This window comes from Enterococcus sp. DIV1298c (assembly GCF_017316315.1).
GTDB lineage: Bacteria > Bacillota > Bacilli > Lactobacillales > Enterococcaceae > Enterococcus_B > Enterococcus_B mangumiae.
Window position 1 is genome coordinate 1 of sequence record NZ_JAFLWG010000044.1, and the last position, 57671, is coordinate 57671.

Annotated in this window: 55 protein-coding genes and 1 riboswitch (1 of these 56 running past the window's edge); of the genes, 40 read left to right on the top strand and 15 right to left on the bottom strand. The window is 39.0% G+C overall.

The genetic code is table 11. From position 1 onward, the window contains the following. Positions 1-672: 672 nt before the first annotated feature. From amaP to JZO83_RS10405, 4 genes are read left to right on the top strand one after another with little or no spacing between them, the layout of a single operon-like run. Positions 673-1239 (top strand): alkaline shock response membrane anchor protein AmaP, encoded by a 567-nt coding sequence (amaP, locus tag JZO83_RS10390; RefSeq protein WP_206855199.1) that lies wholly within the window; start codon positions 673-675, stop codon positions 1237-1239. Positions 1240-1251: 12 nt separating this feature from the next. Further along, the gene (locus JZO83_RS10395; RefSeq protein ID WP_065096371.1) at positions 1252-1440 is read left to right on the top strand and encodes a DUF2273 domain-containing protein; all 189 of its coding nucleotides are present in this window, start codon (positions 1252-1254) and stop codon (positions 1438-1440) included. Positions 1441-1452: 12 nt separating this feature from the next. Beyond that, the gene (locus JZO83_RS10400; protein WP_206855201.1) at positions 1453-2007 is read left to right on the top strand and encodes an Asp23/Gls24 family envelope stress response protein; all 555 of its coding nucleotides are present in this window, start codon (positions 1453-1455) and stop codon (positions 2005-2007) included. A gap of 35 nt (positions 2008-2042) precedes the next feature. Continuing rightward, positions 2043-2285 carry a GlsB/YeaQ/YmgE family stress response membrane protein gene (locus JZO83_RS10405; protein WP_010735387.1) on the top strand — a complete coding sequence of 81 codons (243 nt, stop codon included), beginning with the start codon at positions 2043-2045 and terminating at the stop codon, positions 2283-2285. Between the two features lie 320 nt (positions 2286-2605). Here JZO83_RS10405 and JZO83_RS10410 read toward each other — a convergent pair whose 3' ends face one another. Further along, positions 2606-3391, bottom strand: coding sequence for an ankyrin repeat domain-containing protein (locus JZO83_RS10410; RefSeq protein WP_206855204.1), 786 nt, complete (start codon positions 3389-3391; stop codon positions 2606-2608). 453 nt (positions 3392-3844) lie between these two features. Here JZO83_RS10410 and JZO83_RS10415 point away from each other — a divergent pair, with 453 nt between their 5' ends. The 5 genes from JZO83_RS10415 (at position 3845) to JZO83_RS10435 (ending at position 10119) form a co-directional block, all read left to right on the top strand. Then, positions 3845-5191: a lytic polysaccharide monooxygenase gene (locus JZO83_RS10415; protein ID WP_206855207.1), complete on the top strand. Its 1347-nt coding sequence runs from the start codon at positions 3845-3847 to the stop codon at positions 5189-5191. Between the two features lie 149 nt (positions 5192-5340). Then, positions 5341-5955 carry a flavin reductase family protein gene (locus tag JZO83_RS10420; RefSeq protein ID WP_207115698.1) on the top strand — a complete coding sequence of 205 codons (615 nt, stop codon included), beginning with the start codon at positions 5341-5343 and terminating at the stop codon, positions 5953-5955. A 164-nt stretch (positions 5956-6119) separates the two neighbouring features. After that, positions 6120-6286: riboswitch (M-box (ykoK) riboswitch) on the top strand. Positions 6287-6561: 275 nt separating this feature from the next. Then, on the top strand, positions 6562-7443 hold the full coding sequence (locus tag JZO83_RS10425) for an LCP family protein (RefSeq protein ID WP_206855211.1): 882 nt from the start codon (positions 6562-6564) through the stop codon (positions 7441-7443). A gap of 256 nt (positions 7444-7699) precedes the next feature. Next, positions 7700-9733 (top strand): penicillin-binding transpeptidase domain-containing protein, encoded by a 2034-nt coding sequence (locus JZO83_RS10430; protein ID WP_206855214.1) that lies wholly within the window; start codon positions 7700-7702, stop codon positions 9731-9733. A 101-nt stretch (positions 9734-9834) separates the two neighbouring features. Next, positions 9835-10119, top strand: a complete 285-nt coding sequence (locus tag JZO83_RS10435; RefSeq protein ID WP_206855216.1) for a hypothetical protein — start codon at positions 9835-9837, stop codon at positions 10117-10119. Between the two features lie 87 nt (positions 10120-10206). Here JZO83_RS10435 and JZO83_RS10440 read toward each other — a convergent pair whose 3' ends face one another. The 4 genes from JZO83_RS10440 to JZO83_RS10455 form a co-directional block, all read right to left on the bottom strand. Then, a complete protein-coding gene (locus JZO83_RS10440; RefSeq protein ID WP_206855217.1) occupies positions 10207-11358 on the bottom strand; it encodes a monovalent cation:proton antiporter-2 (CPA2) family protein in 1152 nt (383 codons plus the stop codon). A gap of 180 nt (positions 11359-11538) precedes the next feature. Beyond that, positions 11539-12066, bottom strand: coding sequence for a DUF308 domain-containing protein (locus JZO83_RS10445; protein ID WP_206855219.1), 528 nt, complete (start codon positions 12064-12066; stop codon positions 11539-11541). A 69-nt stretch (positions 12067-12135) separates the two neighbouring features. After that, positions 12136-12486: a DUF2200 domain-containing protein gene (locus JZO83_RS10450; protein WP_206855221.1), complete on the bottom strand. Its 351-nt coding sequence runs from the start codon at positions 12484-12486 to the stop codon at positions 12136-12138. Positions 12487-12588: 102 nt separating this feature from the next. Further along, positions 12589-14145, bottom strand: coding sequence for a helix-turn-helix domain-containing protein (locus JZO83_RS10455; protein ID WP_207115699.1), 1557 nt, complete (start codon positions 14143-14145; stop codon positions 12589-12591). Positions 14146-14274: 129 nt separating this feature from the next. Here JZO83_RS10455 and JZO83_RS10460 point away from each other — a divergent pair, with 129 nt between their 5' ends. Next, on the top strand, positions 14275-15510 hold the full coding sequence (locus tag JZO83_RS10460; RefSeq protein ID WP_207115757.1) for an LPXTG cell wall anchor domain-containing protein: 1236 nt from the start codon (positions 14275-14277) through the stop codon (positions 15508-15510). Positions 15511-15638: 128 nt separating this feature from the next. On the opposite strand, the gene bsh is transcribed toward JZO83_RS10460, so the two are convergent. The 5 genes from bsh to JZO83_RS10485 form a co-directional block, all read right to left on the bottom strand. Continuing rightward, a complete protein-coding gene (gene bsh / locus JZO83_RS10465) occupies positions 15639-16613 on the bottom strand; it encodes a choloylglycine hydrolase (protein ID WP_206854230.1) in 975 nt (324 codons plus the stop codon). A 118-nt stretch (positions 16614-16731) separates the two neighbouring features. Continuing rightward, positions 16732-17172, bottom strand: a complete 441-nt coding sequence (locus JZO83_RS10470; protein WP_206854220.1) for a MarR family transcriptional regulator — start codon at positions 17170-17172, stop codon at positions 16732-16734. Between the two features lie 56 nt (positions 17173-17228). Then, complete coding sequence (locus JZO83_RS10475; protein WP_206854218.1) at positions 17229-17639, bottom strand: organic hydroperoxide resistance protein; 411 nt, start codon at positions 17637-17639, stop codon at positions 17229-17231. A 160-nt stretch (positions 17640-17799) separates the two neighbouring features. Then, entirely contained in the window at positions 17800-18648 is an 849-nt protein-coding gene (locus JZO83_RS10480; RefSeq protein ID WP_207115700.1) for a YitT family protein, read from the bottom strand. Positions 18649-18805: 157 nt separating this feature from the next. After that, the gene (locus JZO83_RS10485) at positions 18806-19165 is read right to left on the bottom strand and encodes a PaaI family thioesterase (RefSeq protein ID WP_207115701.1); all 360 of its coding nucleotides are present in this window, start codon (positions 19163-19165) and stop codon (positions 18806-18808) included. A 121-nt stretch (positions 19166-19286) separates the two neighbouring features. Between JZO83_RS10485 and menB the strand changes: the two genes are divergently transcribed. The 18 genes from menB to JZO83_RS10575 all read left to right on the top strand — a co-directional run bounded on the left by menB (position 19287) and on the right by JZO83_RS10575 (position 40135). Then, positions 19287-20102, top strand: a complete 816-nt coding sequence (gene menB, locus JZO83_RS10490; protein ID WP_206854212.1) for a 1,4-dihydroxy-2-naphthoyl-CoA synthase — start codon at positions 19287-19289, stop codon at positions 20100-20102. Then, positions 20026-21561 (top strand): o-succinylbenzoate--CoA ligase, encoded by a 1536-nt coding sequence (menE, locus tag JZO83_RS10495; RefSeq protein ID WP_207115702.1) that lies wholly within the window; start codon positions 20026-20028, stop codon positions 21559-21561. The genes menB and menE overlap by 77 nt, the downstream gene beginning before the upstream one ends. Further along, entirely contained in the window at positions 21542-22900 is a 1359-nt protein-coding gene (locus tag JZO83_RS10500; protein WP_242542598.1) for an isochorismate synthase, read from the top strand. The genes menE and JZO83_RS10500 overlap by 20 nt, the downstream gene beginning before the upstream one ends. Next, positions 22897-24609 carry a 2-succinyl-5-enolpyruvyl-6-hydroxy-3-cyclohexene-1-carboxylic-acid synthase gene (gene menD, locus JZO83_RS10505; protein WP_207115703.1) on the top strand — a complete coding sequence of 571 codons (1713 nt, stop codon included), beginning with the start codon at positions 22897-22899 and terminating at the stop codon, positions 24607-24609. The genes JZO83_RS10500 and menD overlap by 4 nt, the downstream gene beginning before the upstream one ends. After that, a complete protein-coding gene (gene menH / locus JZO83_RS10510; protein WP_207115704.1) occupies positions 24609-25439 on the top strand; it encodes a 2-succinyl-6-hydroxy-2,4-cyclohexadiene-1-carboxylate synthase in 831 nt (276 codons plus the stop codon). Before menD ends, menH begins: the two co-directional genes overlap by 1 nt. After that, the gene (menC, locus tag JZO83_RS10515; RefSeq protein ID WP_207115754.1) at positions 25436-26548 is read left to right on the top strand and encodes an o-succinylbenzoate synthase; all 1113 of its coding nucleotides are present in this window, start codon (positions 25436-25438) and stop codon (positions 26546-26548) included. The genes menH and menC overlap by 4 nt, the downstream gene beginning before the upstream one ends. Before the next feature lie 160 nt (positions 26549-26708). Beyond that, positions 26709-28475, top strand: a complete 1767-nt coding sequence (locus JZO83_RS10520; protein ID WP_207115705.1) for a glycoside hydrolase family 13 protein — start codon at positions 26709-26711, stop codon at positions 28473-28475. A gap of 99 nt (positions 28476-28574) precedes the next feature. Then, entirely contained in the window at positions 28575-29834 is a 1260-nt protein-coding gene (locus JZO83_RS10525) for an extracellular solute-binding protein (RefSeq protein ID WP_207115706.1), read from the top strand. 149 nt (positions 29835-29983) lie between these two features. Then, on the top strand, positions 29984-31282 hold the full coding sequence (locus JZO83_RS10530; RefSeq protein ID WP_206854197.1) for a sugar ABC transporter permease: 1299 nt from the start codon (positions 29984-29986) through the stop codon (positions 31280-31282). Between the two features lie 2 nt (positions 31283-31284). Then, the gene (locus JZO83_RS10535; protein WP_206854194.1) at positions 31285-32136 is read left to right on the top strand and encodes a sugar ABC transporter permease; all 852 of its coding nucleotides are present in this window, start codon (positions 31285-31287) and stop codon (positions 32134-32136) included. A 12-nt stretch (positions 32137-32148) separates the two neighbouring features. Continuing rightward, positions 32149-32970 carry a maltodextrose utilization protein MalA gene (locus JZO83_RS10540; RefSeq protein WP_207115707.1) on the top strand — a complete coding sequence of 274 codons (822 nt, stop codon included), beginning with the start codon at positions 32149-32151 and terminating at the stop codon, positions 32968-32970. Positions 32971-33145: 175 nt separating this feature from the next. Continuing rightward, positions 33146-34312 (top strand): class I SAM-dependent methyltransferase, encoded by a 1167-nt coding sequence (locus JZO83_RS10545; RefSeq protein ID WP_207115708.1) that lies wholly within the window; start codon positions 33146-33148, stop codon positions 34310-34312. 182 nt (positions 34313-34494) lie between these two features. Further along, positions 34495-35148 (top strand): PepSY domain-containing protein, encoded by a 654-nt coding sequence (locus tag JZO83_RS10550; RefSeq protein ID WP_207115709.1) that lies wholly within the window; start codon positions 34495-34497, stop codon positions 35146-35148. Between the two features lie 83 nt (positions 35149-35231). Beyond that, the gene (locus JZO83_RS10555; RefSeq protein WP_207115710.1) at positions 35232-36173 is read left to right on the top strand and encodes a dihydroorotate oxidase; all 942 of its coding nucleotides are present in this window, start codon (positions 35232-35234) and stop codon (positions 36171-36173) included. A 145-nt stretch (positions 36174-36318) separates the two neighbouring features. Next, positions 36319-37776: an amidase gene (locus JZO83_RS10560; protein ID WP_207115711.1), complete on the top strand. Its 1458-nt coding sequence runs from the start codon at positions 36319-36321 to the stop codon at positions 37774-37776. 177 nt (positions 37777-37953) lie between these two features. After that, positions 37954-38643: a hypothetical protein gene (locus tag JZO83_RS10565; RefSeq protein WP_206854176.1), complete on the top strand. Its 690-nt coding sequence runs from the start codon at positions 37954-37956 to the stop codon at positions 38641-38643. A 7-nt stretch (positions 38644-38650) separates the two neighbouring features. Then, positions 38651-39613, top strand: coding sequence for a sce7725 family protein (locus tag JZO83_RS10570; protein ID WP_206854174.1), 963 nt, complete (start codon positions 38651-38653; stop codon positions 39611-39613). Positions 39614-39628: 15 nt separating this feature from the next. Then, positions 39629-40135, top strand: coding sequence for a GNAT family N-acetyltransferase (locus tag JZO83_RS10575; protein ID WP_207115712.1), 507 nt, complete (start codon positions 39629-39631; stop codon positions 40133-40135). A gap of 26 nt (positions 40136-40161) precedes the next feature. On the opposite strand, the gene JZO83_RS10580 is transcribed toward JZO83_RS10575, so the two are convergent. From JZO83_RS10580 to JZO83_RS10590, 3 genes are all read right to left on the bottom strand, one after another. After that, on the bottom strand, positions 40162-40722 hold the full coding sequence (locus JZO83_RS10580; RefSeq protein ID WP_207115713.1) for a guanylate kinase: 561 nt from the start codon (positions 40720-40722) through the stop codon (positions 40162-40164). Positions 40723-40889: 167 nt separating this feature from the next. Then, the gene (locus JZO83_RS10585) at positions 40890-42071 is read right to left on the bottom strand and encodes a nucleoside transporter C-terminal domain-containing protein (RefSeq protein ID WP_206854169.1); all 1182 of its coding nucleotides are present in this window, start codon (positions 42069-42071) and stop codon (positions 40890-40892) included. A 284-nt stretch (positions 42072-42355) separates the two neighbouring features. Then, complete coding sequence (locus tag JZO83_RS10590) at positions 42356-43858, bottom strand: DUF1846 domain-containing protein (RefSeq protein ID WP_207115714.1); 1503 nt, start codon at positions 43856-43858, stop codon at positions 42356-42358. A gap of 159 nt (positions 43859-44017) precedes the next feature. Between JZO83_RS10590 and JZO83_RS10595 the strand changes: the two genes are divergently transcribed. The 12 genes from JZO83_RS10595 to JZO83_RS10650 all read left to right on the top strand — a co-directional run bounded on the left by JZO83_RS10595 (position 44018) and on the right by JZO83_RS10650 (position 56776). Continuing rightward, positions 44018-44209: a hypothetical protein gene (locus JZO83_RS10595; protein ID WP_010735437.1), complete on the top strand. Its 192-nt coding sequence runs from the start codon at positions 44018-44020 to the stop codon at positions 44207-44209. Between the two features lie 193 nt (positions 44210-44402). Next, the gene (locus JZO83_RS10600) at positions 44403-45281 is read left to right on the top strand and encodes a viral A-type inclusion protein (protein WP_206854165.1); all 879 of its coding nucleotides are present in this window, start codon (positions 44403-44405) and stop codon (positions 45279-45281) included. Next, positions 45281-46357, top strand: a complete 1077-nt coding sequence (locus JZO83_RS10605; protein WP_207115715.1) for a hypothetical protein — start codon at positions 45281-45283, stop codon at positions 46355-46357. The genes JZO83_RS10600 and JZO83_RS10605 overlap by 1 nt, the downstream gene beginning before the upstream one ends. A 178-nt stretch (positions 46358-46535) precedes the next feature. Next, positions 46536-46928, top strand: a complete 393-nt coding sequence (locus JZO83_RS10610; protein ID WP_242542601.1) for a DUF4430 domain-containing protein — start codon at positions 46536-46538, stop codon at positions 46926-46928. A gap of 28 nt (positions 46929-46956) precedes the next feature. Continuing rightward, positions 46957-47925, top strand: a complete 969-nt coding sequence (locus tag JZO83_RS10615; protein ID WP_207115717.1) for a cation diffusion facilitator family transporter — start codon at positions 46957-46959, stop codon at positions 47923-47925. 245 nt (positions 47926-48170) lie between these two features. Then, positions 48171-48950: an AzlC family ABC transporter permease gene (locus JZO83_RS10620; RefSeq protein WP_206854156.1), complete on the top strand. Its 780-nt coding sequence runs from the start codon at positions 48171-48173 to the stop codon at positions 48948-48950. Next, complete coding sequence (locus JZO83_RS10625; protein WP_207115718.1) at positions 48943-49260, top strand: AzlD domain-containing protein; 318 nt, start codon at positions 48943-48945, stop codon at positions 49258-49260. Before JZO83_RS10620 ends, JZO83_RS10625 begins: the two co-directional genes overlap by 8 nt. Positions 49261-49389: 129 nt before the next feature. After that, positions 49390-50982 (top strand): oligosaccharide flippase family protein, encoded by a 1593-nt coding sequence (locus JZO83_RS10630; protein WP_206854150.1) that lies wholly within the window; start codon positions 49390-49392, stop codon positions 50980-50982. A gap of 252 nt (positions 50983-51234) precedes the next feature. Next, positions 51235-52083 carry a DegV family protein gene (locus JZO83_RS10635; RefSeq protein WP_207115720.1) on the top strand — a complete coding sequence of 283 codons (849 nt, stop codon included), beginning with the start codon at positions 51235-51237 and terminating at the stop codon, positions 52081-52083. 151 nt (positions 52084-52234) lie between these two features. Then, positions 52235-52714, top strand: a complete 480-nt coding sequence (locus JZO83_RS10640) for a DUF6530 family protein (RefSeq protein WP_010735448.1) — start codon at positions 52235-52237, stop codon at positions 52712-52714. Positions 52715-52735: 21 nt separating this feature from the next. Further along, positions 52736-54958, top strand: coding sequence for an AAA family ATPase (locus JZO83_RS10645; protein ID WP_207115722.1), 2223 nt, complete (start codon positions 52736-52738; stop codon positions 54956-54958). A 177-nt stretch (positions 54959-55135) separates the two neighbouring features. Beyond that, positions 55136-56776, top strand: a complete 1641-nt coding sequence (locus JZO83_RS10650; RefSeq protein ID WP_207115723.1) for an alpha-glucosidase — start codon at positions 55136-55138, stop codon at positions 56774-56776. An 87-nt stretch (positions 56777-56863) separates the two neighbouring features. Here the strand turns inward: JZO83_RS10650 and JZO83_RS10655 are convergent, their stop codons facing one another. Beyond that, a complete protein-coding gene (locus JZO83_RS10655) occupies positions 56864-57412 on the bottom strand; it encodes a TIGR01440 family protein (RefSeq protein WP_206854142.1) in 549 nt (182 codons plus the stop codon). A 16-nt stretch (positions 57413-57428) separates the two neighbouring features. Continuing rightward, on the bottom strand, positions 57429-57671 hold the 3' portion of the coding sequence (locus JZO83_RS10660; RefSeq protein ID WP_207115724.1) for an ECF transporter S component. The gene runs 255 nt beyond the window's last position; the window shows 243 of its 498 coding nt (coding positions 256-498); the start codon falls outside the window, past its right edge; its stop codon occupies positions 57429-57431.

Here is a 57671-nt window from a genome sequence, read left to right on the forward strand (position 1 = left end):
AATCGCTTTTTTATTTTTACGAAAGAAGCAATTGTCCATTTATTTTTTTCGATAATTTTGTAGCAGAAGTATAAATAAAAAGAAAAATAGGGATTCCCATAACGTAGTCGTCCAACTAAATTCTTTCGACACTCCAAAAAATAGATTTCCAGCATTGGAAACAATCAGATATATAATCGTTATTATAAATGCATAAAGGGATTTCTTTAACATGCTGACACCTCTTTCTAAGAGTAATAGTTTCTTTGATTTGGATCACTTTTACTCTAACATTTCCTTCTCTTATTATAAAATATTTCCATGCTTTTTGAAAAGGGTATCATCCTTTCTATCAAAAGATTAATAGAATCCGTAGAATAGACAATCTTTTTAACTGTCAGATCTGTTTTGTCATTTATCCTTTTTGTTTTGTAATAATAAATGAGCATTATCTTTGCAATTTTTAATCTTGAATACTATTCTTGTAGTATAGCCAGCAAGAAACAATGGAAGTTATATAATAATTGTTTCTGTTATTTAAGAATTTAGCAGGGAATTAGGAATCGATGTTATTTTGAGGCTGTTCGCTTTGGTAGCGCTTTCTTATTTCGGTTGTCTTTCTAGTTTCCTCAAGGGAATTTCTTGTTGGTCAGGTGTTTAAAACAGAAAAATAAGATAATTAGGAGGTGGAAAATGAATAAGGGGGTAAAGATCATCGGTGTAATTGTAAGCATAGTGTTACTTTCAGTACTTTTGATCATCGCTCTAGTTAATGCACCATATGTCTTACCTGAACAATTGGAACGTTTTCGCTTTTTTACGATAACGAATTATTATATGCAACAATATATTTTCTGGGCTGCTGTCGTATTTGCAATTGTTGTCGTTCTCATCTTATTATTCGTTCTTTTCTATCCAAAATCGAAAGGAACTTTCGTATTAAAGCACAAAGATGGGAAATTGACCTTAGATAAAAAAGCAATTGAAGGACTCACTCGCTCGTATTTACACGAAGAAGAGTTCATTCAATCTCCTAAAGTCAAAGTACGATCAACAAAACAGAAAATCAATATTCATGTTAAAGGCGATTTAAAACGTACTTCTTCTCTGATTGGTAAAACAGAAATGTTGATGCAAGAAGTCAGAGATCAAGTTGCCAATGTCCTTGGTTCAGAACAAGAGATCAAAGTAGCTGTCAATTACAGTAGTTATCAAGAAGAAAAAGATCAAGAGGACAACCAGCATTCACGTGTAGAATAGGAGGGCAAACAAATGAAAGAATTCTTTTCACTCTATAAGCTCCCTATTATCTTTGGGGGTCTTGGGTTACTGTTAGCCGTTTTATGGTTGACAGTTGGATTTTTCAAAACTCTTTTAATACTGATCATGACTGCCATTGGGGTAGGGATTGGTTTTTATTTAAAAGAAACAAGATTGTTAGATGAATATTTTAAATCATAGGAGGAATTTATCATGGAAAACAAAGATTTCAAAAACGTAAACACTACTACAGGTACAAACCCGGTTGCTGATACTTCAGCTAAAGGTGAATTGACTTATGAAGACAAAGTGATTCAAAAAATCATTGGTTATGCATTGAAAGATGTCGATGGTTTATTGACTCTTGATGGTGGATTCTTCTCAAACATCGCTGAAAAACTTGTGAATACAGATAACGTAACAGCAGGAATCAACGCTGAAGTAGGTAAAAAACAAGTCGCAGTTGATTTAGATGTTGTTGTTGAATACGGTAAAGATATCGAAAATATCTATGACCAAATCAAAGAATTGATCAGCACAGAAGTGAACGAAATGACTCATCTTGATGTGATCGAAGTAAACGTTAATGTTGTTGATATCAAAACACAAGCAGAATACGAAAAAGATCAAGAAACAGTTCAAGATAAAGTAACAGATGCTGCAAAATCAACTGGTCAATTTGCTTCAAAACAAACAGATAAAGCAAAATCAGCTGTTGGTAAAGGTGCGCAAAAAGTAAAAGAAAACAATGAACCACGCGTACAATAAACTTAATTTTTTAGAATTTTTAGGAGGTAATTAATATGGGATTTATTTGGTCATTAATCGTTGGTGGTATTATCGGAGCAATTGCAGGAGCAATTACTAATAAAGGTTCTTCAATGGGAATCATTGCAAACGTGATTGCAGGTCTAGTTGGATCAGCTATTGGTCAAGCACTATTAGGTACATGGGGTCCAGTGATCGGTGGTATGGCGATCGTACCATCACTTATCGGAGCAATCATTTTAGTATTGATCGTTTCATTCTTTGCTCGTAAGCTGTAAGCTAAGTGCGTTCAAAGTAACATCTTTAAGTGAGAAATAAACAAATACCGTAAATCAACCTCAAAGAGTAGTTTATCAACTAACTCTTTGAGGTTGATTTATTTTATACATAGGCTTGAGGATACTTTTTAATATTATCAGTTTAAAATCATCATCTTAAATATAGGTAGTTTATAAATTAATTATGTAAACTTTATGTTTGTACCAACTACATCCTGGTTTATTCTGATCGATAACTAGATGTAATAAATGAAAGGGAACATCTTGCTGAAGTGTCTATTACACTTAGAAAGATGTTCTCTTAACCTACATATTTAAACCTACTTCGTTAACTGTGAGAGTAGTTGAGTGTAGCCCAATTCGCGTGCGTAATCTTCGGCGGTTTTCCCTTGATTGTCACGTAATGTTTTATCTGCACCATGATTCAACAATTCTTGAACGATTTGTTGGTAGATCTCAGAACCATCGCGTAAAGCGACTGCTTCGATCAACGCAGTATAGCCATAATTGTTTTGATGATCGATATCTACGCGAGCATCGGTCAAGAGAAGTTTTACATTCTCCAAATGACCTTTTTCGGCTGCTGGAATCAAAGCATTGCCACCAAAACGATTGACGATCTCTTGATTTGGTTCACGGTGTTCCAACATGTAGGCGAGAATCTCTGTTTTGCCTTGTGCACCAGCATAGAGGTAAGGGCTATCTTGGATCTCGTCTTGAATATCGATCGAAGCACCATGATCGATCAATAGCTTTGCAATGTCGACAAAATTATGATGTGTTGCAATCAACAACGGAGTTTCTCCTTTTTCATTTTGTTCATCGATTGAATAATCGGTTTGTAAAATCTCTTCCACTTGCTTTCGATCATTTCCTTCAACAGCGGTTAATAAACTTCCAGATGGGTAATTCACAAGCGATTCCTCCGTTTCTTCGATTACATGATTTGTTTGCTCAGTGGTCGTTTCCTCAGTAGTTGATTCCTCAATCATAGAGGTAGAGGTGGCCTTTTCCTGTTGCTCAGGATTAGGCATCTCCTGTGGATCTTCACAACCACTAAGCAAAAATAATGAAATAGTAAAGGGTAAGATCAGCCAAACTTTCATAAATAAAACCCCCTTTATATCATCATATGATGAAGCAATAGATACCGCAAATGAATAAACTTATAATAGACGAAAAGTTGTTAGACTACTTTGCAGACAATGAATGGAAAAATTTGTTTATCGTTTTTTTACATAGTTAAGAAATAACAAAAATTAATCATTTTTAGTTTATATAATTTATGGATATAACAACCGGGGATAAAAATACAATGTGGATGTAACGAGATGAAATTAATTTTTATAAAGCATAAAATATTATGAATGCAGCGTTTTGTACGGTATTTTAACATTTTTTTCAATTGATGATTATTACCGCGTTTTCGGTAATAATTGGTTCGATTTAATCTTTTTTATCTGATATTCTTAATTCAAGATAACAAAAGGAAAGAAATGAAATATCAAAAATATTTTGTAAATCGTTATCTATATTAATCGTTTATTACGGAGGGAATTATGAAGAAACAAATTTTAGGAACAATTTTATGCTCAAGTATTTTATTTGGAGCAAGCTTGGTAATCGGTGGAAATGAAGCATCCGCACATGGCTACGTGCAATCACCGATCAGCCGTGGGTATCAAGGTCATTTAGACAGAAATACAAACTGGAATGCAGCATTCCAAAAATATGGAGCTGTTATCAACGAGCCTCAATCTTTAGAAGCGCCAAAAGGGTTTCCAGCAGCAGGTCCTGCAGATGGACAAATCGCTTCAGCTGGTGGCTCATTAGGAGACTTCAATCTTGATCAACAAAACTCTACGATGTGGACAAAACAATCGATTTCTCAAGGAGCGAACGTATTTACATGGCGCTTTACTGCTTCACATGCGACATCAAAATGGCATTATTATATGACGAAAGCAGATTGGAATCCAAATGATAAACTAGACCGTGATGATTTTGAATTGATTGGTACGATCAACCACAATGGAACAACTGGATCAACAAATCCAAGTCATTCAATCAATATCCCAAGTGATCGCCTAGGTTACCATGTTGTATTAGCAGTTTGGGACGTAGCAGATACAGTAAATGCGTTTTATAATGTGATCGACTTGAACGTTACAGGCGATTCAACGATTCCAGTGAAGCCAGAAGCACCTCAAAATGTTCGTGTTCAAAACGTGACTTCATCAACAGTAAACTTAACATGGAACGGACAAGCAAATGCAGCTTCTTACAATGTTTATCGTGATGGTAAACTAGTTGGTACATCTGTTGATCCTGAATTTTCTGATAAAGATTTAACAGCAGAAACAACTTATACATATGAAATCGAAGCAGTTAGCCAAACAGGTATCAAATCAGATAAAACAGCAATCTCAGTAACAACTACAGCAATCAGTGCAGAAGAAAAACCAACTGCCCCTAAAAACTTACACTCAATGGGCGAAACATCTTCAAGTGTTTCATTGATGTGGGGAGCTTCAACACACACTCAAGGTATCAAACAGTATGACATTTACCGTAACGGCCAGTTAGTTGGTTCAACTTCAGAAACTTCATATATGGATGAAAATCTAATAGCAAATACAACTTATTCATACGTAGTACGTGCAATCAGTACAAATGGCGAAGTTTCATATGCAAGTAATACATTGAATGTTACAACAAAACAAGGCGAAATCATTGAAGGCGTTCGCGAATGGAAATTAGGTTCAATGTCTTCACCAGAACTTTATACTGCGAACGAAGAAGTAAGCTACAAAGGAAGAGTATATACAACATTAGTTACGCATTTTAACTATGGCGATGATACTTGGGCACCTGACCAAGCACCAACATTATTCCGTTTGAAATAATCAATTTGACACTCAGTGCATTTAATTGCACTGGGTGTTTTTGTGTCATAAGACTTAGGAATAAGAACGTTTAGTTGACAATGAATAAGATTGTCCGATACCATGACTATCATTAGGATGGATCATTCAACAAGAAAGTAGGAAAGCAAATGTTCAAACGAGTTCCTTCAGAGTTAACTGAAAGAGAAAACTATAAACTATTGATCGGTTCAGTCATTCCTCGACCGGTGGCTGTAGTAGCGACACGGTCGATCCAAGGAGTGACGAATATTGCGCCATTTAGTTACTTTAATATCGTCAGTTCCAATCCACCGATACTTTCCTTAGCCATTCAGCGAAAGAACGGAGAGTGGAAAGACACTGCTAGACATCTGATGCAAACGAAGGAAGCCGTGATCCATATTTTAGATGAGAATATTCTGGTAGATGCGAATCAAACAGCCGCTAGCTTATCCAGTGAGGAAAGTGAGTTGACGTTGACTTCGTTCACGATTTCCGAATCAGATACGATCGATGTTCCAAGGATCAATGAAGCTAGTATTGCCTTTGAGACCACACTTTATCAACACGTCCCGATCATGAAAGACCAAGAAATTACGGCTGATTTATTTTTATTACAGATAGCTGCTTATCAATTGAGTGAAACTGTCTATGATGAACAAACGGGCTATATCGATCCTACCAATTTACAGCCGATCAGTCGCTTAGCTGGAAATGACTATGGAAAACTTGGCGAGATCGTTTCGATGCTGCGCCCAAAATAATCACACGATGGAATGACTCTATTTCTAAAGATCAGTGGAAGTTAATTACTTATCATCTGTCCTTAAACTTTATTAAGTAAAGATTAATTTAGTTATTTTATTTTAGTTTTTATTGATTATCGATTCAAAGAGGAATAAGATGTGTTTTGTAAAAATCAAATAAGTACTAACCTTGTTAGGTGAGGCTCCTATACAAACATAGGCTATTGCCCAGAAACGTCGAAAGACGCCAATGGGTCAAACAGGAATTGTCGGATTAAGGCTTTTTCCAATAGCTAAGAATGCGTTCTTTACGTTGTATAGTGCTAAAACTCGGACGATGAGATGATGCCAGGTCAGAAATCTTGTTCGAAAAGGTTTCTGACCTTTTCTTAGTTTTCGCTTCTTTTTATGCTCGCTTCGCCTAACTTGTGTCTGGACGAGAAAGGGGAGTAATGGAACGAACTTTTTTTGATTTTATGAGAGAAATACACAAAAAAGGATCGACGAGTTGCAGCTCAATCGACCCAAAAGACATGAAAGAGAATACACTCTTTACTTGACTCATCATAAGGGACAATGTTCTATGTTGCAAGTAGAAGAGTTTGAAAGGAAGAGTCATTTAACATGAAACCATTTCAAAAAATCATCTTAAGTATCTTGCTCGTTCTTGCGATGGTCATCGGCTTTTTTTCTTTTGAATTTATCCAAGGTTTTTCATCAGTTAAGCAATCCGACACAGTGGACAAAGTCGATGCAAAAGATGTTCCGACGATCATCAATGTCGCATTGATTGGTTCTGATGCTCGATCAAAAGAAGAAAACGGGCGTTCAGATTCGTTGATGGTCGCTCAATATGATCAAAAGACAAAGCAAGCAAAATTGATTTCTATTATGAGGGATTCTTATGTACCTATACCGGGATATGGCATGAATAAAATCAATGCAGCCTATTCCTACGGTGGTATTGACTTATTGGACAAAACATTACAAGAGAATTTCAAGTTAGAAACGCCTTATTATGCCAGCATTACATTCCAAGATTTTATTGATTGTGTCGATGAATTATTTCCAGATGGCGTAACCATCGATGCGGAAAAAGATCTTGATTTAGATGGTGTAGATATCAAAAAGGGAGAACAAACAATGGACGGCAACACCTTACTTCAGTATGCGCGCTTTCGTGAAGACGAAGAAGGGGATTTTGGTCGCATCCGCAGACAGCAACAAGTCGTTGAAGCGGTAGCCAGTCAACTGAAAGATGTTACATCGATCATTAAACTACCAAAGGCAATCGGAAAACTTTTAGGCAGTATCCAGACAAATCTACCCGAAAGTGTCTTATTAGATTGTGGTTTGGATTTTCTAAACAATGACAAAAAAATCGATACGTTGTCAGTGCCAGTGGACAAAAGTTGGGATTTCAACGATAATACACCGGCAGGTAGCGTGTTAGAAATCGACTTAGCCAAAAATAAGCAAGCGATCAGTGAATTTTTGAATAAATAAGCCTTTGTTAAATCAGTGGTTATGAAGGAAATATTATTATCCAGAAATAAGTCGGAGACTCGGAAAATCAGAGATGATTCCGAATCTCCGGCTTATTTTGATAGGGTAGGGTGAACAGTGCGTACTTTTTTCGTTAAAAATTCATTAATATCATGACAGGAATCGTTAAGAATCATTTAGTTCATAACGCTACTTTTCCTGTCATATGTTAGAATATCTTTGATTCGAACTTTTTAATAAAGAGAGGTATTCAAACATGAAAAGGAGTGACAGACAAAAGAAAAAATCGACCGGTATCTATATTGGAGCGGGAATTGTCGTCTTGCTTGCAGCTGCTGGTGGTGGCTTCTTTTATTATCAACATGTCCAAGAACAACAAGCGGTAAAAGCTGGTGAGAAAACCATTGAAGGATTTATCGATTCACTGAACGATGAAAACTATGAAGAAGCGGTGAAATCACTTAAAGTTCAGGGGAATAATGATCTCACTGAACAAGATGTCTTAGAAAAATATCAAAATATCTATGGTGCAGCAGAAATCAGAGGCATCAAACTTTCAGATCTATCCGTGACAAAAAAAGAGAATGATACGTATGAATTTACGTATAAAGCAAAAATGAACACGACGCTGGGAGAGCTGAAAGACTTAGCTTATGAAGGTACATTGACAAAAGATGGCGACCAAACCAAAATCAACTGGCAACCGAATTTGATTTTCCCACAAATGGAAGGTCAAGATAAAGTCAGTTTGAGTACCGAAGTAGCGACGCGTGGTGAAATCTTAGACCGTAATAAACAACCTTTAGCTACTACTGGAAAATTGAAGCAATTAGGTGTTGTACCTGCAAAATTAGGTGAGGGTGAAGAAAAAACAAAAAATATCAAAGCAATCGCTGAAGGCTTTGATTTGACCGAAGACAGTATTGAACAGGCGATCTCTCAAGGATGGGTCCAACCGGATTACTTTGTGCCTTTAAAAATCATTGAAGGAGAAACACCAGAACTTCCAAGCGGAGCGACGATCCAAGAGGTTGACGGCCGTTATTATCCTCTAGGCGAAGCTGCTGCTCAGCTGATCGGTTACGTGGGCGATATTACAGCAGAAGACATCGAGAAGAATCCTGAGTTGAGCAGTACAGGAAAAATTGGTCGTTCAGGGCTAGAAATGGCTTATGACAAAGAATTAAGAGGAACAAATGGTGGGAAACTAAGTGTGACAGATGAAGAAGGAAATGAAAAAGCTGTCTTACTCCAACACGAAGTGAAAAATGGCCAGGATATCCAATTGACGATCGATGCTAACGCACAAAAAACAGCGTTTGACAGTTTAGAAGGTAAGCCGGGTTCTACTGTAGCGACAGCACCAAAAACTGGCGATTTATTAGCCCTTGTCAGTTCGCCAAGTTATGATCCGAATAAAATGACGAACGGCATCTCTCAAGCCGATTACAAAGCGTATGAAGAGGATCCGAATCGTCCGTTTATTAGTCGCTTTGCTACAGGATATGCGCCAGGTTCAACATTCAAAATGATCACCGCAGCGATTGGCTTAGATAACGGAACCTTGAATCCAGATGAAGTCTTGACGATCAATGGTTTAAAGTGGCAAAAAGACAGCTCTTGGGGTTCTTACCAAGTGACGCGTGTCAGCGACGTCCCTCAAGTGAACTTGAAAAATGCGTTAGTTTATTCTGATAATATCTATATGGCACAAGAAACATTGAAAATGGGAGAGGAAGCCTTTAGAAAAGGACTCGGTCAATTCATTTTTGGTGAAGATCTGGACTTACCGATCCAAATGAATCCTGCCCAAATCTCGAATGAAGATTCATTCAATTCAGAGATTTTATTAGCTGATACTGGGTATGGACAAGGGCAATTGTTGATCAATCCGATCCAACAAGCAGCGATGTATAGTGTTTTTGCGAATAATGGCAATTTGATTTATCCACGTCTAGTTATGGATCAGGAAACAAAAGATAAGAAAAATGTCATCAGTGAATCCAGCGTCCAAACGATCTTGCCAGATTTAGTCGATGTCGTGCAAGACCCGAATGGAACCGCACACTCTCTAGCTGCATTAGGCATTCCGCTTGCTGCAAAAACTGGGACAGCCGAAATCAAAGAAAAACAAGATGAAAAAGGACAAGAAAACAGCTTCTTGTATGCAATCAATCCTGAAACGAACGGCTATTTAGTGATCAGCATGTTAGAAAACAAAGAAGATGGCGATTCTGCGACTAATCGAGCGCCTGCGCTATTGCAGTATTTGAATCAAAACTATCAATAAATTAAGTATCTGAAATCGGATACAAAAACATTGGTTATTTTCTTCTGCTAGTGATACACTGGTGATGTAAGCTAGTGTAAATAACAAGAGGAGGAGATCAGATGACTGATGGGCCAAAAGCAGTAATAGCCGAAATGGCTGGAAGTATGTTGAAAATCCAATTTGATAATAGAGAAACGAGATATTTAAAATCACACTTAGCAAAAGAACATGCAGAAGCTTTTTCGATGAAAAAGGATAAAAAGAAGAATATCCTATTAGCTTCACAAACTACTTGGATTGGGTCGACGATCACGATCCAACCAGACGGTACACTGGTGTTGAATGAAAATGATGTTTACTCGCCAGAAGAATGTTGGAACGAAAGTAAAGCACATCTGAATTGAGAAAGAAACCCTTCCGTTGGATTCAAAATCATCGAATCCAGCAGAAGGGCTTTTTTGATTTACGCAAGAAAAGTAGGTGTGGATCACTCAATTAGGATACACTTTTCTAGTAAAATATTTCAAGATAAGCGGTGAAATCAATGTACTCAATAAAATCACAATGACTAGAGGTGAATAGTATTTGGCTTCGATCAATTGGCTCTGTTGACCAATCTGTAAAATGATCAACGCCATTTCACCACGAGAGATCATACCAGCTCCAACCATAAATGAACTATTCGTCGAAAAGCCGGCTACTTTTGCACCTAGATACCCGCCACCAAGTTTTGTTAAGACAGCGACAACGGTTAGAATCAAGATGAAGATCAGTTGTTCGCCGAAGTTTGAAAAATCGACTTCTAGTCCGACACTAACAAAGAATACGGGGATAAAGACTGCATAACCTAATGCTTCAACATTGTGATACACTTCTTCCTTCACTGTTGTTTGGCTGACAGCGATCCCTGCAAAAAAGGCACCGATAACAGAACTTAAGCCAATTAAATCAGCAATATAGGACATACCTAAACATAATACTAATGAAACGATGATAATCGCAGAGTTCGCATAGATTTTTTCAGCGAATGACATTAAAAACGGAGCGATCCATTTAACTAACAAGAAAATAAAAATAAAGTAGATGAGTTGTTCAAACAAGACCAGAGGTATAGGGAGGGTACTCCCAGATTCTCCTGTTAGAAAAGATAAACTGAAACTTAATACTAGAACGACGAGAATATCATCTACGACTGAGGCGCCTAAAATCGTTGAGCCTTCTTTAGTATTGACGACATGGAGTTCTTTGAGAACCTCGACGGAGATGCTCACGGAGGTTGCTGCTAAAATGATCCCAAAGAAAATCGCTTCGTTCATTGAAACTTGAAACATTTCGCCAGTTAACCAGCCAAACAAAACAGGAAACAAAATCCCTAATAATGCTACGAACATCCCTGGACGAAAGTATTTTTTCAATAGTGAAAGATCACTTTCCAGCCCTGCTAAAAACATCAATAAAATGACACCGATCTCAGAAAAATCATGTACGAGGATATTCGGGTGGACCCATCCGAGACCAGCGCCTCCGAGCAACACACCCACAAGCAATTGACCAATCACGGCAGGGATACCAAATCTTCGAGAAAGGTGAGAGCCGAGGGTTGTTGCTATCAAAATCAGACATAGAATACCTATGAATTCCATTCTTTTCATCCTTTCTTTCTCAAAAAGAATTTATTTGAATTATCGTCAAATGACTTCATTAAAAGAATAACATAAAATGCGTTATTTTTGTTCTTTTACCAATTGTTTGTCACACAAAGGAATAGAGCAAAAGCAAAAAGGTTGAGCGAAAATTCGCCCAACCTTGATCTTTAATAGCTATCAATCGATATACATTTTTCTAACTTTTGAATAGTTGATGATTTCAGAGATACCCATGAATATCAAGATACCGCCGAAAATTTGAAAGAGAACCATCAAACTTTTGAATGGGTTGAAAAGCAAGATCAACCCACCGATCAATAAAACCACACTATATATAGACCAGCCTTTTGATTTTGTATTCAAACTGATAAACAATTGGAACGCACCATTTGCTAAGATCATCAAGCCTAATAGAATCGGCAAGATCGAAACAATGGCAGAAGCAAATAAGAACACGATCAATGCAAATACCAGAAAAGCAATTGCACTGAACAGTCCGAAGCCCCAAACTCCTGTTTTTTGTTTGTTTTTATAAGCTTCAAATAAATTGATCAGCCCCAGCAAAACAAAATAAGCAGTAATGAGATAGCCTACAAAATTAAAAACAGCAGTCGGGCTGATAACAATTGCGATGCCGGCAATAATATAAATGGCAGCTCGTAAAAAAGCATATCTTTGAAAATTTCTTCGAATAAGTTCAAACATTATTATAACCTCCTTTTTTTTATTTTAACGGTTATTGCGGTTTAAACCAACTAATAACTAATGATCCACTTATTTTCTTAGGATTTTTTCCATTTTCTTGCCTTTAGCTAACTCATCGATCAGTTTATCCAAATAACGAATTTCCTGCATTAAAGGCTCTTCGATCGTTTCTACTCGAACACCACAAATAACACCAGTGATTAATTTTCTTTCGGGATTTAATTTCGGCGCCTGTTCAAAGAAAGTTTTAAAATCATTTTCCGATTGGATTTGATCATCTAGTTCAGCTTGTTCATAACCAGTCAACCAATGAATAATCTGGTCAACTTCTTCTTTTGTCCGATTTTTTCTTTCCGCTTTTTTGATATAAAGAGGATAGACAGAGGAAAAAGACATAGTAAAAATACGATGTTCAGTCATAGTAATTCTCCTTTTTTCATTAGTATATAACGGATCGGTGGAAAAGAATATGTGTTAGCTTACTGAAACAAAAAAATAGATCCAGTGGTCACTAGCTAAAGACTATTCATCCATATCAATAAGTTTAGCTGGTAAATCTGCATAGTCACGTTCTTGTTTGATTTCAAAGATATATTCGGCTAACTGTGAAATCATTTTTTTCCAATCATTTGGGCGAACGATTCCGTTCAATAGGTAGATTTTTTTGATCTTCTCAGGTAAATGTTTCAGCGGACAATCACTAATAACGATGTCGCATTGCTCCATATAATAGCGCTGGATAGTGATTGCTTCTTTTGAAAATATTTGTTCGATCTTAACGATTAGATCTTTGCTGATGTAGAAATCTTTTGTGTGATTCACACCAATAACGATCGGCGGCTGCTTTTTGAATCGGTCATAGAAATGCAGTAATTCTTCGATGACCCAAGAAACATTCTCTCTTTCTAAGAACTCTGGGAGATAATGCCAATTTTCCTCTCGGAAGCGCTCATAAAAATCTGCTACGCTCGCTCTTAACTGTTGATAATTCGCTTGATCTTGGTAAAGCAAAAATGTCGGTAAAGGTGTATTTGGCTGCTCACTATCTAAAAAGGTATTATGCAGTTTATTGATCGTAAAAGAGAGTGCATATAGTCTTTTTTGTTTTTCATGAAGTTCTAAATGAAAGTACTGACTGAACGATTCGACTAGTCTTTTGGAATAAAGCAAATAAGGAAAATCAAGTTCAAGTAATCGTTGATAATGAGTCAAGCTTTGTTCTTCACTATCCAATTGAGAGATGGTTAAGCGAGCTAATAAATTGAGGAGGATTCGCTGTTCCCTACAAATAGGTAGATCAGGTTTTAAAATATCGACATCCGGCTGGATCAAAAGATCGATGTAAGTAAATTGACTCAATTCTTTTTGGACATTTTCTAAAGAAGTCATCGGGAAATTATCTTGACAGAGGTTTAGGAGAAGGTACAACTTATCCAAAACTCCGCCGTTCATGCCTTCTAACACCTCTTTTTTTAAATACATATAAAGTGTAGCGTTGATTTGTTCCGGTTCTTCCTGGTGGTAGGGAAGGGAAGTATTAGCAAAAATCGTCCAATAAACATCCAAAAAACAATATTGTATTTGAATCTCACTTCCAGTAATGATTTTTTTTCCTTTGCTCGAAAATTTGAAAGATATCCCATAAAGCGCTAAAAACTGATTGATTGCTTTCATTTTTGAATAAAGGTAGGAAGGGCTATAATTCGTCATTTGGCTGATCGTGACCATCGAGTTGACTTTATGGCGAAGTAATGCTGCGATAATTTGAAAATTGGTTGAGTCGAAACAGTACTTACCAAATAATTCATAGTAACAAGTAGCTGGATCAGCTTCCTCTAGAGAAATTTTGACAAACTTCTTATTTTTCACGATTTTGACATTTTGGATGTCCAATGCCTTAAAATCCTGTTCGAGTTCTTGAAGATATAATAGAAAATTTGAATCAGACATCCTGAAATAATCTGCAAGGTAATGAGTAGTAATAAAGAACTGATGCTCTGTTAAGAAAAGAAAAATCTCAAGTTTCGTTACATTTTTCTTCTTTAGTAGAAACTTTTTGATTGCTTCTTGTGTTTGCATTTGAATTCCTCCGATTGAAAATTTTACTGAAAATTTCTTGATTTTGCACAAAAAAACAGTAAATCTCTCGTATCAATCTATATTATCTTATGTTTAACATAATAATGATATCAAACAGGAGGAATTCTCATGAAATATTTAAGTCTTCTATTTGCTTCCGCTGTACTCACTAGTTTTGCAGTACCTGTAGAAGCTGCACAAGCAGAAGAGCAGCCAAGAAACGAAGTAGCTCAGCTCGCTTCACGATCAGGTTGGGCTAATGTCAATCAAATCAAATTTTTAGAAGAACATGCTTCAGCTAACTCTGGGATTATGAAAATCAGCTTAGGCGAAACAGTCACAGTGAAAGCTTTAGTGACCTATTCAGGAGACATTCAACCAATCTTACAATCCGTCGTCCAATTTGAAAACGTCGATCCAGCGTTGAAGATCGAACATGATCCAACGACACTCGTATTTAACAATAAAGTGGCTACTTTTACGTTTCACATCACGTTGACTCAACCAATCAATCGACCAGCGTTGTTTACTGTAAAAGTCGCAGATGGCCAACCTGGGGATCGCCAATTCTTAACACCATATAGTCAACGTCAAACAGTTGAACAAAAAGCAGGTGGCTCTGGGGGCGTCAGTGAACCCGATCCTATACCAGAGAACCCAGATGAAAACCCAGATGTAACACCAGAGAATCCAGACGAAAATCCAGATGTAACACCTGAGAACCCAGACGAAAACCCAGATGTGACACCAGAGAACCCAGATGAAAATCCAGATGTAACACCAGAAAACCCAGACGAAAATCCGGATGTAACACCAGAGAACCCAGATGAGAATCCGGATGTAACACCAGAGAATCCAGACGAAAATCCAGATGTAACACCGGAGAATCCAGATGAAAACCCAGATGTAACACCAGAGAACCCAGACGAAAATCCTAGTATCAAACCAGAAAAACCAGAGGGGAATAGTGGCAATTATGAAGGGGAAGGGGAAGAGGATAAAAAAGAAGTCATTGAACCGCAACCCGATATTGATCATAAAAAGACACCAATCACAAAACCTGATAAAGTAGTAACAGATAATAAACTGGTGGATCAAATCAAAAAGCAACCAGTTTCATTGATTGAAACAAAACACATTTCAGTCGCTAAAGAAAACTCTGCTATTGTAAAAGAGAGCCAACCAAGCGTAAATGAAAATCGCACGTTGAAACAAGAGTCAAACCACATAATTCCTATGAAACAAGCTGTAGAATCAACGAAAGAACTACCTAAGACTAGTGAAAATAAAACTAGTTCAATGTGGATCTTAGGTCTTTTGATTTTAGGAATGAGTTTCTTTTCATTTAGAAAAATCAATGAGTAATTAGAGAACTCCAATTTCAAAAAATAGCGATCAAATCCGAAAATGCAAAATGGCATATTGGATTTGATCGCTTTTATTTTTCTAAAAAATACTTCTAGTATGACTTCTTTTCTTTAGAAGTGTACTTACTAATTGACATAGTGGATCTGCTCTTCTTCAATTAGTGGATAGGTTAGTAATTCTTTACTATCTAAATCTTCTTTTGTCATATCGACTGCATTTATCTGGCTATTTGAATAAGTGGTGTAGTAATAGATTCCTTTATCCATGTTACAGCAAGAAGAATAGATCGTATATTCAAATTGACCATTGCCGACATCACAAAGGCCTTTTTGTTGTTCAACAGATTTTAGGATATGGAAGAATTGACTCACACTTTCCTGTTCCGTACTTGCTTTAACCGAATTCAATTTTGTAAAAGCTACTTTGACAAAACGAGAGGCAGAAGATAGATCCCCAGGCAAACCTAAGCCACCCATCCCACGAGAATAGACCGACAAATCAAGTTGATCTGAGAAATGATTTTTAGGCGTAGTTGTCGACACGGATCGATAGTTATTCAAATTGAATAATTGATAATCAAAAGTCGGATTATTCGTCAATACACCAATCGGGTTATCATAGATCTTTAATCCTTCGGCAACGGATTCAATGACAATGGATTTTTCTTGATCTGCTAATAGCCAATGTAGGGGAGATAAAGGTAGTTCTTCACTAAAATTGATGTTGACTAAATTGATATCTGCTAGTAATGCACGAGCTTCTTCCACGTTTTTACATTGACTCAGTATCCAAGGAATAAATTCAAACGGGGAAATATTTGTCTTTTCAGGATCTTCATCAAAGAAATGAGCATTTCCAGGGAAATTTAAGCCAGCCATGCTCAAGCCTTTTTCATTTGTTGCATCATAATAGAGAGGGTAGTTGTCAACAACTGCTGCCATACCGATGATTGCATAATGCGATGTTTGTTTTGGGACTTTCCGATAAACAAAAGGGAAATTTCTGGGAGTGATCGTCACCTGTTCATTATAAGAAATCTCTAAATCCAAATTACGTCCAAAATAATGATCATTTGTTGTGTAAGTAATAGATGTACACATTATAATAACCTCCTTTGTTTAATTCTATATTAAGACGAATTAAGAAAAATTTCTAACAATACGATTATTCACCGTTATAAATATATAAACGAGCAGACAAAAAAACTCGGTAATTAGCTTACCGAGCATGTTGTTCTTTATTAAAGTTTTTTAGCATTTTTTTAGTCAAATAAAGTAGCATCGCTAATTCTTCTTCCTCTAAAGGTAAGAAATCAAGAATTTTTTCAGGGATGTCTTTTGCTTGATCTTGTAATGCTTGACCGGCGTCTGTCAAAGAAAGGATAGTCACCCGTTCATCGGAATCGTCTCTTTTACGATTGATATACTGCTTGCTAGCTAATTTCTTTACAACAGGCGTCAAAGTTCCTGAATCTAAACATAATATCTGTCCCAACTCTTTCATAGTGATTTGTTTTCTCTCCCATAAAACAAGTAGAACAAGATATTGTGTATACGTTAGATCCAGTGGCTTTAACAAAGGCGCATAGTAACGTGTAATTTCTTTAGAGGTGGCATATAAGGGAAAGCATAATTGATTTTTTAATAATAACTCCTCCAAAATAGACCACCTCCTAATGTGCTACTTCATAGCATACTTGTTTTTTCTAAAAAAATCTAGCCCTCAACAGCTGTTAAAGTGACTTCGATATTGCCAGCTGTCGCTTTTGAATAAGGACAAACTTTGTGTGCAGCTTCTAGCAATTCTTGAGTTTCTTCAAGTGATAGACCTTCCACAGAACCTTCGATCTCAACGCCTAAAACAAAGCTCATTTCGCTTTCTGCGTATAAAGATACTTGTGCACTGATCGTTGATGCACCTTCGATATTTTTTTGTGTTTTGATCAAGTCTAATGCGCTGTTGAAACAAGCACTAAAACCTGCAGCAAATAATTGTTCTGGATTTGTTGCATTTTCAACGCGTTTACCAGGAGCTGCAATATTTAACTCAAATGAGTTGTCTGGGCTGTGCACTTCCCCAGAACGTCCGCCAGTATTGATCATTTTTGTTGAGTACATTTTTTTCATTAAAAACACTCCTTGCTTTTTATATTTGATACAATTAGATTGTACACAATTTAATTGAAGAGAGCAACTAAGTTGTTTATAAAAAAAGCTATTTCTGGTTTTAACATTAAACCAGAAATAGCTTTTTAAAGAAGTATTCACATCTGTTTAGTTTCTAGCATCATTCAATCGGGTGATAAGTAAAGCCTCTACCCATAACTTCCGCTACACTGTTGACGATGACAAAAGCATTCGGATCGATCTCTTCGATCAATGGTTTGACTTTGGAGAACTCTTGGTCTGTCACTACCATCAATAAGATTTCTTTTGGCAATTGGCTATAGCCACCTTGCGCTTCGATAATCGTCAATGTCCGACCAATTTCACTGATCAGGCGTGTTTGGATCTCAGCTAGATGGTTCTCGCTGAAAATCATGATTGATTTTTGACGGTTCGTTCCGGTCTCAATATAGTTCATCACGATCGAAGTGATCACGATTGATAGAATCGCATAAAGGAATTCATCGAATCCGAAGACAAACAAGGTCAATGAAACAACTACGGCATCGGTCATCAAAAGTCCAATCGAGGGACTCAAGTTGAAATATTTTTTGAAGATAAGGGGAGGGATGGTGGTACCACCACTGGATGAGTTGTTTTTGTATAAAATGGCTACACCTAAAGCGAAGATCGCACTACCAAAAATGACAGATAATAAACGATCTGAAGTGATCATATACTCTGGAACGATCTCAACGATCGTGGGAAAGACGATACTACCAAATAAGACTTTGAAGAAAGGTTTTTTTCCTAAGAAAATCAATGCTAAGATCAGCATGATGACATTTAACACGAGGATGACGGTGGCACGATTAAATCCTAAAGCGAACTCAAGTAAGATCCCGAGACCGCTGACTCCACCAGCTGCGATATGATGTGGGCCTAAAAACATGTTGATACTGATGGCTAAAATAGTTAATGCAAATACTATTTTGATATATGTCCAAATTATATTTCTACCTTTTTTCATTCATTCACTTCCTACTATTCATTTATTTCTAACTATCTTTATTATACCTTAATTTTGTGTAAAAGTTAACATGAATGAAAAAGAAAGTTAGCTAAACCTAACTTTATAAGGTTGTTATCTATTCTATAATCAATCATGCGAATAAAAATGGATAAATTTAGTTGACCATCAACGTGCATTGACCAATGGCGATTTTTAAATCGTTATCCAAATAGACAGTTGCTCGCCAAAAATGCAGATTCTTCCCAATCTTTTCAGGATGTGCTACTACTCGTAACGTACCAGAAGAGGCTTTGTTCAAATGCTGGACATGAAGATCGACGCCAACAGCAAAATGGGGAGCTGATAAGTGTTGATTTGCCCCGATACTACAAGCCGTTTCGATCAACACTCCGCTGATTCCTCCATGCAAATAGCCAAAGGGTTGGTGATGCGTGTCAGCAATCGTCAAAGCCAGCTGGACTTCTTCTGGCGTGACAGATAATGTTTCAATTCCTAAGTGTTGTAATAGATCCATAGCGACTCTCCTAACTTGTTTTTTTTAGTATAACAGAAATTCTAAATTTATTTTAAGATTTTCAAACGTTTTCTTTATTCTTGTGTATAATAAATTTAATGAATTTTAGGAGGATATAGAGATGAGAGAATGGAAGACAATTAAGGAATATGATGAGATCCTATTTGAACAATATGGGAAAATCGCAAAGATAACGATCAACCGACCAGAAGTCCATAACGCTTTTACGCCGAAAACAGTTTTTGAAATGATCGAAGCTTTTACAATCAGCCGTGATCGCCAAGATATCGGAGTGATTATTTTAACAGGTGCAGGAGACAAAGCCTTCTGTTCAGGTGGTGACCAAAAGGTTCGAGGAAATGGTGGTTATGTTGGTGAAGACCAGATTCCGCGTTTAAATGTGTTAGATTTGCAACGATTGATCCGTGTGATCCCTAAACCAGTGATCGCGATGGTCAAAGGTTGGTCGATCGGCGGTGGAAATGTCTTACAACTTGTGTGTGATCTCACAATTGCTGCTGAAAATGCGAAATTTGGTCAAACAGGCCCTAACGTTGGTAGCTTCGATGGGGGATATGGTTCCGGCTATTTAGCACGTGTTGTCGGCCATAAAAAAGCCAAAGAAGTTTGGTTCATGACGAAGCAATATAGTGCGGAAGAAGCGCTAGCGATGAATTGGATCAATACAGTCGTTCCAATCGAGCAAGTAGAAGACGTGACGATCGAATGGGCGGAAGAGATGTTGAAGAAAAGCCCATTAGCTTTACGAATGATCAAAGCAGCGATGAATGCCGATACAGATGGACTAGCGGGTATCCAGCAACTAGCTGGCGATGCAACGCTTTTATATTACACGATGGATGAAGCACAAGAAGGGCGCGACGCATTTAAAGAAAAAAGAGAACCTGATTTTGATCAATTCCCTAAATTCCCTTAATCGAAACCCAAAAAGCTGGTTGCAACAACAAGCAATGCTTCATCCTGATGCACCAGCTTGTCAGTGGAATGATGAATGTTTGACTTTTGGTGAGTTGTCATCAAAAGTCAAGAGTTATGCGGACTATTATCACCGAATATTACCTGAGTCTAGCAAGCGAGTTGCCTTATACAGTGAGAATGACCTGACTGCTTATTTATCGATCTTAGCATTATGGGAGTTAGGAAAAGAGATCCAATTTGTCAACACACGCTTAACAGCAAATGAAATCAATGAACAGTTAGCAGATGCCGAGACTTCCATTCTGATTTCTGCCAAAAAAATCATGATCAACGAGCAAGTCACTATACACCCGTTTCCTGATTCTTCTGAATTACGCGAGTTGCTGTCAGAAGAGTGGTTTGATAATGGGTACCAAGAACAAGAGGTCGCTTCGATCATGTATACATCTGGCACGACAGGAAAACCAAAAGGCGTACCGCAAACATTTGCCAATCACTTTGCCAGTGCCCAAGCAACTTCATTAAGTTTAGGTGTTGAAGCGTCAGATAGCTGGGTTTGTTGTGTCCCACTCTATCATATCAGTGGTCTCTCTATTTTGTTACGCTCCCTCGTTTTAGGTATCCAAGTCATTTTACTACCGGGATTCGCTCCTCAGCAAGTGCATCAACTACTGATGAATGGAAAAGGTACCTATATTTCTTTAGTCACAAAAATGTTAAAAGATCTTGAACCATTGATTCCAGATCGTGGCTATTCTCCCTCATTTAAACACGTATTATTGGGGGGCGGACCAGGAGAAGAACGTGTGATCCATTCTTGTCTAAAAAAACAGGTACCTGTGATGCTTTCTTATGGAATGACGGAGACTTGCTCCCAGATCGTCGCGTTGCCTCCTGAAGCAGTTCTGACAAAAATAGGCTCTTCTGGCAAAGCTTTGTCTGGAGTATCGATCCATATCCAAAAGAATACGAAGACAGAGCAAATGGGTGAAATTTTAGTTAAAGGACCTTCAATCGTCCAATGTTACTTGAATCAAGTCAGCCCAGAGTCATGGACAGAAGATGGCTGGTTCCATACCGGTGATTGGGGATACCTCGATAAGGAAGGGTACCTTTACATTGTCAGCCGAATGAGTGAACGGATTATTTCGGGCGGAGAGAATATTTTTCCAGTCGAAATTGAGCGGGTACTTTTAGCTAGCGATAAAATTGCTGAAGCTATCGTTGTTGGTTGTCCTGATGATACTTGGGGACAAACGCCCGTTGCATATGTCAAACTGCGGGAACCGCTAGTTGATGGTGAGCTTAATGAGGCGTTGACCTCCTTAGCACGCTACAAACACCCGACTCAAATCTATTCTGTTTCTGAAATACCGAAAACAGCAACGGGTAAACCAATCAAACGTCTTTTTATGACAAAAGAAAGAGTGAAATATATTGAATATCAAATTAGATAGCTCAATGGATGATCAACTTTTAAAAAAATACCGCTATTTTACTTATAGCTATCACTTAGCAAATCAAACTTCAAAAAAACTTTTTCGTTTTCTACCTTCTGATGGCGAACGATTTTATTGGTCTACTCCGGACAGGAAATTTGAACTATTAGGAATGGGCGAGAATTTATTTGATCACACAAAGATCTATACACCAATGGCCATTCAAGATTTTTCTAAAGAGTTTTGCAAAAGTTTTTTAAACGTCTCTAAAAACGGAGCAACGCCTTTGTTGTTTGGCGGTTTTCCTTTTGACCAATCGAACCAAAAAGAAAACATCTGGGGAGAGCTTGAAAGAGGTCTGTTTATCCTCCCAAGTATTTTGCTTAGAAAAGTTGATTCTACCATCGAAGTAGTGTTGACCGTTGCATCAGATGGGATATCTCGAGAGGAACTTTTAAAAGACTTTGAGAGTTTGGCAGAAATAATCAAGGGTTTATTTGATGATAAGAAACAAGAACCTGTTACTAATCAACTGACTTCAGCGGAAGAATTAGATGTTTCGATTTTTTTGGAAAATGTCCAGAAAGCGAAGCAAAGTATAGGATTCAAAGAGACCTTACTGAAAAAAGTAGTGTTAGCTCGACAAATGAAGATTCAAGGTTCTTTTGGTTCAGTTCCTAATATTCTCCAAAACTTAACCGAACAACAACCGCATACGTATCTGTTTCTTGTAGCTTCCAATCAACATGCGTTTGTTGGGGCTACCCCTGAGCGTTTGATCCAAGCGACAGAAAAACAATTTAGGACCGCAGGGATTGCCGGTTCCGCGCCTAGAGGGTCGACGCCACAAAAAGATGATGAAATCGGCAAAGAACTTTTAAAAGACTTTAAAAATACACAAGAACATGGGATCGTTACCGACAGATTAGCGGGTCAATTAGCGGAGATCGTGACTGGGGAAGTGTCGGTCTCTTTACGCCAATTATTGAAAAATCGCGACATCCAACATTTGTCGATGACTTTTTCTGGCGATCGAAAAGAAGGTGTTTCATTGATTGATGCTGTCGAAATGATTCATCCTTCGCCAGCATTAGGTGGAGAACCTAAAGAATTAGCACTGCAATGGATCAAAGAACATGAGCCTTTTGGCAGAGGACTTTATGGCGCACCAATTGGCTGGTTAGACCTGATCAATGATGTGGGTGAATTTGCTGTAGGAATCCGCTCGGGAATCTTAAATGAAACCGAAGGAATGTTGTATGCAGGGTGTGGCATCGTCGCAGATTCTGACCCTGAGACTGAAAGACAGGAAACTTTGCTAAAATTCCAACCAATGCTTAGAGGGGTGAAGGGATGAATCAACAACAAGAAATGACTGCGTATTTATTGGCTTTCATCAAAGGGATGAAAGATGGTGGACTTAATCATGTGGTGATCAGTCCTGGCTCACGGTCGACACCACTTGCATTATTACTTCATAGAGACCCTGAGATCAAAACAATGGTCAACGTTGATGAGCGCTCCGCTGCGTTTTTTGCACTAGGCATGGCGAAAGCATTGAAGCAACCAGTCGGTGTTCTTTGTACCTCGGGAACTGCCGCTGCGAATTTCTTTCCAGCTGTTTGTGAAGCAAAAGCTACGAACATTCCGTTGCTGTTGTTGACAGCGGATCGGCCACCAGAAGCCAGAGGTGTAGGGTCACCACAAACGATGGATCAACAAAAATTGTTTGGTTCGCATATCAAGAAGTTTATCGAAATGGCACTTCCTGAAGGTACTCCGGAAATGTTGCGGTATAGCCACTGGCACGGTGCCAATTGTGCGAGTGAAGCAATGCGGGTTCCGGCAGGACCTATCCAGATCAATTTTCCTTTTAGAGAACCTTTGTTGCCTGACTTGGCTTATTCCCTAGATGACTCTTTTCACACAAAACAAGCGATTGCTCAAACTGCATCAAAGCAAGCACCAGAGCTTGCCGATTGGCTATCAAAAAAAGGTTTGATGATCGTTGGTAAAGAGTTATCACCAGATGAAGCAAAAGAGTTAGTTTCTTTAGCGACGTATTTACAATGGCCGATCATAGGGGATCCATTGGCGAATCTCGCTGCTTGTCAGCAAGTGAGTGGTGCTTACATGCCACATGCGGACTTGATTTTTGCTGGCTCTGTTCCTGAAACACCCGAAGTCATTTGGCAATTTGGGAATTTACCAGTTGCTAAAAACGTGATGCTTTATTTAAAAAAATATCATCAAACGATCTCTGACTATGTCTTGATCGATGACGAGGAATGGCGCGATCCTTTACACTTAGGAACGAGTTTTATCCAACGCGATATTACTGGTTTTTGTAAACAGGTATTCGCTTCTGCGACTTCTGTGAACTTTTCTCCTGAGAATAACGAGTGGTTGGATAAGTGGAAAAAAGTCCGAGAAAACGCGAGTCAAGTGATCGCTGAAGAACTAGCCTTGGAACAGTGGAGCGAAAGTAATGCCAGCTGTCAGTTGTTTCAACTGATACATTCAGAAGAAGCCTTGTTTTTGTCTAATAGTAACGCCATTCGATTTGTCGATCGCTTTGCTTCACCTGTGGCAAAATCATTTTCAATCTATGGCAATCGAGGAATCAATGGGATCGATGGATTGATTTCAACAGCTGCGGGCATTGTTGCGGCAACGAACAAGCGGATCTTTGTGTTGATCGGTGATCTAGCGTTGTTCCATGACATGAATGCCCTTGAACTCATTCGACGTTATCATTTACCGGTCACTTTAGTTGTATTGAATAACAATGGGGGCGGAATCTTTTCGTTCCTTCCTCAAAACAAGTTGGAGGAAGCCGATTTTGAGCCATTGTTTGGCACACCGCTAAACTTGGAATTAGAAAAAGTTGCAAATTTATATAATGGCTATTACGAACAACCAACTTCTCCTGAAGAGTTTAAACAAGCGATTGAAGAAAGTCGCAAGCATATGGAGTGGACTTTGATCGAAATCAAAGGGGAACAGCAAGAGCCTGTCCAACTATGGGAGAAGGTCAAGCGTCGTTATCAGGAGGCACTGGACTGATGCCATTTAAGACTATTCGTGGAGCAACCTATCATTACCGTTGGTTACACCAACCTGATCCAAAGCAACCCACGGTCGTTTGTTTGCATGGATTTACTGGAAGTACACAAACGTTTCTATTTGAGAATCCTACGTTGAATTACTTAGCGATCGATCTGATCGGACATGGAAAAACTGCAGTATACCTTCACCTTTATCGCTATCAACTGTCAGCATTAGTGGAGGATCTGTCACTTCTTCTTGCGGAACTAGAAATCCCGTCATTTTATGTATTAGGTTACTCGATGGGCGCACGTGTCGCTCTTGCTTGGGCGATCGAGCGCCCACAAGGGATCGAAGGGGTGATTTTAGAAGGAGGAACTGCTGGTATTGCAGATGAGCAGCAACGACATTACCGTAAAATCGCTGATCGAAAACTTGCTTTACGCCTATTGAAAGAACCTTTAGTTGAGTTTGTGAACTATTGGGAAAAACTCCCGCTCTTTGCTTCACAACAGGCATTATCACCTGAACAAAAAACGAAAGTAAGGAATGAACGCCTTGGTCAAAATAAATTTGGTTTAGCCATGAGTTTATATTCTATGGGGACAGGGGCTCAAAAAAACTATTGGCCAATGGTAACGACTATTGAATGTCCGGTATTGTACCTTGTTGGTCAAAAAGATACGAAGTTTCAAGAAATCGGTAAACAGCTAACAGCCACCAAAGAGACGTTTCACTACCAAATGCTTGCTGATTGCGGGCATTGTTGTCACATCGAGCAACCTTGCTTATTTGAAGCATCTGTAGTTGCTTGGATCAATGAGATCGAAAGGGGGCGCACGTCATAAAAATCGTAAACATCCACCAATACTGTTTGAGATTACCCTTAGTCACGCCTTTTAAAACGAGCTATGGTCAGTTGGAAACAAAAGCTTTTGATTTGTTGATCTTGGAAGATGAATTAGGCAATCAGGGGATTGGTGAGTTAGTTTCTTTTGAACGAGCGGACTATATTGAAGAAACGATTGACATGAGTCGTTCGGTGATTCAAAACGAACTGATTCCTCGTTTATTTGATTTAGAATTTTCACATCCTGCGGAAATATGGTCTGCTTTTAAACACACCCAAGGGAATTTTATGGCAAAATCGGCGGTAGAAACGGCGGTTTGGGATCTCTATGCTCGTCGCTTGAATGTGCCACTGCAAAAGATTTTTTCTGCTGATAGATCAAGCATTCCTGTGGGTGTGAGTATCGGCGTCCACGAGAATGTCGGTGATCTGCTGGCTACGGCAAAATCTTATGTTGAACAAGGGTATCAACGAATCAAGTTAAAAATTACTCCGGGGAATGATTTGGTTCCATTGCAAGCGTTGCGCAAGGAATATCCAGAGATCCAATTGATGGCAGATGCAAATTCTGCTTATACTTTGAGGGATTTGCCACTGTTCCAGCAAATGGATACGTTGGCGCTTGCGATGATCGAGCAACCGTTTCATCCCCGCGACTATGTCGATCATGCAATGCTTCAAAAGCAAATCAAGACAGCCGTTTGTCTTGATGAGAACATCCGAACATTGGAAGATGTTAGAACAGCTCACGCATTAGGAAGTTGTCGCGCAATCAATCTGAAGATTCCAAGGGTTGGTGGAATTACTGAAGCGTTAAAGATCGCCGAGTTTTGTCAGAGGAATGAGTTGCTGGTTTGGTTAGGCGGAATGTTTGAATCTGGAGTCGGTCGCGCACTCAATCTGCATTTTGCTAGTCAGAATTGTTTTACTTTTCCAGGAGATCTATCCGCCTTTGATCGTTATTTCCATGATGATATCGTTGAACCAAAGGCAACAATCAACAATGGCCAATTGGCAGTTCCTGATCAACCTGGGATTGGTGTAATCTGGCAAGAAGAACAGTTGCTAAACTATTCGTATGATAAGAAAACATATGTTAAAAAATAAAATCAAGAAGGTGAAGAACACCCGTTTACGAGGTGATGTTTCTTCATCTTCTTTTTTTAACCAAAAATCTTGTTACCGATAACATAAATGTAAGCGTTGTCTTTCGGTGATTTATCTTTTATAGTTGTTTTTGTTAACTGAAAGACAAGGGAGGAGTAACATGAATACTGCATCAATTTATCATCGACCAGAAAGTGAATTTGCCTATTTATATAGCGACACGACTATGCGGATTCGCCTACGTACCAGTAAAGACGATGTCAAACAGGTCTATGTGATCAGCGGTGATCCGTATACGATTTTTTCAAAAAATTGGTATTTAGAAGAAGTTCCCATGAAAAAAGGGCTTAGTACACTTCTTCATGATTATTGGGAAATCGAGTTGACGAGTGATACTAGAAGATTACAATACGGATTCCATATCGTCGGAATCGATGGAATGGACTGTTTTTACGGAGATCAAGGGATATTTCCTTATCAAGAGGAAACATTGGCAAACGCAAACTACTATTTCCGTATGCCATATTTCCAACAAATCGATCGCTTCATGGTTCCTGAATGGGCAAAACAAACGATTTGGTACCAAATATTTCCTGAACGGTTTGCCAATGGCGATCCTGCAAATGATCCTAAAGATACGTTGCCTTGGGGAAGTAAAGATCCAGATCGCGAAGATTTCTTTGGTGGCGATCTTCAAGGGGTGATCGATCATCTCGACTATTTAGCCGACCTAGGAATCACAGGGATATACTTCTGTCCTGTTTTTGAAGCAACATCTAATCACAAATACGATACGATCGATTATTATGCGGTCGATCCACAGTTTGGCGATAAAGAACTTTTAAAAGAGTTGATCACAAAAGCACACGAAAAAGGAATCCGCATCATGTTGGATGCTGTTTTCAATCATATGGGCAGCCATTCACCACAATGGCAAGATGTGATCGAACATGGGGAAGAATCACGCTACAAAGACTGGTTCCATATCCATTCCTTCCCAGTAGATTCTTATGAACTGACTGATGTTCCTGATACAGCTGAAAACTTAGCGTATGATACTTTCGCTTTTACGCCATTTATGCCAAAACTCAATACAGCGAATCAAGAAGTCCAAGAGTACCTATTGGATATTGCTACGTATTGGGTCAAGGAATTTGATATCGATGGCTGGCGATTAGATGTTGCCAATGAGGTCGACCATCATTTTTGGAAAAAATTCAGAGAAGCAGTTACCTCAATCAAACCAGATATCTATATCTTAGGTGAGATCTGGCATTCTTCTCAAGCTTGGTTACAAGGAGATGAATTCCATGCGGTGATGAATTACGCCTTTATGGATTCCATCAAAGATTATTTTGTCCATAAAAAAATCACGCCAACGCAAATGGTCAGCGGCATGAACCATCAGCAAATGCTTTATCGCGACCAAGTCAATGAAGGAACATTCAACCTTTTGGATTCCCACGATACAGCAAGAATCTTGACCTTGTGTAAAGAGGACAAAGAGTTGATGAAATCCGTTTTAGCCTTTATGTTCTTACAAAAAGGGGCACCTTGTATCTACTACGGAACTGAAATTGGTATGACTGGTCATGATGATCCAGATTGCCGAAAATGTATGATTTGGGAAAAAGATCAACAAGATCTTGAACTAAAAGGATTCGTGAAAGAATTGATCTGTGTACGGAAACAGATTCAAGAAATATTGATTCAAGGAGACATGACTTGGCAATCAGTCGATGATAAAAATGAACAGCTTTATTTAACTCGTCATTTCAATCAGCAAACGATCCATGCTTACTTCAATCAAGGGACGGAAGCATACATGGTCGATTTGGAAAATGATGTGTTGTTCAATCAAAATTGCGACATCTTAAAAGATGGCAAAGCAGAAATCCACCCGAATGGATTTTTGATCCTTTGTTAACTTGTTATCGGTAACATAGAGAAAGCGTTTGCAAATAGAACTTTTATCGACTTATAATCAAATTGTAAAGAGTAACAGAATAGAATCGGAGGAAAGAAAATGAGTAAACAGTTGCTTAAAAAATTAGGGTTAGGTGCTTTATCTTTAGGTTTTATCGGTGGACTTGCTGCATGTGGCAATGGCGGATCATCCACTAGCTCAAGCGAAGAAGATAGCAAAACATTGACGATTTCAGTTGATGCCGGTTATACAGACTATGTCAATGAAATCAAAACAAAATTTGAAGAAGACAACGATGTAGAAATCAAATTAGTCGAAAAAGACATGTTTGAACAATTGGAATCGCTTGCGCTTGATGGCCCCGCTGGAAAAGCGCCAGATGTTATGATGGCTGCTTATGACCGTATCGGTGCATTAGGTCAACAAGGGCACTTGGCAGAAGTTCAATTGGGTAATGAAGCAGATTACGATGATACAGATAAAGCGCAAGTGACTTTTGAAGATAAAATCTACGGCGCACCGGCTGTAATTGAAACCTTGCTTTTATACTATAACAAAGATTTAGTTGATACAGCACCAACAACTTTCGAAGATTTGGAAGCGTTAGCAAAAGATGAACGCTTTAATTTTGAATCAGAAGAAGGTAAAAATACTGGTTTCTTAGCAAAATGGACTGATTTTTATTATTCATATGGTTTGATTTCAGGTTACGGCGGTTATGTCTTCGGTGAAGATGGAACAGACCCATCTGAAATTGGTTTGAACAATGCAGGGGCGGTTGAAGGAATCACTTATGCAACAGATTGGTTCCAAAACGTTTGGCCTAAAGGAATGCAAGATATCAAGAGTGCTGGCGACTTTGTCAACCAACAGTTCATGTCAAATAAGGCAGCAGCAATCATCGATGGTCCATGGCAAGCGCAAACATACCAAGAAAATGACATCAATTATGGCGTATCAAAAATTCCAACATTGAATAATGGTGAACCTTATCAACCATTTGGTGGGGGTAAAGGTTGGGTCGTAAGTAACTACTCTAAGAATAAAGAAGTTGCTCAAAAATGGTTAGACTATGTGACTAATACTGAAAACCAAGAAAAATTCTTTGAAATGGTCAACGAAGTACCAGCAAACCAAACCGCGCGTGAAACAGCAAAAGGAACAAATGACGAGTTGACTACTGCAGTGATCGAACAATACGAAACAGCACAAGCAATGCCAAACATCCCAGAAATGGCAGAAGTTTGGACAGGTGCCGAAAACTTGATGTTCGATGCAGGTTCAGGTAGAAAAACACCGAAAGAATCTGCGGATGATGCGGTGAAAACGATCAGTGAAGCAATCGAGCAAAAATACTAATTAAATCATAACGATCATCAAAAAGGTTGGAGCTGTGAAGGAAATTGCTTCTCAGCTCCATGTTTTACCTTTGTTGAAAGAGGAAATTTTTACAAAAAGGGGCGCTTCAATACTTAGCACCTGTTTAAGTAACAAGAGGGGGGAACACCATGCAACAAGAAGATACAGCTGTCAACGTCAAAGGTACGATGCTCCGTTCCATCATTCCAGGACTAGGTCAATTTGCAAATGGGCAAACGTTCAAAGGGATCATCTTTTTAGCACTATTTATCGGATTTATCATTCAAATGGTTTTAGGCGGTTTTCAATCCTTAGTTGGGTTAGTGACATTAGGTAGCGTGCCAATGGAAGACCATTCATTATTTATTTTGATCCAAGGAACTTTGCAATTGATTTTGACTGCTTTGTTTTTACTTTTTTATTTCATTAATATTTTAGACGCAAAGCGTGTCGCAATTATGAGAAAAGAAGGGAAAAAGATCAATCGGACAATGAAGGAAGTCATACATAATGTAGGTGATGAAGGCTTTCCTTATCTCTTGACACTTCCAGCATATTTACTGATGATCTTCACAATCATCTTCCCAGTTTTAGTGACATTATTTACTGCATTTACAAACTACGATTTCAAACACATTCCACCAGCAAGCTTGATCGACTGGGTAGGTGCCGAAAACTTTTTCAGTATTTTCTTCTTGAGTTCTTATCGTAATACGTTTGTAGCGGTTTTCTCTTGGACAGTTATCTGGACACTTTGTGCGACTACTCTACAAATCACGCTGGGAGTATTCACAGCAGTGATCGCCCATCAGAAATTCATCAAGTTCAAGCGTATTTTTGGTATCATTTTCCTTTTACCATGGGCAGTTCCAGCATTTATCACAATCATGAGTTTTTCGAATATTTTCAATGACAGTGTTGGAGCAATCAACACACAAGTCATCCCATTCTTGAATAATCTCCCATTTGTTGACATTGCTTCTGTTCCTTGGAAGACTGATCCGAATTGGACAAAAGTTGCGATCATCTTGATCCAAGGTTGGTTAGGTTTCCCATATATCTATGTGATGGTCACAGGGATCTTACAATCGATTTCGGAAGATCTGTACGAAGCAGCGAAAATCGATGGTGCGAATGCCTGGCAGCGTTTCTCAAGCATTACACTTCCAGCGATTTTTCTTGTCGCAGCACCAACGTTCATCACACAATATACAGGGAATTTCAACAATTTCTCCATGATTTATCTCTTCAATAATGGTGGACCAGGAAGTGTCGGTGGTGGCGCAGGCTCAACGGATATTTTGATTTCATGGATCTATAAATTGACCACAGGGACGTCTCCGCAATATTCGATGGCCTCAGCTATCACTTTGATCATTTCAATGATCGTGATTGCCGTTTCTCTGTTGGTATTCAAGAAAACTAATGCGTTCAAAATGGAGGACTAGTCATGAAAAAATTTAGTACAAGTGCTAAGTTCCAACGGAGACTTTCGCATTTTTTCACTTATGTATTTTTGATCCTATTATCGATCATTATCATCTATCCGTTACTGATCACGGCAAGTACTGCCTTCAAATCAGGAAATATCGCAGCCTTTAGTTTAGATCTAACCGGCGATTGGACGTTGGATAACTTTTCTCGATTATTCAACGAAACACTTTATGGTACTTGGTATAAGAACACCTTGATCATTTCTGTGTTGACAATGGTCATTCAAGTAACGGTCGTCACACTTGCCGGCTACACGTATAGTCGTTACCGTTTCATCGGACGAAAATCGAGCTTGATGTTCTTTCTAGTGATCCAAATGGTGCCAACAATGGCAGCATTGACCGCCTTTTACGTGATGGCCTTTCTACTAGGTGCCTTAGACCGTTATTGGTTCTTGACGATGATTTATATCGGTGGCGGGATCCCGATGAATACATGGTTAATGAAAGGGTACTTCGATACAGTACCAATCGATTTAGATGAATCAGCCAAACTAGATGGTGCTGGTCATTTTAGGATTTTCGGGCAGATCGTCTTGCCATTAGTGAAGCCAATGATCGCCGTTCAAGCGCTTTGGGCATTCATGGGACCATTCGGTGACTTCATGTTGGCACGTTTCCTCCTTCGTACACCAGAAAACCAAACAGTTGCTGTTGGGTTGCAAACGTTTATCTCTGATGTGACCAACCAACGTGTTTCACTGTTTGCGGCAGGAGCGATTTTGATTGCTGTTCCAATTTGTTTATTGTTCTTCTTTTTACAAAAAAACTTTGTGACCGGACTGACATCAGGCGGTACCAAAGGTTAGGAGTCGTTTGCTATGGATAAATTTCCACTCAATTACTTTTCAAGCTTAAGAAGTCCAAAACAGTTGTTTTTAGGCAGAAAACAGCTCACTTGGCCAAAATTTATCGTGATCTTCCTGTTTTTGATTTCTTTTATGGTCATGCCGGTCACTTTATTTTATGCGAATCAAGTCTCTGCGATCCCGATGGAACAATTTTTATCGGTGAATACATTGATTGACCAAGAAGGCGTTGACCGTTTGCGAGAGCTTCAACTGTCGAATGGGCAATTATCTGCCGAATCAGAGATCATCAGCGTGACGAATGATGCCATCATCGGCACAGCGTTGACTGCTAAAGAAACGGCAGAAAGAGGAGCGTCGATCAACTTTGAAGATACCCGTTGGACGATCCGTCAAGAAGAGGACGGGCGAACAAGAGAATATTCCATGTCGTATCCTTCCTCATTTGATTTCGCAAGAATCACGAGTCCACAAGAGTTTGAACAGTTTTTAGAGAATGAATTTTATGCGAGCAATCGTCCGATGATCATTTTATCTTATAGCTTGACCTTAGGTATTCTATTGTTTATCATGACCGCCTTGATTTTGTTCGGCGCGGCCTTCTTCTTATGGCTAACAAGAAAAAGTAAATTTTCTTCTATTAGTACCTTCAAAGAGAGTGCAAATCTAATGTTGAATGTTTTAGGTGTGAGTTCAATCATTGCTGGCTTGGTCGGTTTCATTCATTTTGACTTTATATGGATGATGGGGATCCAGTCGACAGTAGCAGTTCTCTTGTTACTATGGATCTTTGCTAAAACAGGATTCAAAGATTCGAAAGCGATCCAAGTATGATCGAATAAAAAATGAAGAATGTAAATGGCTTAAACAGAGATGTTGGGGCCGTTACATTCTTCTTTTTTGTTTCTGAAATTTTCAAAAAGCTTTTATTTATTACATGTAATCTGTTGATTCTTTGACAAAATAGGTATAACGTAATAGTGTACTTTTTGTTTTTAGGAGGATCATTATGTTAGAAAAAACAATCTATCATCAACTATTTTCACACTCTTTTTCACTTCCAGTAGAAGTCGTGTATTGGGATGGAACAACGAAACAGTATGGAGATACCGATAACCCTCCACAAATCAAAATCACTTTCAATGAAGAAATCCCAATCAAAGAGTTGACTAAAAATGCCTCACTTTCTTTAGGTGAAGCATATATGGATCAACGAATCGAAATCGAAGGCAACATCCAAGCCTTGATCAACGATGCCTATCAACATGCGGATAGTTTCTTGCGGAGCAAAGATTATCTGAAATGGCTGCCTAAAAAAGAAAAACACACGAAGCAACAAAATAAAGCGGACATCCACGCCCACTATGATCTGGGCAATGATTTCTATCGGTTATGGCTTGATCCAACATTGACGTATTCGTGTGCTTATTTCAATACACCGGAAGATAGCCTTGAACAAGCGCAAATCAATAAGGTGCATCATATTTTAGATAAGTTATTCCTCAAAGAAGGGGAAACGCTGTTGGACATTGGTTGTGGTTGGGGAACATTGCTATTTACTGCTGCAAAAGAATACCATGTCAAAGCAACAGGCATTACATTAAGCGAAGAGCAATACAACTTTATTACCAATAAGATCAAAGAAGAGCACCTAGAAGACCAATGTCGTGTTTTTCTAATGGATTATCGTGACATGAAAGAGGAGACATTTGATCATATCACGAGTGTCGGGATGTTTGAACATGTCGGATCAGATAATCTGCCAGAATATTTCAAAGTAGTCAAAGATCTGTTAAAACCGAAAGGAACTGCCTTGATCCACGGAATCAGCCGACAACAAGGTGGCGCAACGAATGCTTGGATCAATAAATATATTTTCCCAGGAGGATATGTGCCTGGTGTAGCGGAATTGATCGAGGATATCACGGAAAATGATTTACAAGTGATCGATCTTGAAAGTTTACGTCGTGACTATCAGTGGACTTTACAACATTGGACGAAAAATTTCCATGACGTACAGCAACAAGTGACAGAAGAAATGGGCGAGCGTTTCTATCGCATGTGGGATCTTTACTTACAAGCATGTGCCGCATCATTTGAATCAAGTAACATCGATGTGATCCAATACTTGTTAGTTCATCCTGGAAACAATGAGATGCCAATGCATCGAAATTAACCAAGCAGTATGTTGTTTTTTTATATAAAAGTGAAGAACTTGTTTTTACGATGATAAGTAAAAACAGGTTCTTTTTTTGATAGAAAATCAGACTGGAGACTGATTTTCTAGGGTATTGGCTGACAGTATCTACTCTTTTAGGTATACTGATTAGTAGTTACCAAATAAAAAGGAGAATCGTTATGAAATCAAAAGTTATTTTTACAGGTTTATTTTCTTTACTATTTTTGGCAGGCTGCCAACAGAACCAAACAACTACACCAACAAGTACGACTACCCAAACTTCAGAAACAACAGTTGTTTCTTCTACAAACAAGTCAGAAAACAGTTCAACAGCTAACTCAGTGACTAGCTCAAGTGAGGCTTCTTCTTCACAATCTACAAATCCAGAGATCAAAGTTTCTGTAGAACGAGCAATCGAGTTATTCCAAAATAAATACCCTGACGCAGCAGTTACTAGTTTAGAATTAGACAGTGATTGGGGCAGCTATTTCTACAAAATCGAAGGTGTCGATGACGAAAACGAATATTCAGTAAGGATCAATGCAAACGATGAACAACTTGATGCAGAAAATCCAGAAAGATTAGATCGTGACGAGCAAAATGGTCAGAAAAAATCTGAAGATGCTTTAGATGTAAGTAACCTGATCTCAATTGAAGAAGCCGGAAAAATCGCAGTTGAAAAAGTTGGCGGAGGCACAGCGACAGATTGGGACCTTGATAAAGAGCTAGGAACTACTTATTGGGATGTAAAAGTCAAAAATGGCAACCAAACGACAAATGTAAAAATCAATAGTCAAACAGGAGAAATTTTGTCTACTGAAATCGATGATTAAGCTTCATTTGAAAAATTTTTTATTGATTTTGTTCGCTTAAATGATACACTAGAAAAAACGCTTTATTAAAAGGAGAGAAAAACTTGAGCTTAACGACTACTTTCTTAAATCATTCTTTTGAAAATCCCTTAATGAACGCTTCTGGTGTCCATTGCATGACTACAACAGAGCTAGATGAACTTGCGCAATCAAGTGCAGGTGCTTTTATCACTAAAAGTTGTACGATCAATGAGCGAGCTGGCAATCCTGAACCACGCTATTATGATGTGCCACTTGGTAGTATCAACTCGATGGGCTTACCAAACTTAGGTTTTTCTTATTATTTAGATTATGCACTGGCTTATGAAAAAGAACACGACGAAGAACAACCATTGTTTTTCTCGATTGCTGGTATGAGTGCAGAAGAAAATTTGGAGATGTTGAAGCTGATCGAAGAAAGTGATTATCAAGGAATCACTGAGTTGAATCTTTCATGCCCGAACGTTCCTGGAAAACCACAATTAGCGTATGATTTCGAGGCAACTGCGACTTTATTGAAAGAAGTCTTTCAGGTTTTCTCAAAACCATTGGGAATCAAACTACCTCCTTATTTTGATTTTGCACACTTTGATCAAATGGCGGAGATCTTGAACCAATATCCGATCGCTTATGTCAATTCGATCAACAGTGTTGGGAATGGTCTTTATATCGATACGGATACTGAGACAGTTGTTATCAAACCAAAAGATGGGTTTGGTGGATTAGGTGGCGAGTATATCAAACCGACAGCATTAGCAAATGTACGTGCGTTTTACACACGCTTAAAACCAGAAATCAAAATCATCGGTACCGGTGGTATTCGCAATGGACAAGATGCATTTGAACATTTGTTGTGTGGTGCAAGTATGCTACAGATCGGAACAGAACTTCACAAAGAAGGTGTTGCTATTTTCGACCGTATCACAAAAGAACTGGAAGCGATCATGGCTGACAAAGGCTATCGTTCAATCGATGAATTTCGTGGAAAATTACGTTCGATGTCGTAATCTCTCTTTTATCCATAGAACAAGACAAACACTTGGAGCAGTCATTTGCTTCAAGTGTTTTTTCTATCATAGGAATAAAATAAGCGTAAACATTGTTGCTTTTTCCAGCATATGAGAAAATAGCAACAAAAGAGGAGGAGACGACATGAAAGATGCGACGTATCTTGCGAATGGTTTAAAAACAAAGCAATTCAGCTCAGAAGAACTTTATCAAGAAACAAAGAAAAAAATCGAAAAACTCAATCCAGAGATCCATGCGTTCGTCACAGAGGAATCAAGCGAAGCCCAAACAAATAAGGCGCATGTGCAAGGAGACAATCATTCGTTACTCTCTGGCGTACCTTTTCCATTGAAAATGCTAGGACAGGAAAAAAAAGGCTGGTTGGCAACTTCTGGTTCACGGATTTTTGAACAGCATCGAGCATCAAAAAACTCGAATTATGTCCAAGCAGTAGAAAAGGCCGGTTTAGTACCTTTTGGGCAAACCAATGCACCAGAGTTTGGCTTTAAAAACATCACTGATCCACAGTTATACGGTCCGGCACGGAATCCTTGGAATCTTGATTATTCTCCGGGAGGATCAAGTGGTGGGGCGGCGGCAGCGGTTGCCGCAGGAATCGTGCCAATGGCTGGGGCAAGTGACGGTGGCGGATCGATTCGTATCCCTGCCTCATTTACTGGCTTGATTGGCTTGAAGCCATCAAGAGGAACGATGCCTGTGGGGCCAAATGCTTGGCGTGGTTGGCAAGGAGCGGCAATCGATTTCGGACTTACTGTGTCGATGAGAGACACGAAAGCGTTGTTCCAAGCTTTAAAAGGAACAAACAGTGGTGCACCTTATCAAGTAGCACCCGCATTTTGGCAACAACACTCTGTGAAAAAACGGTTGAAAATCGCGGTCTGTGTTGATTCTCCAATCGGCACGAAGGTGAGTGAAGAAGCGCAGCATGCTGTTCGAAAAGCGATGGTGTTTCTTGAACAAGCAGGACATGAGATCGTTGAAATGCCTTATCCTTTAGATGGGCACACATTGATCAATTCGTATTACCAAATGAATGGTGCTGAAACAGCCGCAATGATTGAATCGATTGAAAAAGGCTTGCAACGAGGAGTTGAAACTAACGAGCTTGAACCGATCTCATGGACACTATGGCAGTATGGCAAGAAACTTTCCGCAGCAGACTATGTCCATTCATTACACGTATGGGATCATGCAGCTGTTACCATGGAGACTTTATTCGAAACCTTTGATTTGTTCCTTTCACCAACTACCGCGGATACTGCACCGAAAGTCGACGCTGATTTGCAAAGTGACTCGATACGTCAACAGATGGCTGAGATGCCACATCTATCCGCAGACGCAGGGTTAGCAGTCGTTTCTGAGATGTTCGAGGAGAGCTTGACGATCACACCTTATACGCAGTTAGCAAATCTGACAGGGCAACCAGCAATCAGTTTACCGACGCATCTCAGTGCAAAAGGGTTACCGCTTGGCATTCAGTTTATGGCTGCCAGAGGAAGAGAAGATCTACTGTTCCAGGTTGGTGAATTATTTGAACAAAACGGCTTATTTCATCTGCCAGTTGGAATAGAGAATGAATAAGGGATTACTTAGAAGAAAAAACGAAAAATGTGACATTTGATCTGCATTTTTCGTTTTTTCTATGTGGTTATCGGATTGGGAAATAGTAAGGATGAGTAAAAAATAAAAATGACAGTTGGATTTTTCCGCTTTTTCAGGTAAAATGAAAAGGCGAAAGTATGTTCGGAGGTGGAGCTGATGAAAACTCCTTTAACGATCGAGCTTGAATCATCGTTGTATCATTATTGTATCGAACAAGGAGGAATCGTTGTCGAGGAAGTAACGATGCCTGATGATCATGGAATCGTTGACACATTAAGTTGTCTGACAAAATTTGATGGAACAAGAGAATGGCGCTGTTACGAGCTAAAAGTCACAAAAGCAGACTTTCGGTCAACCGCTAAACTATCTTTTGTCGGTCATTATAATTATTTTGTTTTACCTAGAAAGTTATATGAAGAAGTCCAAGGCGAGATCCCCCCAGAGATCGGTGTATTAGTTTATCGTTCTTATGCAGTAGAAGAGGAGATGCCGGTTCCTGGAACCTTTGTCATTGCCAAAAAAGCGATGCGTCGAGAACTAGGAGTAGCTGAAGACGCATTGACCAATCGCTTTATGGCCTCTTTATTCAGGGAAGTCAGAAAAGCAAAACAGATGGAGCGTGGGGTAAAATACTTCCCATCAGAACAGTTATACAAAGAACTGAAAAAACGTTCTGAAACGCAAGATCCATTCTCAAAAGAGCGCTACTATGAACGCTTTATCGAAGAAATCGAAAACCAAGCAATCAATGACTTACAAGAAGAAAATCGTGCCTTGCAACAAGAACAGGAATGGTTGCGCCAACAACGCCATATTCGACGCCTGCCAACTGAACCATTGGAGTGAACAATCTATGTATTATCCTTATTTACGTGGCAAACAATTCGATTTACTAGCTTTGAAGGAAAGCTTGAATCGAGGTCTATTGTCCTCTCAAGTCCAACCAATCATTGAGCCAGTACGTGATTCCGCGACATTAAAAAATATCATCGAATTGTTTCAAAAAAAGAATCATCCATTGATCGTGATCAAAAATCCTCAAGTGGGGCAGTTCAAATTATTTGAACAACACATCCACACGTGGGCAGTCAGTGAGAATAGCTCGTTAGCACAGGCAGAGATCATTACACCAAGTAATTATGAACAAGTGATCGAAACACCACCGCCGTTTATTATTTTTGATGGCCAACATCAGCCAAGAGAGGTGGCTATTTGGCAAGATTTAATCGCGACAAACGCAACTTTTTTCATTCCTGATTCCAGTCGCTTGCGTATGCAGTTGCCTGAAAATAAGATCATTGTCCGCGACCAATTCCAAACGAGACGTCATGTAGAATCTTATGCAGAAAAAAATGATGATTTCTTCAGTGACGATCATCTTTTCTATCAAATCGATGGTTACAACGGTTTTTCTGATTTTACGATTGAAGGAAGCCGCTATTTTGATAAAGGTTTTCCAAGTCGAGCGCTTGCCTTGCACCTTACATATGTGGATGCTTATGGAAATCTTCGAATCAAACACTTTGTTTCAGATAGCAATGATTCTGCGAAAGATCAGGCGTTGAAATTTATAGAAGCAGCAAATAAAATGTATGGTTGGTTGATGAAGAACCATCAACAAATTTTTATTACCGAAGGATTACTTGAATTAGTCAGTCTTTATCGACAACAAAAATTTCCTGGCTTAGGTGTCTTGAAAAAGTGGACTCTGATGCATCACCTCGAATTAGTCAGTCAGTTATTGGAACATCCGACAGACTGGCTGCGTAGTGGTTCAAGGGTAGATAAGTTATATGAACTGATCACGACTCAATAAAAAAGGAGCGAATATATGTACCTTAGAAAAACAACACCAAATGACTTACCTAGAGTCATGGAAATCATTGATCAAGCAGCAGCATATCTTGCTGAACAAAGGTTGCCTCAGTGGCAAGGGGAGCAAAAACCCTCAGAAAAACAAATAAACAAGGATATCGAACGACAAGAAAGCTATGTCTTGATTGATGAAGGAGTCATCGTTGGGACTGCCTCGCTTGTTGCCGGCATTGATCCAGTATATACCGCAATCGACGGAAAGTGGGAAGGCGAAGGTGAGTATCTCTCGATTCATCGAGTCGCTCTTAATCAAAAAATCAGAGGGAAAAAGATAGGGAAACAGTTATTAGAACATTTGTTGACGGTCGCCGCCTATCAAGGAGTTACCGACGTTCGAATCGATACCTTTCCGACGAACCAACCAATGGAACGAACGATCTATTCCGCCGGATTCAGTTATTGTGGAATGATCGAGTTTCCATTTACACATGGCGAACGAAAAGCGTATCAAAAACGTTTATGAATAGTTAAAAAAAGCAAACCACCTGTTTAGCGATGTTCCGCTTCTCGGATGGCTTGCTTTAAATTTTTTGCCTCGATCAACAAACTTTGATCATTTTCAAAAATAATCAATGTAGGGACGTTTTTCAATTTTTCCAGTTCTCTTTGGTCTTTTTCAAAAAGAGTTAAACGTTGTTGGATTTTATCTGGTGCATCCCCACGTAAACGAAGGCGTTCGCTTAACACTTTTTTTGACACCGTGATAAATATCGGCTGGATACAATCACCGAATGTTTCATACAAGTACCAAAAGCCTGAAGCGGTAAGGATCGTGTAACAATCACCGCGTGCAAGAAATGCTAAGATCTCTTGTTTGCTGGAGCCGTAATAATGATCGGCGTACTGATCCCATTCGGCAAATTCTTGACGTTTGATCATCTGTTCGAATGTTTCTTTAGAAACAAAATGGTAGTCGATTTGATCTTGTTCATTTACACGAGGTGGGCGAGTCGTATAAGTAATGATTTTTTGTTGATGAGAAAACACGGCTTCTGCCAAACTCGTCTTCCCGGAACCAGAAGGCCCGATAAATACATAACATTTGTTCATACGTCATTTTCCTTTCTAAAAGTTTAAATGAACGGCTAATGATAGAACGAATATATACCGAAAAGTTAAAACCTGATCATCTAAATAAAAAAACTTAACTAATCCAACAGAAAATCTGTCCAAATCAGCTAAGTTCAGTATACTTGAAGCTTTATTTAATTGAAAGTTTATACGAGAATACCTGTAACGATCGCACTTAAAAAGCTAACCAATGAGGCAGTGAACAAGATTTTCAACCCATGTTTTGCCACTAAATTTCCTTTTTCTTCATTCAATCCTTTCATTGCTCCTGAAATGATCCCAATTGAAGAGAAGTTAGCAAATGAAACTAAAAAGACAGATAGAATAGCAGTTGTTCGTTCAGTAAACTCGAATGTACCGGTTGATAATTCGGTCATCGCCACAAATTCATTGGTCACTAATTTAGTTGCCATGATACTACCGGCATCAACTGCTTCATTCCAAGGAATCCCACTGATAAAGGCAAAAGGTGCAAAAATATAACCTAAGATTTGTTGGAATGTGATCCCAAAAATACCATTGAACAACGCGTTGATCATCGCAATCAATGCAACGAAACCAATCAACATCGCTGCGACAGTGATCGCCACATGGAAACCGTCTAAAATATATTCACCTAGCATTTGGAAAAATGTTTGCTCTTTGTCTTCTTCAATCACTAGTTCATCTTCTGTTTCATCCAATTCATAAGGATTCACGATCGATGCAAGGATATACCCACCGAAAAGATTCAATACTAACGCAGTGATGACATATTTTGAATCGATCAGTGCCATATAAGAACCAACGATCGACATCGAAACCGTCGACATGGCAGAAACACTCATTGAGAATAACCGTTTTTCTGTTAAGAAAGGTAATTCTTTTTTGATCGAGATGAAAACTTCAGATTGCCCAAGGATAGCTGAAGCAACACCATTATAGGATTCTAATTTTCCCATGCCATTGATTTTACTCAAGCCTAATCCAACAGCTTTCATAAATAGCGGGAGGATTTTGATATAACGTAAAATCCCAATAATTGCAGAAATAAAGACGATCGGCATCAACACATTCAAGAAGAAGGGGAAGCTACCAGCGTTTGCTACGCCACCGAATACAAAATCAACACCTTCTCCAGCAAATGCCAATAAATGGTCAAATAGTTTTGCCAACATTGAGACAACTGCTGTACCAAAAGTCGTTCGCAATAAAACAAAACCAAACACAAATTGTAAAACAAGCATGATGACTAACGGTTTGCGTTTAATGGCTTTTCGATCACTACTAACCAAAATCGCCAATCCAAAAATAAAAAGTAAACCAATAATTCCAATAAACTGACTCACAAAAAATCACTCCTTACCAAATTCCGTTTAATTCTACATGTTATTTTTATAGAATACGAATCTTTTGAGCGAAATTTCATGAGATTTTTAGACTAAAGCGTATACATAAATAACGAATATAATATAACGTAATAGAATTGAGAATCGTATGAATTATAAATCAAAGGAAAGTATAAAAATCACTGGTTTTTATCCAATCAAAAGCTTCTTTATTGCTGAAAAAGGCAACTAAAAAGCGAGTCGAAATCTTTTAAAAGTGATTTTCAACTCGCTTTCCGAATTTTTTATTGATAATACAAGTTTTCTGAAGGGTAAACTGGTGCACTCGTGATATCGATACCTAATTGTTTAAGATTTTGTTCATCGTTCTTATTGATCATCACGGTTGAATGTGCTTGAGCGCCTTCAAGTTCTGCTAGTTTTTCATAAGCAACTTGGGCGATTGGATTGGTGACTGCACTGATCGATAAAGCAATCAATACTTCATTGAGATTCAGCGTATCGACAGAAGAATGTAATGCTTTACTCTTTAGTCCTTGGATCGTTTCTAAGACGAGGGGTGACAACAATGGGATCTCGTCTGAGATATGCGCTAAATATTTGATGGCGTTCAACACAACCGCAGCAGAAGCATCCATCAATTGGCTAGTTCGACCAGTTAAGATCACTTGGTCTGGAAGTTCGATAGCAATAACAGCCATCGGTTCTGTACTAGCAGCTTGACTCGTTTTAGCATATTCATGGGCAGGAGTTACGACTTTGCGATCTTCTGGACGCAAACCGACTTCTTCCATGATCAATTTGATGCGATTCACTGCATCTTCATCCGTCAATCCTTTTTTAAAGTCACAAGCTGTTTGGAAATAGCGTCTGATGATTTCTTGTTTTGATGCTTCTTGAATGACTTCATCATCAATAATGCCAAAACCTACACGGTTGACACCCATGTCGGTAGGCGATTGATAGACTGATTCTTTGCCAGTGATTTTTTCGATGATCCGCTTGATGACTGGGAAAGTCTCCACGTCACGATTATAGTTGACCGCTACTTTGTTGTAGGCATCAAAATGAAAAGAATCGATCATATTGACGTCTTTTAAATCGACGGTTGCTGCTTCATAGGCAATATTCAATGGATGTTTCAATGGGACATTCCATACTGGGAAAGTCTCAAATTTAGAATAACCCGCCGCATTGCCTTTTTGGCTTTCGTGATACAGTTGATTCAAGCAAGTGGCTAATTTCCCACTACCTGGTCCAGGCGCTGTCACAACGACGATCGGTTTTGTTGTTTCAATGTATTCGTTCTTCCCAAAACCATCTTCTGACACGATTTTTTCGACATTGATTGGATAATCCTCGATCTCAGCGTGTTTATATACTTTGATATTACGGCGTTCTAACTTATTGATGAAGACTTTTGTTGCCGGCTGTCCGTTGTAACGAGTGATCACCACGCTATTGATCGATAGACCATATCCACGTAATTCGTCGATCAAACGCAAGATATCCATATCATAAGTAATGCCATAATCGCCACGAATCTTATTCCGTTCAATATCACCTGCATACACACAAATCAAAATCTCAGCTTGATCACGTAATTTTTGCAACAATTTGATTTTTGCATCTTCTTCAAATCCGGGCAAGACACGTTTTGCATGCTTGTCATCGACTAATTTTCCACCGAATTCCAGATACAACTTATCATAATGATGGACACGTTCAAGGATATACGCAGATTGCTCTTCAATATACTTCTCTGAGTCAAAACCAATTTTTTTCACTTGTTTCCCTCCTTAGCTACTCTCGCATTTTTTCATTTTTTAGAGGTTTCGTCAACTATCAATTGAGTATGTAAAGAAATTTCAAAGAAAAAACAGAAGAATCATGCTTGTCTAAGAAGTCATTCATTGGTATGATAGGTTTGATAAGGAAGGTGTCCCATGAAAAAAAGACAAAAAAAGAAAAACGCGTACAAACAGTATATACGCTCGATTTTTACAGGCTATGAGCATATGCTAGAAGATAGCGAACTGAATGAATTGAAGTTTTCTTATTTAAACGAAGAAACATTGCTCACAAGAGATGAGAACCAACGCATCCATTTCACTACTAGAGATTTACCCAAAAAATAATGCTAAGAGCGGGGAATCGACGTCCCGCTCTTTTATATTTTTTGAATCTCCAGTTCAACCCGTAAAAAGTAATTTTTATTGTAAGTCAGCGCATACTTAGTAACACTTTTTACTTAGAAAATGATACTATTGAATTACATAGAATAATTGATGAAAATTGATGCGTTCAAAAGCATGAGGAGGCAAGTAAGCTATGATAGACCCAGAGATGAATGAACACCATGATGAAAATGAATATGAGGAAGCATCTTCGTTTTACGATATCAAAGAAAAAGCGAGTATGAATCTTTCTCAATTATTAGAAGATCTGCAAGCTTTTGAACAAGCAGTCCGCGAAGAAAACATTCCCGCGATCTATCAGTTATACAATGGACGTTTGAATGATGAGCTTAAAAAGAGCTCGAATGAAAATCATGAGATCGATCAGCTGTTGATGCGCAAGATCCATGACCGTTTCTTGCAAGAGTTTCCTTTTATGGTGCACACAGAGACTATTTCACCAACGATGAGTTATTACCAGATCGGGACGTATTATCATGAACGTCCAACAATCGGGATTGACGCTAGTTTACCTGAGATCTTTGTGTTGCCACAAATCGATGAGGAATGGGAAAAATATGCAACGAAAGAAACGCTTGATTACGATAAACAAATCAATGAGTTAGAGGCAAAAGTAATCACTGCGAAAACTGAGATCGATCGTTTGGATGATGCTATCAAAGAAATCGACCGTCAGATCACAGATTTAGATGATACAAAGGGCTTTTTGAATCGTAAAAAAATAGACGAAGAGATCCAGGCTTTGGAACAAAAAAAACAAGCCTTAGAAAATGAAAAATTAGGATGGCTTCCGTATATCGAAGAGCCAGAAAAAATCCAAGAACAAAAGCAATCATTATTACATGAAGAAAAAGCGGACCAATTACGTGCCGCAATCGTTGAAAAAGAACAACGACAAATAAAAAAATACTTTGGTGAAATGGAAGGTTTCAGACAGTCGATCCATCGTTTCTTGATGTCGTACCTTGGCAGTGAAAACCCTGAATTAGTCGAAGAGGGAGGGGACGAGTGATGACAAAACAAGAAGAATTAGAAAACCAAGTGCTAACACCTGAAGAGCATGGAACAAGCGAACCATTAGCAGAAATCCAAGTCAATGAAGAAGAAATAGACAATGAGGTAATGGAAACACGCGAAGAAGCAAAAATCCATGAAAAAGAAAAAATCGTCCCGAACGCAACGAACCAATCGGGCAATGATCGCTCAACGGTCGAACATGCAGTCAATGAAAACCAAGCATATCTTTCGGGTAAGCAAAATGATCATGAAGACATCGTTAATTTGATTGCAGCAGCAGAAGAAGAGCTGGCTGATCTACGTCTACGTAAATACTTGATCGAAGCGGACTTTAATGAATTATTAGTCGCTTATCATCGCTACGTCTTAGAAGATACACCGATCTCTACGATTGCTAAGACGAGTTTGGTCGAATACTTTGCTTACGAATTATTAAAACCATTGAATGATACTGGCTTGGAATTATCTAAACAAGCATACGATGTCTGGGAAACTAGATATTTTTCGATCAATTATAGTTTGACTCCGCAAAAAGAGTTGATGTTCTCCTTTGTGTTACCTACGATTGATCAACGGTACCAGGTAGAATCCATCAATTTGATGCGAGTTTCCCCAGAACACATGACGATCGAGATCGATGATGACCGAGTATTGGCATTGATCCGTCATTGGTCGGTCGAGCGCGTGTTTTCAGCGAGCCAGATCACGATTTTCAACCACAAGCTGAACCAATTGTTTGCCTATGCGCGCAAACTCGGCTTTACAGTAGATCAAACACTATTAGACAATACAAAACCACTACGATTAGATATTGCCAGCAAGTTCCCAGCTACGCAAGAAGTGTTAGACGATATTTTTATCGTTGCCATGAAAAATCCGCAATATGATATGGAAAAATTAGATAGCACGACTTATAAAGTGTTACTTGATAAAGGACAGTCACTCCAAATTTCACTTAACGATCAAACACAGACAGACTTAGCGATTTCTTCCGGTGACTATCATCGTTCAGTGATCGATTTCTTCATCAATTACGAGTTTTTAGTTCCCTTGATGGTACGCAAAACTTGATAGTATTTTTTACACTTGTTGATCAATGAAAGAGGTTGTGACGGAAGTAGTCAGCCGAAATAAGCCGGAACAGCCAAAATTGTTTTTAACAGTTGCGGCTGTTGCGGCTTGTCTATTTTTATTTGGAGAGCTTCATCGATTATGGATGACAAACTTTTCTATGAAAAGGGGGGACAAAATGAAAAAGATAGGAACTAGTCTTATTATTTTTGCGACGATGCTATTATTCATTAGTGGTTGTGCGGATCAAACATCCAAACCAACAGATCAACAAACTTCATCACTCGTTAAAGACGAACAAGCAACGATCACTTTACAAGAAGATGGGGAAGATAAACTGATAAAAAAAGTCATTTTCAAAACTGGACAAAACTTATTAGCAGTACTTGAAGAAAACTTTACAGTGGAAGAAGATATGGGCTTTATCACTTCGATCAATGGCCATCAACAAAATGAGAAAGAAAAAAGATATTGGATGTTCTCTGTAGATGGTAAAAATACTAGGGTAGGTGCCAAAGAAACCATTTTGAAAGATGAGCAAACCGTTATCTTCAATCTAGATACTCTTTGATATTTTTTAAGTGAAGGGATGAAAAATCATGGAAAATTTAAAGAAAAGCGGCATGTTTTCAGTACTTGCTGCGTTGGGTGCCAATCTTTTAGTTGCACTTAGCAAGTTCGTCGGTTATGCCATCAGTGGTAGTGCGGCAATGTTGAATGAAAGTATCCATAGTATTGTTGACTGTAGCAATCAAGTACTGCTTTTAGTGGGCGATAAACGAGCAAATCGTGGCCAGAGTGACTTGCATCAATTTGGCGAAGGACGCGCAAAATACTTTTTCAGTACGATCGTGGCTATGATGTTGTTTTTCGGTGGGGGCGCACTTGGTGTGATGGAAGCTTTCGAAAAGCTGACACACCCCGCCCACGAAGTTGGTAATCCTTGGATCGTTATTCTGATCCTCTTATTTGGTTTAGCAGTAGAAGGCAGTTCGTTACGTATCGCCATGAAAGAGATCCGTGAATTAAACACTGAAAATCTTTCAACGATGCGTTTTTTGCGAGAAAGTCGCCACAGCGAGATCTTAGTGATTTTCACAGAAGACCTGTGTGCAGTGATCGGTCTTGTTTTAGCATTAGTTGGTACAGTATTGACGATGGTGACAGGGATTGCTGCTTTTGATGCGATCAGTGGTCTATTGATCGGCTTTTTATTGATGGGTGCTGCGATTTTCTTGGCAAAAGAATTTTATAGTCTGATCATTGGCGAAAGTGTGACCGCCTCAGATTTGAAAAAAATCAGACTTGCTTTTGAGCGAAGTGAAGTCAATCGAGTCATCGATATCAAAACCGTCCATTTAGGGCCAACCGAAATTTTGGTCGCCGCTAAAATCGATCTTCAAGAGACAGAATACCAAACACATCTGATCATCAATGACATCGAACGGACGATTCGTGAACAATTGAATGATAAAAAAATCTATATTTATATCGAAACGGACAAATATGATCCAAATTATTCTAACATCCCAAGAACGCAAACGAATCACACAGGGACACTCGAATAAATTATAAAAACCTGTGTTATTTTTAACTTTAAAATGATTGTTTGTTAAAAAAAAAATACCTTATACTCACTTAAAATCATCGAAAAAGCAGGGGGAATCCTCTTTTTTGATGATTTTCTTTCATTTTTCTCCCTAAAAATGAGAAAAATATTATGTTGTTTTTCGTTAAAACGGCTACATTTTTATTTATTTGTGTTACAATAAGTCCGCTATTTATTTGTTGTAAATTGAAGGAGATATCGTTAATGAATAAACAGAAACGGGCGCCTTGGCAGCAGTCGTTACATGCGGCATTGCCACTTTGCCTCAGTTATATCCCAGTTGGATTAGCTTGTGGGGTCTTACTACAACAAGTTGGTTTTGATCCACTCTTGGCAGGTTTATTATCCATCTTAGTATTTTCTGGCGGCGCACAATTCTTGGTTGCTTCAATGTTGGCTACACAAGCGCCTCTTTCAACCACACTCTTGATGGTTTTTTTCTTAGAACTACGGTATATTTTGCTAGGATCGAGTCTTTCAGGCTTTATGAAGAAAGAAAAGCGTTCCTTTTTAGCTGTGTTTTCTCAATCATTGAATGATGAAAACTATGCAGTCAATTATCTAAAATATTCAACTGATCCCACTTGGGACAAAAGAAAAGCCTTATATGTCAATTGGTTTTCGATGGGCGCATGGTCGATCAGTAACATGGTCGGAAATCTTTTTGGATCCGTGATTCGGGTGGATACAGACTTGGTCCACTTTGCCTTAACTGCCATGTTTATTTTTATGTTCGTCATGCAAATGAAAAATGCCTTGTTGATTTTCACTGGACTCTTTTCGGGTATATTAAGTGTCATTTTTATGGTTTTATTCCAAAATACTTTTGGGTTGATCGTCGCGACACTGATTGCTTCCTCTGCTGGTTTTGCAGTCGAGCGCGCCTTTAAGAAAGAAAGAGAAAAGAAATCTAGTAAAAAGGAACAGGCTTTGAATGAACCATTGTTCCATTTCCCAGAACAGGAGGTCCAACATCATGACTGAATGGTACTTGTTGTTACTGGTTCTCGGCTTATTTGTCGTTGCCTATATTCCACGAGTTTTTCCAATGCTTTATTTCACACACCGGAAAGTGCCTACATGGTTTAGTGAGTGGATGAAGTATGTGCCAGTCGCTTTATTTGCGGCTTTAGCTTTCAAGGATGTGTTTATCACTCACGAACATTTAGATATCGCTTGGAATATCAAAATCGCAGCTATGATACTGGTCGTAGGTGTAGCCTATAAGACACGCTCAATGGCTTTATCTGTCATCACTGGTCTAGCTTCTGTGTTTTTATTGTCAATGTTATAGAATTTCTTAAGCTTCTCAAAAAAATGGAGAAGCTTATTTTTTTGTTTTCATCAACGAGTTGTCCTTCAAGTTTTTTTTGTTATAATAGGGAAGATGTTTATTCTAAATAGAAATAGTTGAGGTACAGGTATGAATAAGAAATTGATGCAAGGGACATTTTGGCTGACCTTTGCCAATCTACTCTGTAAAGTTTTAGGTGTCGTTTATTTGATTCCTTGGTTAAGTATGATGGGGAACAATCAAGACGGCATGTTAGCAACAACTTTATATAACGTGGGCTATTTACCTTATGGCCTTTTCCTAATGTTAGGTACTGTTGGGTTTCCAAATGCGATTGCAAAGAAAGTCGCTGTGGCAACAAAAAATGACGACGAACAAGCGTGTCGTATCATTTTTCGCAGTACGATCAACATCATGTTCGTGATCGGGATCCTCTCTGCGATCTTGATGTATTTGTTTGCGCCAGCTTTGGCAAAAATCAGTCCCATCTCGAATGTGGATAATGGGATCTTAGCAATCCGTAGTTTATGTCCTTCTTTAGTCGCCATTCCGATTTTAAGTGCGATGCGAGGCTACTTCCAAGGGAAAAACCATCTGCGTCCTTATGGTACTTCATTGATCATCGAGCAAGTGATCCGTGTGATCGTCATCTTAGCTGGTACGTATTATTTACGCGTGCTGACAGATGGGACGATCGTACAAGCGGTCTTGATCAGTACAGTTGCTTCATTCTTTGGAGGACTTGCTGCTATTGGTCATATGTTTGTTGTCGGACGACAAAACGATTATTTCCGATTAAAGGATTTTTGGATCTCTAGTCGCTATTTCCAAAAAGACAATCGGTCAGCGTCTGTTTCGATCATTCGAGAAACGTTACCGTTTATCTATGTCGGTTCTGTGATCACGATCGTCCAAATGATCGATCAAGTCACGATGAAACCTTTCTTACATCTTTTCAGACCAGAGATTGCGGATCAACAACTTGAATTTTTGTTCAGTCGTGCATCGGTCAATCCAAATAAGTTGACCTTGATCTTGATTTCAATGGTCGGAACAGTCGCAATCAGTAGTTTACCGATCCTAAGTACTTTAGGAAAAAAAGACCGTCTCCAAATTGAAAAAACAGTAGGGGACAGCTTCTCGATTGCTTTGCTGATCTTGTTACCTTCACTCGCAGGGATGTCATTATTGGCAGGTCCATTATATACATTGTTCTTTGGCTATGATCCAGAGAGTGTGGGCTACTTCCAAATGGCGCTATTGGCTTCCTTATTCTTCTCGTTGTTTACGATCTTATCAACGATGCTTCAATCATTGAATCATCATTTGGTCGCAATCAAACTGACGACAGAAGCGATTATCTTAAAAGTAGTCTTCCAAGCAATCGGGCTAGCTTTGTTCGGCGGATATGGCATGAGTTTGTCAAATACATTGGCTTTCGCTTTTGTATTTGTTCGTGGGTATCTTTATTTATCAAAAGAATACCGCATCTCACCATTTGCCAAGATCAGTCAATTTTTCTTGAAGACGTTCCGTTCGACTATGGTGATGTTACTCCTTTGTTGCGTTCTTTTCTTTGTGTTGAGTCTGTCATTATCCATGACTTCAAAAGCGCACGCAGTCGTTTATTGTGTCGTGATCGGCGGCTTTGGCGGTTTGACATTCTTGTTTGCACAATTTGGTAGAAATGCTATGCAAATGGTCAAAAGCTTCAAACGGTAATATATGATTTTAACAAGCACCATTCAATCGATCAATCATCAATATTCCAATAATAAGTCAGGACGTAAGAAAAGATATTTCTAGTCCTGGCTTTTATTTCTTTTAGAAGAGGATGAAAGGTTCAAATCTTTGCATTTTGATAAAAAACATGGGTTCCTTTTTCTATAATCCGGACAAAGGTTCAAATATTTTCTTACTTATGATATAGTATTAAAGACTGGTAAAATTCTTTGAAACGAGGAACTTAAATAAATGAAATTAGCAATCGTAACTGACAGTACAGCTTTCCTGCCAACACGTATCAAGAACCATCCTGACTTATATGTGATCCCCATCCCTGTGATCTTAGATGGCAAGATCTATAACGAAGGCATTGACATTGAAGCAGACGAATATTACGGGCTGTTGAAAAACAGTAAAGATTTCCCTACGACTTCCCAACCTGCAGTAGGTGAAGTTCTAGCACTTTATGAAGAACTAAAGGAAAAAGGATACGATACGATCTTAAGTATCCACTTATCAAGTGGGATCTCTGGGTTCGTCAATACGCTATTTGCGATGAAAGACGACGTCAAAGATATGACGATTGTTCCTTATGATTCTAAAATCACTAGTATGCCCATGGGCCATATGGTAGAATCTGCTTTAGACTTAAATGATAAAGGTTATTCACTTGAAGCTATTTTAGCGTATGTCGATCGAATCAGAGACAATACATATGCCTATTTGATCGTAGATGACTTGAACAACCTTGTCCGTGGTGGACGCTTGACGAATGGCGCGGCACTTATCGGTGGCTTATTGAAAATCAAACCGATCTTGACTTTCTCAGATGGAAAAATCATTTTATTCGAGAAAATCCGTTCCAGCAAAAAAGCTTTTGCACGTGCGGAACAAATCATTGGTAAACGAAATGAAGAGATCAAACCACCGGTCAAATTATATGTGATCCATGCGAATAATCTTGAAGTTGCAGAAGAAGAAAAAGCAAAATTACAAAAACAATATCCGCAAGCAGAAATCGAGATTGGCCACTTTGGTCCTGTTATCGGTAGCCATTTAGGTGAAAAAGCGATCGGTATTGCGATTTCCGCGCAATGATTCTGCCAAAACAAATAATGATAGTAAAGAACAGTTTGAGCACATGTTGCTTAAACTGTTTTTTTGCATTTATAACTGATTTAACTTATACTGGCGTTAAATATCTAGTAATTTACTAAATTACTAAACGACTAAAAAGGAGTAGAGAAGCATGGAGATCCCAACAAATCTAAAACATAAACCAGTGATCGTAGTAGAAGATTACGACAAAGTAGACGGCAGAAATGCCTTGCATACAGATGCCAAAGGTCTGTCATTAGGATTAGCACAGTGGAATGATCGTGGCAAAGTCGATATTTCCGGAAAAGTGTGGCGTCACACAGGTGAAAAGTGGTCTCGCCAATCAGAAGAATTACCAATTACACGAATCCTTGACTTAGCGATTTTAGTTGCGCAAGGAAGTGTGTATTTTCAAGATGCGTACCGCCACGAGAAATTTTATGATCCTGAAAATCCAGTTGTCGATATCATTGGCTTACAAGGAAATCGGATGACTGTGGAAGTCGATACTAAAAACCCTAAAATCGATGAAGATATCATGTTGTATTATGATGCATTACAAAAAGATGGCGAATTACTTGGTGAACGTTTTCGTATCTTGAAACGTTTGTTAGATGATCTAGGGTATTAATGTCATAAGGAAGTGTTTATCATGGAAAACTTTTCACTCACCGATCAACGTGTGTTTACACCGATCGAAAAACAAATGATCTGGAAAAAACCAGCAAGTCACCAAACAAGTGAAGAAGAACTGCGCATTGCCACTGAGATCAAAGCAAACTGGCATGATCCAGAAATGAAAATCAGTAACGTGCTACTTGAAGGGGATGCTGGCTCTGGGAAAACCCAACTAGCCAAGGCACTCTCTTTTGATCTACAACTGCCTTACACAAAAGTGACTTGTTTTGCAGATATGGATAAATCAGATGTCTTTGGTGCATTATTACCAGTGATCGATTCCGATCAAGAAGACGATCAGGAGTTATTTGCCGCGATTGAGCAAACAGACACACTCGACGCTGTGTTGCGCTTGATCGAGCAACACTATCAAATCGATCAACAGACTGCTAAGGCAAAGTTAGCTGATCTGGTACAACGGATCGAAGAGCAGCAAGAAAGCACGATCCATTATAAATATTATCCGTCTGAGATCGTGCGTGCCATCGAAAAAGGCTATTTATTAGAAATCCAAGAGCCCACGGTGATTCGTGACGCTTCGGTTCTTGTTGCTTTGAACTCTGCCTTAGAAACAAATGGTTTGTTAAACTTACCGACAGGAGTGATCCAACGCCACCCCGACTGTGTCATCGTCATTACGACGAATCGTAATTACCAAGGTAACCGACCGCTGAATGAGTCATTACGAGATCGGATGCAGCATGCTGAGAAAATGGATTTACCAGAGCTTTCAGTCATGGTGGAGCGAGCAATCAGCAAGACGCAAGTCAACGAGCCAACACTTTTGTTGAAAATGGCAGAGATCATTCGTCTCTTAGACGAAACAGCGAAAGCAAATGCGATCAAGGGTGTTGCTGGAATGCGTTCTTACTTTTATTGGGTCAATACGATGAAGCAAAACCAAGATATCTTTGCTTCTATTTATCCAAAAGTGTTGTATAAACTAACGACTGATCCAGATGAATTACACATCTTGACGACTGCATTGACTGATAGCGGGCTTTTAGATGAGCTGAGGGAACTGATTCGACAAAAGAAATGGGGCGACGTATCAAAGGAAGTTACGCCGGTCAAAGGTCGGACGATCAGTGAAGAAGAAGCGGCAGAGCGCCAAATCGAAACATTGGCAGAAGAAACCGCATCACTGGGTGAAAGCACCTCAAAAGAAGAGGAAGCCGTGCCAGAAGAGACTGCGGAAGAAAAGACACAAGCTGAACCTTTACCCTTAACGGAAGAACGAAGCAAAGATGTCGAAGGACGTAGCCAACAGCAACTACAATCGGAGGATGAATCAGAAGAGATGTCTGCTTCAGATATGGAAGCTTTGGACAAACAACTGAAACGTGAGCTGAATAAAGAAGCACGTCAACTGATGAAGAACACGATCCATGAAAAAGAGGGATTGATTGTTCATCGTCCTAAGTTCGAAGTAGGAAATCCTGAAGTGGTAGCGATTCGTCGAGAAATCGATCCCGTCGTTGATTCATTGAGTCGCCAAATCCTTGATTTATTGGAAAATGAAGAAAGTGACACCTACCAAAAAGGAAAGTATGAAGGACAGCGGTTCAATGCTAGTCGGATCGCTTATGGTGATCTGCGGCAATTTGATAAAAAAAATCCACCGCATGAACAGCCTTCATTGGCGGTTGGATTACGAATCGATGAGTCTGGTTCGATGGTTCGTGACGATCGGATCTTGGCGGCTAAAAAAGCAGCATTTGCTGTTGCGGCATTTGCGAAACGAGTACGTATTCCTTTGTTGATCTACGGTGATACAGCCGATGCTTCGACAAGAGAAAAAACCTCGATCTTTTCGTACAAAGAATTTTCAGATTCATTTGATTGGTTAGAACAGAAATTGGTAACCATGAAACCAAGGCAAAACAACCGCGATGGTGCAGTTTTACGTTTGATTGCTGGCAAACTAAGTGAACAAACAGCTACAACAAAACTGATCATCAACATCAGCGACGGCCAGCCAAAAGCCTTACCTGATTACACGGGTGTTAAAGCAAAAAATGATATACAAGAAGTATTGACTGAATATGAACGGCAAGGAATCGTTTTTGTTTCTGCCGCAATCGGACAAGATAAGGAAGAAATCAAAGAAATTTATGGCCCAAGTCGGTTCGTTGATATCACTGACTTGACAACGTTCCCTAAACAAATGATCCAATTGATTTCTCGTTATCTATAAATAAATCGTAAACGAACATCAAAGATGAGGTATACCATGGTCTTTGATGTTCGCTTTTTTAATTTTTTTCATGTATTATCAGCACTACTCCATCTGATGTTCGCATAAAAAAGTTAACGGTAACAAATATGTAACCGCTTGAAATTAAGCTATAATAAAGAAAAAAGGGGGATAAGTATGAAGCAGACCGAAAAGTGGTGGAAAGAAGCAGTTGGTTATCAGATCTATCCAGCGAGCTTTAAAGATAGTAATAATGATGGGATTGGCGACATCAATGGGATTCGCGAAAAACTAGGCTATTTGAAAGAACTAGGGATCGATTTTATTTGGATCAATCCAATCTACAAATCTCCGTTTGTCGATAACGGTTATGATATTAGTGACTATCAAGCGATCCTTGAAAAGTTTGGCACAATGGATGATTTTGATGCTTTATTAGCAGAAGCGCATCAACTGGGGATCAAGATCATTATGGATCTTGTCATCAATCATAGCTCGGATCAGCATGAATGGTTTATTGAATCCCGCCAGTCGGTCGACAATCCTTACCGTGATTACTATATTTGGGTCGATGGCACACCGGATCAAGCGCCTAATGGCTGGCAATCGATTTTTGGCGGCTCCGCATGGGAATATGATGAACAAACTGGTCAATACTATTTACACATTTTTGCCAAAGAACAACCAGACTTGAACTGGGAAAGTGACAAACTGAAAGACGAACTCTTTACAATGATCCGCTGGTGGTTAGATAAAGGCATCGATGGTTTCCGTTTAGATGCGATCTCTCATGTCAAAAAAGATGAATATTCTGTCGAAGCGACCGAAAATCCTTTTTCTCCTTTTCAAAATGTCTCGGGTATTGAAGATCACTTGACGGAATTAAAAGAGGTCTTTGATGAGTACGATATCATGACTGTGGGAGAAGCAAGTGGTGTTTCGGCAGATGAAGGACCCGAGTGGGTAGGGGATAATGGCTACTTCGATATGATTTTTGAATTTGATCACATCTCGATCTGGAAACATGAAAAAGATGGGGACTTAGATGTATTAGGTTTGAAAAAATCACTAGGCGCTTGGCAGCGGTCATTGGACGGTAAAGGGTGGAATGCACTTTACATGGAAAATCATGATGTACCAAGGTGTGTGTCAGTCTTCGGTGATACGACCCCAACATATTGGCAACTGTCTGCTAAAGCGATCGCTATGATGTATTTCTTTCTACAAGGGACACCGTTTATCTATCAAGGACAAGAGATCGGTATGACAAATCTACCATTTTCTTCAATTGAAGAGATCGATGCAGTAGATTCGAAAAGACTTTATCAACAATTACTTGATGAGGGACGATCAGAAGAAGAAGCCTTGGATATCGTCGCAAATACGACCAGAGATAACAGTCGGACACCGATGCAATGGAATGAAGAGTCATATGTTGGCTTTTCTACGGTTGATCCTTGGCTGATCGTCAATCCGAACCACCAAACGATCAATGTCGCTGAGCAAACGAATGATCCACAATCGATTTTCTCTTTTTACAAAGAGATGATTGCGATCCGTCGCGAAAATAAAGGATTGATCTATGGTAGTTTTAACGAGTATCTTACAGAAGATGAACAACTCTTTGTGTATGAACGAGTTCTTGATGAAGAACAATACCTGATCATGGTCAATTTGACCGATGAACCAGCAACGTATTCTTTACCAACAGAAATTGGCACAAACTGGGAAGTATTACTGGAAAATCAACCACGTACAGTATTTGAACTAAGTGGAACATTCGCTCCGTATGAAGCACGTCTTTATCGAAAAAATTAGTGAAGTGAACGTGTGGTAGAAGTGTACAGTCAAAAAAGCCCAAAACCCGAAATTTTTAGAATGATTTCAGGGTTTTGAGCTTTTTTATTATTCGTATTGTGCACGAGGCCCGCCAATGTATTTCGGACGAGACCGTAAAGCAGTCACATGAGCGCTGCCTAATGTATTTGAGCGAGGTCGGACAGGAACTTGAACATGTTTGACGTGCATGCCGATCGCGGTGTCACCAATATCGATTCCTGCTTGAGCCACGACATGCTCCACTTCGACAGGATCACTGAATTGATCAAATGCTGCAACTGAGCAGGCACCACCTGCGTGAAGTGCAGGAATGACAGAGACGATTTCAAAGTCTTTCTTTTCAGCCACTGAACGTTCCACAACCAACGCTCGGTTCAGGTGTTCACAGCCTTGGACTGCTAATGAAATCCCTAGTGGGTCCAGCTGTTCTTTCAGTGTTTCGATGACCCATTGACCGATTTCTGCATTTGAGTTTTTCCCAATGTGTCCGCCAACGATCTCACTTGTACTACAGCCTAAAACAAATAGATCGCCTGCTTTAAGATTGGCTTCGCTTAGAATATCTGAAACCATTTCCGTTAATTGTTGTTTGAAGCTGTCTTTTGTTACTTCCATTTTTTATTCATCCCTTTTACTTGGTTTTTACCGTTGTTTGTTGCAAAGGCAAGCGCATCAATGCCTTTGTCAGAGGAATCGCAACCACGATACCGACAATGTTTTGGACCAAATTGCTTGGTAATGAAGCGACGCCGACTGGCCAGTCATACAACAACCAGCTAGCAAAGAAATAGCCTAAGACCATAATGATCGTACCTAATGTCAAGCCGAAGCCCCAACGCACAGAACCTTTCCCTGCAAAGTAACCGGCAACCCA

Coding starts and splice junctions, on each gene's coding strand:
- amaP (WP_206855199.1), top strand. CDS start 673: ATGAATAAGGGGGTAAAGATCATCGGTGTAATTGTAAGCATAGTGTTA.
- JZO83_RS10395 (WP_065096371.1), top strand. CDS start 1,252: ATGAAAGAATTCTTTTCACTCTATAAGCTCCCTATTATCTTTGGGGGT.
- JZO83_RS10400 (WP_206855201.1), top strand. CDS start 1,453: ATGGAAAACAAAGATTTCAAAAACGTAAACACTACTACAGGTACAAAC.
- JZO83_RS10405 (WP_010735387.1), top strand. CDS start 2,043: ATGGGATTTATTTGGTCATTAATCGTTGGTGGTATTATCGGAGCAATT.
- JZO83_RS10410 (WP_206855204.1), bottom strand. CDS start 3,391: ATGAAAGTTTGGCTGATCTTACCCTTTACTATTTCATTATTTTTGCTT.
- JZO83_RS10415 (WP_206855207.1), top strand. CDS start 3,845: ATGAAGAAACAAATTTTAGGAACAATTTTATGCTCAAGTATTTTATTT.
- JZO83_RS10420 (WP_207115698.1), top strand. CDS start 5,341: ATGTTCAAACGAGTTCCTTCAGAGTTAACTGAAAGAGAAAACTATAAA.
- JZO83_RS10425 (WP_206855211.1), top strand. CDS start 6,562: ATGAAACCATTTCAAAAAATCATCTTAAGTATCTTGCTCGTTCTTGCG.
- JZO83_RS10430 (WP_206855214.1), top strand. CDS start 7,700: ATGAAAAGGAGTGACAGACAAAAGAAAAAATCGACCGGTATCTATATT.
- JZO83_RS10435 (WP_206855216.1), top strand. CDS start 9,835: ATGACTGATGGGCCAAAAGCAGTAATAGCCGAAATGGCTGGAAGTATG.
- JZO83_RS10440 (WP_206855217.1), bottom strand. CDS start 11,358: ATGGAATTCATAGGTATTCTATGTCTGATTTTGATAGCAACAACCCTC.
- JZO83_RS10445 (WP_206855219.1), bottom strand. CDS start 12,066: ATGTTTGAACTTATTCGAAGAAATTTTCAAAGATATGCTTTTTTACGA.
- JZO83_RS10450 (WP_206855221.1), bottom strand. CDS start 12,486: ATGACTGAACATCGTATTTTTACTATGTCTTTTTCCTCTGTCTATCCT.
- JZO83_RS10455 (WP_207115699.1), bottom strand. CDS start 14,145: ATGCAAACACAAGAAGCAATCAAAAAGTTTCTACTAAAGAAGAAAAAT.
- JZO83_RS10460 (WP_207115757.1), top strand. CDS start 14,275: ATGAAATATTTAAGTCTTCTATTTGCTTCCGCTGTACTCACTAGTTTT.
- bsh (WP_206854230.1), bottom strand. CDS start 16,613: ATGTGTACATCTATTACTTACACAACAAATGATCATTATTTTGGACGT.
- JZO83_RS10475 (WP_206854218.1), bottom strand. CDS start 17,639: ATGAAAAAAATGTACTCAACAAAAATGATCAATACTGGCGGACGTTCT.
- JZO83_RS10480 (WP_207115700.1), bottom strand. CDS start 18,648: ATGAAAAAAGGTAGAAATATAATTTGGACATATATCAAAATAGTATTT.
- JZO83_RS10485 (WP_207115701.1), bottom strand. CDS start 19,165: ATGGATCTATTACAACACTTAGGAATTGAAACATTATCTGTCACGCCA.
- menB (WP_206854212.1), top strand. CDS start 19,287: ATGAGAGAATGGAAGACAATTAAGGAATATGATGAGATCCTATTTGAA.
- menE (WP_207115702.1), top strand. CDS start 20,026: ATGAAGCACAAGAAGGGCGCGACGCATTTAAAGAAAAAAGAGAACCTG.
- menD (WP_207115703.1), top strand. CDS start 22,897: ATGAATCAACAACAAGAAATGACTGCGTATTTATTGGCTTTCATCAAA.
- menH (WP_207115704.1), top strand. CDS start 24,609: ATGCCATTTAAGACTATTCGTGGAGCAACCTATCATTACCGTTGGTTA.
- JZO83_RS10520 (WP_207115705.1), top strand. CDS start 26,709: ATGAATACTGCATCAATTTATCATCGACCAGAAAGTGAATTTGCCTAT.
- JZO83_RS10525 (WP_207115706.1), top strand. CDS start 28,575: ATGAGTAAACAGTTGCTTAAAAAATTAGGGTTAGGTGCTTTATCTTTA.
- JZO83_RS10530 (WP_206854197.1), top strand. CDS start 29,984: ATGCAACAAGAAGATACAGCTGTCAACGTCAAAGGTACGATGCTCCGT.
- JZO83_RS10535 (WP_206854194.1), top strand. CDS start 31,285: ATGAAAAAATTTAGTACAAGTGCTAAGTTCCAACGGAGACTTTCGCAT.
- JZO83_RS10540 (WP_207115707.1), top strand. CDS start 32,149: ATGGATAAATTTCCACTCAATTACTTTTCAAGCTTAAGAAGTCCAAAA.
- JZO83_RS10545 (WP_207115708.1), top strand. CDS start 33,146: ATGTTAGAAAAAACAATCTATCATCAACTATTTTCACACTCTTTTTCA.
- JZO83_RS10550 (WP_207115709.1), top strand. CDS start 34,495: ATGAAATCAAAAGTTATTTTTACAGGTTTATTTTCTTTACTATTTTTG.
- JZO83_RS10560 (WP_207115711.1), top strand. CDS start 36,319: ATGAAAGATGCGACGTATCTTGCGAATGGTTTAAAAACAAAGCAATTC.
- JZO83_RS10565 (WP_206854176.1), top strand. CDS start 37,954: ATGAAAACTCCTTTAACGATCGAGCTTGAATCATCGTTGTATCATTAT.
- JZO83_RS10570 (WP_206854174.1), top strand. CDS start 38,651: ATGTATTATCCTTATTTACGTGGCAAACAATTCGATTTACTAGCTTTG.
- JZO83_RS10575 (WP_207115712.1), top strand. CDS start 39,629: ATGTACCTTAGAAAAACAACACCAAATGACTTACCTAGAGTCATGGAA.
- JZO83_RS10580 (WP_207115713.1), bottom strand. CDS start 40,722: ATGAACAAATGTTATGTATTTATCGGGCCTTCTGGTTCCGGGAAGACG.
- JZO83_RS10595 (WP_010735437.1), top strand. CDS start 44,018: ATGAAAAAAAGACAAAAAAAGAAAAACGCGTACAAACAGTATATACGC.
- JZO83_RS10600 (WP_206854165.1), top strand. CDS start 44,403: ATGATAGACCCAGAGATGAATGAACACCATGATGAAAATGAATATGAG.
- JZO83_RS10605 (WP_207115715.1), top strand. CDS start 45,281: ATGACAAAACAAGAAGAATTAGAAAACCAAGTGCTAACACCTGAAGAG.
- JZO83_RS10610 (WP_242542601.1), top strand. CDS start 46,536: ATGAAAAAGATAGGAACTAGTCTTATTATTTTTGCGACGATGCTATTA.
- JZO83_RS10615 (WP_207115717.1), top strand. CDS start 46,957: ATGGAAAATTTAAAGAAAAGCGGCATGTTTTCAGTACTTGCTGCGTTG.
- JZO83_RS10620 (WP_206854156.1), top strand. CDS start 48,171: ATGAATAAACAGAAACGGGCGCCTTGGCAGCAGTCGTTACATGCGGCA.
- JZO83_RS10625 (WP_207115718.1), top strand. CDS start 48,943: ATGACTGAATGGTACTTGTTGTTACTGGTTCTCGGCTTATTTGTCGTT.
- JZO83_RS10630 (WP_206854150.1), top strand. CDS start 49,390: ATGAATAAGAAATTGATGCAAGGGACATTTTGGCTGACCTTTGCCAAT.
- JZO83_RS10635 (WP_207115720.1), top strand. CDS start 51,235: ATGAAATTAGCAATCGTAACTGACAGTACAGCTTTCCTGCCAACACGT.
- JZO83_RS10640 (WP_010735448.1), top strand. CDS start 52,235: ATGGAGATCCCAACAAATCTAAAACATAAACCAGTGATCGTAGTAGAA.
- JZO83_RS10645 (WP_207115722.1), top strand. CDS start 52,736: ATGGAAAACTTTTCACTCACCGATCAACGTGTGTTTACACCGATCGAA.
- JZO83_RS10650 (WP_207115723.1), top strand. CDS start 55,136: ATGAAGCAGACCGAAAAGTGGTGGAAAGAAGCAGTTGGTTATCAGATC.
- JZO83_RS10655 (WP_206854142.1), bottom strand. CDS start 57,412: ATGGAAGTAACAAAAGACAGCTTCAAACAACAATTAACGGAAATGGTT.